Source organism: Pantoea sp. M_9, from assembly GCF_008631385.1.
Classification (GTDB): Bacteria; Pseudomonadota; Gammaproteobacteria; order Enterobacterales; family Enterobacteriaceae; genus Pantoea; species Pantoea eucrina.
Map to the genome: position 1 here is coordinate 57,672 of NZ_VWUF01000005.1, position 57,671 is coordinate 115,342.

At 57.1% G+C, this 57,671-nt stretch carries 53 protein-coding genes and 1 tRNA gene (2 of these 54 cut by a window edge); 32 read left to right on the top strand and 22 right to left on the bottom strand.

The genetic code is table 11. From position 1 onward, the window contains the following. From F3I15_RS10115 to F3I15_RS10135, 5 genes are all read left to right on the top strand, one after another. Positions 1-493, top strand: partial view of a 2-dehydro-3-deoxygalactonokinase gene (locus F3I15_RS10115; RefSeq protein WP_150017810.1) — the 3' portion only. Its footprint begins 386 nt before the window's first position; the window shows 493 of its 879 coding nt (coding positions 387-879); its start codon lies beyond the left edge, outside the window; the stop codon is at positions 491-493. After that, the gene (locus F3I15_RS10120) at positions 477-1,094 is read left to right on the top strand and encodes a 2-dehydro-3-deoxy-6-phosphogalactonate aldolase (RefSeq protein WP_150017812.1); all 618 of its coding nucleotides are present in this window, start codon (positions 477-479) and stop codon (positions 1,092-1,094) included. The genes F3I15_RS10115 and F3I15_RS10120 overlap by 17 nt, the downstream gene beginning before the upstream one ends. Then, complete coding sequence (gene dgoD / locus F3I15_RS10125) at positions 1,091-2,239, top strand: galactonate dehydratase (RefSeq protein ID WP_150017813.1); 1,149 nt, start codon at positions 1,091-1,093, stop codon at positions 2,237-2,239. The genes F3I15_RS10120 and dgoD overlap by 4 nt, the downstream gene beginning before the upstream one ends. Positions 2,240-2,497: 258 nt before the next feature. Next, entirely contained in the window at positions 2,498-3,790 is a 1,293-nt protein-coding gene (locus tag F3I15_RS10130; protein ID WP_150017814.1) for an MFS transporter, read from the top strand. A gap of 101 nt (positions 3,791-3,891) precedes the next feature. Then, positions 3,892-5,163 (top strand): DUF3748 domain-containing protein, encoded by a 1,272-nt coding sequence (locus tag F3I15_RS10135; protein WP_150017815.1) that lies wholly within the window; start codon positions 3,892-3,894, stop codon positions 5,161-5,163. Here F3I15_RS10135 and F3I15_RS10140 read toward each other — a convergent pair. Then, positions 5,132-5,488, bottom strand: a complete 357-nt coding sequence (locus F3I15_RS10140; protein WP_223811800.1) for a YceK/YidQ family lipoprotein — start codon at positions 5,486-5,488, stop codon at positions 5,132-5,134. The genes F3I15_RS10135 and F3I15_RS10140 overlap by 32 nt on opposite strands. A 287-nt stretch (positions 5,489-5,775) precedes the next feature. Between F3I15_RS10140 and ibpA the strand changes: the two genes are divergently transcribed. Next, entirely contained in the window at positions 5,776-6,192 is a 417-nt protein-coding gene (gene ibpA / locus F3I15_RS10145) for a small heat shock chaperone IbpA (RefSeq protein ID WP_039381531.1), read from the top strand. A gap of 55 nt (positions 6,193-6,247) precedes the next feature. Here the strand turns inward: ibpA and F3I15_RS10150 are convergent, their stop codons facing one another. From F3I15_RS10150 to F3I15_RS10195, 10 genes are all read right to left on the bottom strand, one after another. After that, positions 6,248-7,153: an EamA family transporter gene (locus F3I15_RS10150; RefSeq protein WP_150017816.1), complete on the bottom strand. Its 906-nt coding sequence runs from the start codon at positions 7,151-7,153 to the stop codon at positions 6,248-6,250. A 40-nt stretch (positions 7,154-7,193) separates the two neighbouring features. Then, on the bottom strand, positions 7,194-8,480 hold the full coding sequence (locus F3I15_RS10155; protein ID WP_150017817.1) for a valine--pyruvate transaminase: 1,287 nt from the start codon (positions 8,478-8,480) through the stop codon (positions 7,194-7,196). Positions 8,481-8,564: 84 nt separating this feature from the next. Next, a complete protein-coding gene (gene ghrB, locus F3I15_RS10160; RefSeq protein WP_150017818.1) occupies positions 8,565-9,539 on the bottom strand; it encodes a glyoxylate/hydroxypyruvate reductase GhrB in 975 nt (324 codons plus the stop codon). Between the two features lie 67 nt (positions 9,540-9,606). Further along, on the bottom strand, positions 9,607-10,887 hold the full coding sequence (locus F3I15_RS10165; protein ID WP_150017819.1) for an MFS transporter: 1,281 nt from the start codon (positions 10,885-10,887) through the stop codon (positions 9,607-9,609). A gap of 93 nt (positions 10,888-10,980) precedes the next feature. Continuing rightward, entirely contained in the window at positions 10,981-11,928 is a 948-nt protein-coding gene (locus tag F3I15_RS10170) for a sugar kinase (RefSeq protein ID WP_150017820.1), read from the bottom strand. A gap of 10 nt (positions 11,929-11,938) precedes the next feature. Further along, positions 11,939-12,685: a sugar phosphate isomerase/epimerase gene (locus F3I15_RS10175; protein ID WP_150017821.1), complete on the bottom strand. Its 747-nt coding sequence runs from the start codon at positions 12,683-12,685 to the stop codon at positions 11,939-11,941. A 127-nt stretch (positions 12,686-12,812) separates the two neighbouring features. After that, the gene (locus F3I15_RS10180) at positions 12,813-13,838 is read right to left on the bottom strand and encodes a LacI family DNA-binding transcriptional regulator (RefSeq protein ID WP_150017822.1); all 1,026 of its coding nucleotides are present in this window, start codon (positions 13,836-13,838) and stop codon (positions 12,813-12,815) included. Between the two features lie 61 nt (positions 13,839-13,899). After that, a complete protein-coding gene (locus F3I15_RS10185) occupies positions 13,900-14,895 on the bottom strand; it encodes a LacI family DNA-binding transcriptional regulator (RefSeq protein WP_150017823.1) in 996 nt (331 codons plus the stop codon). Between the two features lie 154 nt (positions 14,896-15,049). After that, positions 15,050-15,712 (bottom strand): OmpA family lipoprotein, encoded by a 663-nt coding sequence (locus tag F3I15_RS10190; RefSeq protein ID WP_150017900.1) that lies wholly within the window; start codon positions 15,710-15,712, stop codon positions 15,050-15,052. Between the two features lie 108 nt (positions 15,713-15,820). Beyond that, positions 15,821-16,381: a DNA-3-methyladenine glycosylase I gene (locus F3I15_RS10195; protein ID WP_150017824.1), complete on the bottom strand. Its 561-nt coding sequence runs from the start codon at positions 16,379-16,381 to the stop codon at positions 15,821-15,823. A gap of 128 nt (positions 16,382-16,509) precedes the next feature. Here F3I15_RS10195 and F3I15_RS10200 point away from each other — a divergent pair, with 128 nt between their 5' ends. The 4 genes from F3I15_RS10200 (at position 16,510) to F3I15_RS10215 (ending at position 19,767) form a co-directional block, all read left to right on the top strand. Further along, complete coding sequence (locus F3I15_RS10200) at positions 16,510-17,163, top strand: hypothetical protein (protein ID WP_150017825.1); 654 nt, start codon at positions 16,510-16,512, stop codon at positions 17,161-17,163. A 100-nt stretch (positions 17,164-17,263) separates the two neighbouring features. Continuing rightward, positions 17,264-17,800, top strand: coding sequence for a primosomal protein DnaT (gene dnaT, locus F3I15_RS10205; RefSeq protein ID WP_150017826.1), 537 nt, complete (start codon positions 17,264-17,266; stop codon positions 17,798-17,800). After that, on the top strand, positions 17,800-18,540 hold the full coding sequence (gene dnaC / locus F3I15_RS10210) for a DNA replication protein DnaC (protein ID WP_150017827.1): 741 nt from the start codon (positions 17,800-17,802) through the stop codon (positions 18,538-18,540). The genes dnaT and dnaC overlap by 1 nt, the downstream gene beginning before the upstream one ends. Before the next feature lie 93 nt (positions 18,541-18,633). Then, the gene (locus tag F3I15_RS10215) at positions 18,634-19,767 is read left to right on the top strand and encodes an ROK family protein (RefSeq protein ID WP_150017828.1); all 1,134 of its coding nucleotides are present in this window, start codon (positions 18,634-18,636) and stop codon (positions 19,765-19,767) included. A 65-nt stretch (positions 19,768-19,832) separates the two neighbouring features. On the opposite strand, the gene F3I15_RS10220 is transcribed toward F3I15_RS10215, so the two are convergent. Next, the gene (locus F3I15_RS10220) at positions 19,833-20,870 is read right to left on the bottom strand and encodes an acyltransferase (RefSeq protein WP_039381595.1); all 1,038 of its coding nucleotides are present in this window, start codon (positions 20,868-20,870) and stop codon (positions 19,833-19,835) included. A gap of 242 nt (positions 20,871-21,112) precedes the next feature. Next, on the bottom strand, positions 21,113-22,189 hold the full coding sequence (locus F3I15_RS10225) for an EpsG family protein (RefSeq protein WP_223810705.1): 1,077 nt from the start codon (positions 22,187-22,189) through the stop codon (positions 21,113-21,115). Between the two features lie 490 nt (positions 22,190-22,679). On the opposite strand from F3I15_RS10225, the gene F3I15_RS10230 reads away from it, so the two are divergent. Continuing rightward, positions 22,680-23,423 (top strand): alpha/beta hydrolase, encoded by a 744-nt coding sequence (locus F3I15_RS10230; RefSeq protein ID WP_370513342.1) that lies wholly within the window; start codon positions 22,680-22,682, stop codon positions 23,421-23,423. A gap of 43 nt (positions 23,424-23,466) precedes the next feature. Here the strand turns inward: F3I15_RS10230 and F3I15_RS10235 are convergent, their stop codons facing one another. Then, complete coding sequence (locus F3I15_RS10235) at positions 23,467-24,462, bottom strand: acyltransferase (protein WP_150017831.1); 996 nt, start codon at positions 24,460-24,462, stop codon at positions 23,467-23,469. Between the two features lie 203 nt (positions 24,463-24,665). Here F3I15_RS10235 and glyQ point away from each other — a divergent pair, with 203 nt between their 5' ends. Next, positions 24,666-25,577, top strand: a complete 912-nt coding sequence (gene glyQ, locus F3I15_RS10240) for a glycine--tRNA ligase subunit alpha (protein ID WP_150017832.1) — start codon at positions 24,666-24,668, stop codon at positions 25,575-25,577. A 9-nt stretch (positions 25,578-25,586) separates the two neighbouring features. After that, positions 25,587-27,656 carry a glycine--tRNA ligase subunit beta gene (gene glyS, locus F3I15_RS10245; protein WP_150017833.1) on the top strand — a complete coding sequence of 690 codons (2,070 nt, stop codon included), beginning with the start codon at positions 25,587-25,589 and terminating at the stop codon, positions 27,654-27,656. Positions 27,657-27,713: 57 nt separating this feature from the next. Here the strand turns inward: glyS and F3I15_RS10250 are convergent, their stop codons facing one another. Next, the gene (locus F3I15_RS10250; protein ID WP_150017834.1) at positions 27,714-28,325 is read right to left on the bottom strand and encodes a glutathione S-transferase; all 612 of its coding nucleotides are present in this window, start codon (positions 28,323-28,325) and stop codon (positions 27,714-27,716) included. A gap of 48 nt (positions 28,326-28,373) precedes the next feature. Next, a complete protein-coding gene (gene fdhE / locus F3I15_RS10255; RefSeq protein WP_150017835.1) occupies positions 28,374-29,300 on the bottom strand; it encodes a formate dehydrogenase accessory protein FdhE in 927 nt (308 codons plus the stop codon). 297 nt (positions 29,301-29,597) lie between these two features. Between fdhE and fdhD the strand changes: the two genes are divergently transcribed. The 3 genes from fdhD (at position 29,598) to F3I15_RS10270 (ending at position 32,336) form a co-directional block, all read left to right on the top strand. Beyond that, entirely contained in the window at positions 29,598-30,422 is an 825-nt protein-coding gene (gene fdhD / locus F3I15_RS10260; RefSeq protein ID WP_150017836.1) for a formate dehydrogenase accessory sulfurtransferase FdhD, read from the top strand. A gap of 149 nt (positions 30,423-30,571) precedes the next feature. Beyond that, entirely contained in the window at positions 30,572-31,189 is a 618-nt protein-coding gene (gene sodA, locus F3I15_RS10265; protein ID WP_039381619.1) for a superoxide dismutase [Mn], read from the top strand. Positions 31,190-31,373: 184 nt separating this feature from the next. Next, positions 31,374-32,336, top strand: coding sequence for a VirK/YbjX family protein (locus tag F3I15_RS10270; protein ID WP_150017837.1), 963 nt, complete (start codon positions 31,374-31,376; stop codon positions 32,334-32,336). Positions 32,337-32,342: 6 nt separating this feature from the next. On the opposite strand, the gene F3I15_RS10275 is transcribed toward F3I15_RS10270, so the two are convergent. From F3I15_RS10275 to F3I15_RS10295, 5 genes are all read right to left on the bottom strand, one after another. Then, the gene (locus F3I15_RS10275; RefSeq protein ID WP_065647847.1) at positions 32,343-32,705 is read right to left on the bottom strand and encodes a YibL family ribosome-associated protein; all 363 of its coding nucleotides are present in this window, start codon (positions 32,703-32,705) and stop codon (positions 32,343-32,345) included. A gap of 89 nt (positions 32,706-32,794) precedes the next feature. Further along, a complete protein-coding gene (mtlR, locus tag F3I15_RS10280; RefSeq protein ID WP_175540444.1) occupies positions 32,795-33,340 on the bottom strand; it encodes a mannitol operon repressor MtlR in 546 nt (181 codons plus the stop codon). A 63-nt stretch (positions 33,341-33,403) separates the two neighbouring features. Next, complete coding sequence (gene mtlD, locus F3I15_RS10285) at positions 33,404-34,552, bottom strand: mannitol-1-phosphate 5-dehydrogenase (RefSeq protein WP_150017838.1); 1,149 nt, start codon at positions 34,550-34,552, stop codon at positions 33,404-33,406. 93 nt (positions 34,553-34,645) lie between these two features. Continuing rightward, the gene (locus F3I15_RS10290; protein ID WP_150017839.1) at positions 34,646-36,580 is read right to left on the bottom strand and encodes a PTS mannitol transporter subunit IICBA; all 1,935 of its coding nucleotides are present in this window, start codon (positions 36,578-36,580) and stop codon (positions 34,646-34,648) included. Positions 36,581-37,006: 426 nt separating this feature from the next. Beyond that, a complete protein-coding gene (locus F3I15_RS10295; RefSeq protein ID WP_108570086.1) occupies positions 37,007-37,723 on the bottom strand; it encodes a DUF3053 domain-containing protein in 717 nt (238 codons plus the stop codon). A gap of 342 nt (positions 37,724-38,065) precedes the next feature. Between F3I15_RS10295 and F3I15_RS18220 the strand changes: the two genes are divergently transcribed. Continuing rightward, positions 38,066-38,224 (top strand): hypothetical protein, encoded by a 159-nt coding sequence (locus tag F3I15_RS18220; protein ID WP_190314991.1) that lies wholly within the window; start codon positions 38,066-38,068, stop codon positions 38,222-38,224. Positions 38,225-38,422: 198 nt separating this feature from the next. Further along, entirely contained in the window at positions 38,423-38,719 is a 297-nt protein-coding gene (locus F3I15_RS10300) for an HTH-type transcriptional regulator (RefSeq protein WP_039381633.1), read from the top strand. A gap of 41 nt (positions 38,720-38,760) precedes the next feature. Here the strand turns inward: F3I15_RS10300 and F3I15_RS10305 are convergent, their stop codons facing one another. Beyond that, entirely contained in the window at positions 38,761-39,354 is a 594-nt protein-coding gene (locus tag F3I15_RS10305) for an HD domain-containing protein (RefSeq protein WP_150017840.1), read from the bottom strand. A 60-nt stretch (positions 39,355-39,414) separates the two neighbouring features. Here F3I15_RS10305 and F3I15_RS10310 point away from each other — a divergent pair, with 60 nt between their 5' ends. The 14 genes from F3I15_RS10310 to F3I15_RS10375 form a co-directional block, all read left to right on the top strand. Continuing rightward, entirely contained in the window at positions 39,415-39,879 is a 465-nt protein-coding gene (locus F3I15_RS10310; protein ID WP_150017841.1) for a MarR family winged helix-turn-helix transcriptional regulator, read from the top strand. A 73-nt stretch (positions 39,880-39,952) separates the two neighbouring features. Further along, positions 39,953-40,381, top strand: a complete 429-nt coding sequence (locus F3I15_RS10315) for an organic hydroperoxide resistance protein (protein ID WP_108570089.1) — start codon at positions 39,953-39,955, stop codon at positions 40,379-40,381. 260 nt (positions 40,382-40,641) lie between these two features. Next, a complete protein-coding gene (gene eptB, locus F3I15_RS10320) occupies positions 40,642-42,333 on the top strand; it encodes a kdo(2)-lipid A phosphoethanolamine 7''-transferase (protein WP_150017842.1) in 1,692 nt (563 codons plus the stop codon). A gap of 122 nt (positions 42,334-42,455) precedes the next feature. Continuing rightward, positions 42,456-42,532 (top strand) — tRNA-Pro (locus F3I15_RS10325). An 843-nt stretch (positions 42,533-43,375) separates the two neighbouring features. Next, complete coding sequence (gene dppA, locus F3I15_RS10330) at positions 43,376-44,986, top strand: dipeptide ABC transporter periplasmic-binding protein DppA (RefSeq protein WP_150017843.1); 1,611 nt, start codon at positions 43,376-43,378, stop codon at positions 44,984-44,986. Between the two features lie 200 nt (positions 44,987-45,186). Beyond that, complete coding sequence (gene dppB, locus F3I15_RS10335; RefSeq protein WP_150017844.1) at positions 45,187-46,206, top strand: dipeptide ABC transporter permease DppB; 1,020 nt, start codon at positions 45,187-45,189, stop codon at positions 46,204-46,206. A gap of 9 nt (positions 46,207-46,215) precedes the next feature. Further along, on the top strand, positions 46,216-47,118 hold the full coding sequence (dppC, locus tag F3I15_RS10340) for a dipeptide ABC transporter permease DppC (protein WP_150017845.1): 903 nt from the start codon (positions 46,216-46,218) through the stop codon (positions 47,116-47,118). A gap of 12 nt (positions 47,119-47,130) precedes the next feature. After that, positions 47,131-48,117: a dipeptide ABC transporter ATP-binding protein gene (gene dppD, locus F3I15_RS10345; RefSeq protein ID WP_150017846.1), complete on the top strand. Its 987-nt coding sequence runs from the start codon at positions 47,131-47,133 to the stop codon at positions 48,115-48,117. Further along, entirely contained in the window at positions 48,107-49,117 is a 1,011-nt protein-coding gene (gene dppF / locus F3I15_RS10350; protein ID WP_150017847.1) for a dipeptide ABC transporter ATP-binding subunit DppF, read from the top strand. The genes dppD and dppF overlap by 11 nt, the downstream gene beginning before the upstream one ends. A 474-nt stretch (positions 49,118-49,591) precedes the next feature. Further along, entirely contained in the window at positions 49,592-50,218 is a 627-nt protein-coding gene (gene bcsO, locus F3I15_RS10355) for a cellulose biosynthesis protein BcsO (protein ID WP_190314993.1), read from the top strand. Beyond that, complete coding sequence (bcsQ, locus tag F3I15_RS10360; RefSeq protein ID WP_150017848.1) at positions 50,209-51,009, top strand: cellulose biosynthesis protein BcsQ; 801 nt, start codon at positions 50,209-50,211, stop codon at positions 51,007-51,009. The genes bcsO and bcsQ overlap by 10 nt, the downstream gene beginning before the upstream one ends. A 54-nt stretch (positions 51,010-51,063) precedes the next feature. After that, a complete protein-coding gene (gene bcsA / locus F3I15_RS10365; RefSeq protein WP_150017849.1) occupies positions 51,064-53,169 on the top strand; it encodes a UDP-forming cellulose synthase catalytic subunit in 2,106 nt (701 codons plus the stop codon). After that, entirely contained in the window at positions 53,166-55,601 is a 2,436-nt protein-coding gene (bcsB, locus tag F3I15_RS10370) for a cellulose biosynthesis cyclic di-GMP-binding regulatory protein BcsB (RefSeq protein WP_150017850.1), read from the top strand. Before bcsA ends, bcsB begins: the two co-directional genes overlap by 4 nt. 11 nt (positions 55,602-55,612) lie before the next feature. Next, a protein-coding gene (locus F3I15_RS10375; RefSeq protein ID WP_150017851.1) for a cellulose biosynthesis protein BcsC crosses the window boundary here: on the top strand, positions 55,613-57,671 show its 5' portion. The gene runs 1,742 nt beyond the window's last position; 2,059 of the gene's 3,801 nt are visible here — the first part of the coding sequence; the start codon lies at positions 55,613-55,615; its stop codon lies beyond the right edge, outside the window.

Here is a 57,671-nt window from a genome sequence, read left to right on the forward strand (position 1 = left end):
GTCGGTAGCGCTGTGTGTGATGCCCGGCACGCATGCCAAATGGGTTCAGCTGGAACAGGATCGGGTGCTGGACTTCCGTACGGTTATGACCGGTGAGCTGCATCATTTATTGCTGCAGCAGTCGCTGATTGGTGCCGGTCTGCCCGAACAGGAAACCTCTCAGGCGGCATTTATGCAGGGGGTGGAAAGAGGGTGTCAGGATGCGTCTGTTATTGCCCGCCTGTTTGAAGTGCGCGCGGCGCATGTGCTGGGTGCCCGCGATCGCCGTCATGTCAGTGAGTTTCTTTCCGGTCTGTTAATTGGTCATGAAGTGGCGCTGATGACGCAGCGCATGGCTGCGGCACCACAGCCGATCGCCATTATTGGCGGCCACACGCTGGCGCAGCGTTATCAGCAGGCGCTGTCTTTTATTAACCGGGATTCAGTTACGCTGGAAGGCGATGTTGCATTCCAGCATGGAATGAGGAGTATTGCGAATGTCCTGGCCCACTAAACTGCCGCTGATTGCTATTCTGCGCGGCATTACACCGGATGAAGCTGAAGCGCACATCGGTGCGCTCATTGAGGCTGGCTTTGATGCCATCGAAATTCCGCTGAACTCGCCTGACTGGGCGCAAAGCATCGGTGCGATGGTGACAACGTTTGGCGATAGCGCGCTGATTGGCGCAGGAACGGTGCTGGAAACGGCACAGGTCGACAGGCTGGCCACGCTGAACAGTCGGCTGGTGGTTACGCCCAATACGGATGCGGACGTGATTCGCCAGGCGGTCGCGCAGGGCATGATTGTGGCAGCCGGCTGTGTTACCGCTTCAGAAGCCTTTACCGCGTTAAAGGCGGGGGCACAGGCGCTGAAAATTTTCCCCTCTTCAGCCTTTGGCCCCGGCTATATCAAAGCGCTGAAAGCGGTCCTGCCGCCGGAAGTACCGGTGTTTGCCGTTGGCGGCGTTACACCCGAAAATCTGCATGAGTTTATGGCTGCAGGCTGCATCGGCGCCGGTCTGGGCAGCGATCTCTATCGCGCCGGCCAGCCGCTGTCACGCACGGCAGAGAAGGCCCGCGCATTTATTGCTGCTTACAAGGACGCTGTACAATGAAAATTATTCGACTCACGACCTATCGCCTGCCGCCGCGCTGGATGTTCCTGAAAATCGAAACCGATGAGGGCATCACCGGCTGGGGTGAACCGGTGATTGAAGGACGTGCCCGCAGCGTCGAAGCAGCGGTGCATGAGCTGTCAGACTATCTGGTCGGGCAGGATCCGGCGCGCATCAACGACTTATGGCAGGTGATGTACCGCGGCGGCTTTTACCGCGGTGGTCCGATTCTGATGAGCGCCATTGCCGGCATCGATCAGGCGCTGTGGGATATCAAAGGCAAAGCGCTTGGCGTACCGGTATATCAGCTGCTGGGCGGTCTGGTACGCGACAGTATCAAAGCGTATAGCTGGGTAGGCGGCGACCGTCCGGCGGAGGTCATCGACGGCATTCAGAAACTGCGCGCCATCGGGTTTGATACCTTCAAGCTCAACGGCTGCGAAGAGATGGGCATTATCGATAACTCGCGCAAAGTCGACGCGGCGGTCAATACCGTGGCGCAAATCCGCGAAGCATTCGGCAGCGAGATTGAGTTTGGCCTCGATTTCCACGGCCGCGTCAGCGCGCCGATGGCAAAAGTGCTGATCAAAGAGCTGGAGCCCTATCGTCCGCTGTTCATTGAAGAGCCGGTGCTGGCCGAGCAGGCGGAATATTATCCGCGCCTGGCTGCGCAGACTCACCTGCCGATCGCTGCCGGTGAGCGGATGTTCTCGCGGTTTGAGTTCAAACGCGTGCTGGAAGCGGGCGGGCTGGCCATTCTGCAGCCCGATCTGTCGCACGCTGGCGGCATCACCGAATGCTACAAAATTGCCGCCATGGCCGAGTCGTATGATGTTGCGCTGGCGCCGCACTGTCCGCTGGGCCCGATTGCGCTCGCGGCCTGTCTGCATGTCGACTTCGTATCGCGTAATGCGGTATTCCAGGAGCAGAGCATGGGTATTCACTACAATCAGGGCGCCGAACTGCTCGATTACGTTATTAATAAAGACGATTTTAAAATGGATGATGGCCACTTTTATCCGTCGAATAAACCAGGTCTTGGCGTGGAAATTAATGAAGAGCTGGTGATTGAGCGCAGTAAAAATGCGCCGGACTGGCGTAATCCGCTATGGCGCCTCCCGGACGGTTCTGTGGCTGAATGGTAATCGCTGCTCTGCTGCGCGCCTTTGCGCGGGTGACTGATTAAAATAATCACCCTGCGTCAGGCCAGATTTTTCAGGCTGTTAAAAATTTATAAATATTTTAAAAAAGTGCCAGTCAAATAAGGCTCAGGCTACCCCTCAGCCTTACTGACGGCACGGCATATTTACCGCTACGGCGGATTACATCTGACTATCTTACCCTGCATTGTTTGCGGTGCGCCTTGCTGCGCCCTGCGAACAACATCATGACGGAGAAACACCATGGATCTCTCTGCTGTTCAGGCCAGACCAACGCGGCGGCGTTATATTACGCTGTTAATGATCTTTATTACCGTGGTTATTTGTTATGTGGACCGCGCTAATTTAGCGGTAGCCTCAGCCCATATTCAGGAGGAGTTTGGTATTACCAAAGCGGAAATGGGCTATGTTTTTTCCGCCTTTGCCTGGCTATATACGCTCTGCCAGATTCCTGGAGGCTGGTTTCTCGATCGCGTGGGTTCGCGGCTGACCTATTTTATTGCCATCCTCGGCTGGTCGGTGGCGACATTATTTCAGGGATTTGCCACGGGCTTATTATCGCTGATTAGCTTACGTGCGATTACCGGTGTATTTGAAGCGCCGGCATTCCCGACAAATAATCGCCTGGTAACCAGCTGGTTTCCGGAGCAGGAGCGTGCGTCTGCCGTTGGCTTCTACACCTCCGGACAGTTTGTCGGACTGGCATTCCTGACGCCGCTGCTGATCTGGATCCAGGAGCTGCTCAGCTGGCACTGGGTGTTTATCATTACCGGCGGAATCGGCATCGTCTGGTCGCTGGTGTGGATCAAAGTGTACCGGGCACCCAGACACAGCAAAGGGATCAATCAGGCCGAGCTGGACTATATTCGCGAAGGTGGCGCAATGGTTGACGGTGATGCGCCGTCAGAGAAAAAAGCGCGCCCCCGGCTTACTGCCGCCGACTGGAAACTGGTGTTTCACCGTAAACTGTGCGGCGTGTACCTCGGTCAGTTTGCGGTGACCTCAACGCTGTGGTTCTTCCTGACGTGGTTCCCTAACTACCTGACCCAGGAGAAGCATATTGCCGCATTAACCGCCGGTTTCATGACAACCGTACCGTTTCTGGCCGCCTTTTTCGGCGTGATCCTGTCTGGTATCGTGGCTGACAGGCTGGTGCGCAGCGGACGCTCAATCGGCTTCGCACGCAAAATGCCAATCATCTGCGGCCTGCTGATCTCAACCTGCATCATGGGTGCTAACTACACCAATGACCCCGTGTGGATTATGGTGCTGATGGCGCTGGCGTTCTTCGGCAACGGTTTCGCCTCAATCACCTGGTCACTGGTATCTTCGCTGGCACCGGTTCGCCTGATTGGTCTGACCGGCGGCATGTTCAACTTTATCGGCGGACTTGGCGGTATCACAGTTCCGCTGGTGGTCGGTTATCTGGCGCAGGATTATGGCTTTGCCCCGGCTCTGGTGTATATCTCCGCCGTGGCGCTGGTGGGCGCACTCTCCTATATTCTGCTGGTCGGCGACGTGAAACGCGTTGGCTGATCCGGCGAGGCGCGCATGGAAGCGCGCATCCCCGCAAAACTGCTGCGCCCCGGCAGGGAATCGCGTACCGTATCAGCATCGGTTATCTGTAAGAGCATCCCATGTCAGAAAAACAGCTTACCTTCGCGCAGCGTCATCACCAGCTGACCAATATCAACGTCTGGACCGCCGACAGCCAGTGGCTGGCGTTTGATGTGCGCCCCTCCGGCGCCTCTTTTACCGGCCTGACCATTGAGCGGGTTAACGTCTTTACGGGCGCCGTTGAGCTTCTTTATCAGGCGCGCGACGGGGCTCACGTTGGGGTGGTGACCGTAAGCCCCGATCTGCCGCCGCGCTACGTCTTTATTCATGGCCCGGAACATCCCGATGCGCACTGGCATTACGATTTTCACCATCGCCGTGGCGTGATCGTGCAGGATGGCCATGCGGAGACGCTGGACGCCTGCGATATCACCGCGCCCTATACGCCGGGCGCGCTGCGCGGCGGATCGCATGTGCATGTCTTTAGCCCGGACGGCACCCGCCTCAGCTTTACTTACAACGATCATGTGATGCATGAGCGCGACAGCCGCGAGGATCTGCGCAACGTCGGCGTGGCCGTGCCGCTGCATCCGGTCTGCCCGGCTGAAAAACATCCGCGTGAGTATGATGGCAGCCACTACTGCGTGCTGATCAGCCAGACGCAGCGCGACCCGCAGCCCGGCAGCAATGCGATCGATCGCGCTTATGAAGAGTGCTGGATAGGCGATCGCGGCTATCAGAAAGCTGACGGCAGCTGGCAACGCTGGGCTATCGCCTTTATCGGCGACACGCGCAGCGCCAGCGGGCAGAAGGTGCCGGAGGTGTTTATCGTGGATTTACCGGACGCGCTGGCTGATTACGCCCGTCCCGGCAGTTCGCCGCTGGAGGGCAGCGATACCCGGCTGCCGGCACCGCCGGCAGGGGTGCAGCAGCGGCGGCTGACGCATACCCGGGGTCTGGCGCTGCAGCCGCGTCACTGGCTGCGCGCGGCGCCAGACGGCAGCGCGATTGCCTTTCTGCTGGCCGATGAGCAGGACATTATTCAGCTCTGGAGCGTGTCGCCCAACGGCGGTGAGCCGCGGCAGATCACCCGGCTCAGCAGCAGTATCCAGTCTGCGTTCAGCTGGCATCCGCAGGGTGATGCCGTCGCCTTTATCTGTGCCGGCCGCGTAATGCGCTGTGAAATGGCAGACGGTCACTGTACGCCACTGACGCCGGTCACTGCCGCTGCGCTGAGCGGCGACGCGGTGGTCTGGTCGCCGGATGGCAAACAGATCGCCTATATGCGTGAAGTGGAAGGCTGGCGCCAGCTGTTCTGCGTCAGTGCGATGCCGGCATCGCAGCAGCCGTAGCGAGGCTCGCCTGGGTATTGGCCTCTCTTTCACTTTGCAGCACGCGTTCGCGCGGTGAGGAGCTGCGTTTGTCCTCACCGGCGTGGAAGTAGTCCCACGGCAGCAAGAGCGTATCCAGTACGGCAGAGAAGGGCAGATCGATCAGCGCCAGCGGCTTCAGCACCCAGCCCGTGTCGTCATCAGTCAGCATTTTGGCACTGGCGCGCGTGCCAGGATAGTAACCCTGACTACCGCCGGAGTGCGACATCATGCTGGAGCAGCCGGAGGTGGTTATCACACAGCACACCAGCAGTCCGGTCAGCGGAAAACGTTTTATCATCTTCATTGTCATCATCCCTTCAGTCATGGCTGCATCCCTGGCAGCAATATGTCACCTGTCGTTATCAGCGCTCTCTGGCCCTGTTTTCAGTGCAGGTGCAGGGTTTCCTGAGTGTATGTCATCTCACCGGTTTTGCTGCAAAAAAATCACGCCGGTGGCCCTTGAAAAGATCGCTACCATACCCATTTTCACATTACGGCCGTATGACTGTTGCCGCATGGGACATTGCCAGGCCGGACAACCTGTCCATAGTGGAAGGTTGCCAAAACTTGCTGATTATCAGGAGTCTTATTATGCGTAACTTTGATCTCTCTCCACTTTATCGTTCTTCCATTGGTTTCGATCGTCTGTTTAATCTGCTGGAAACCAACCAGAACCAGGCGAACGGAGGCTACCCTCCTTACAATGTCGAACTGGTGGATGAAAACCACTATCGCATTACGATTGCGGTAGCAGGCTTTGCCCAAAATGAGCTGGATATCACCGCCCACGACAATATGCTGGTGGTACGCGGCGCGCACCCTGAAGAGCAGCCGGAGCGCAAATATCTTTATCAGGGCATCGCCGAGCGCAATTTTGAGCGTAAATTCCAGTTGGCCGATCACATTGTGGTGCGCGATGCGCGTCTCGAACTCGGTCTGCTGAGCATCGATCTGGAGCGCATCGTTCCTGAAGAGGCGAAACCGCGCCGGATTGAAATTCTGAAATAAGGCCAGCACAAAAGCCTTAAGCGCCGCAGCAATGCGGCGTTTTTTTTGGTCAGAGTCAGGCGCGGGAGAGCAGTCGCTGGCTCAGCAGGCCGCCAAAGACATTGATCAGCAGACCGGCAACGATTACCGCTGCGCCCAGCAGCTCCTGCGCGGTCAGCGCCTCATCCAGCACAACGGCCGCGCTGATAATACCCACCACCGGCACCAGCAGCGTCAGCGGCGCGACGCGCCAGGTTTCATAGCGGCTCAGTAGCCGGCCCCAGATGCCATAACCGATGATAGTGGCGATGAAAGCCAGATAGATTAGCGCCAGGATAGTCTGCAGTGAGATCCCCTGCAGGCTGTGCACGATGAGCGCGCTGCCTTCAAACCACCAGGAGCAGACGAAAAAGGGAATAACCGGCACCAGCGCGCTCCACACCACCAGCGACATCACCGGCACGCGGTGATTGCGCAGAATGATTTTATTGGTGATATTGCCCAGCCCCCAGGAGGCCGCCGCCGCCAGCGTCAGCAGCATGGTTGTCAGGGTAATGCCACCTGCCGTCTGGCCCGCCATACCGGCGCTGGCGAGCAGATACATCCCCAGGGTCGCAATCACGATGCCGGTAATATGATTCCAGCGCAGCTTCTCAGCCAGCAGCAGCGCGCCGAGCAGCAGTGTGAAGAACGCCTGCGCCTGCAACACCAGGGAGGCTACTCCGGCAGGCATGCCAAGCTTGATGGCTAAAAACAGGAAAGCAAACTGCCCGAAGCTGATCGTCATGCCATAGATCACCAGCCAGCGCAGCGGAATAGCCGGACGCTTTACAAACAGCAGGGCCGGAAACGCCACCAGGGCAAAGCGCAGTCCCGCCAGCAGAAAAGGCGGCATGCCCTGCAGCCCGAGTTTGATCACCACAAAATTGACGCCCCACGCCACAACGACGCACAGCGCTAACAGCATATCTTTCACGGACATAAGGGCTTCCTGTTCTCAGGCTGTAGCCGGTTTCGGGCGGTTAAATCTGGTTTCCGTCTGCGGGGCAGGTGACGCTTTCGGCCTCGCGGACCGCGCGCTCCAGCTCCTCCGCCAGGATCCGGACTGCTTGCTCAATTTTCGCTGCTTCCGGTACATAGTTCATGCGCATGCACTGATGCGTATGCGGCCACGCCTGCTCCAGCCCCGGGAAGAAGAAGTGGCCCGGCACCATCAGCACACCGCGCGCCTTGAGACGCTGATAGAGCACTTCGGTGGTGATGGGCAGATCGCGAAACCAGAGCCAGAGGAAAATCGCCCCCTCCGGTTTATGAATCAGACAGCGATCTTCCGGCAGGTAGCGACGCAGGATCGCCAGCGTCTCTGCCACCTTAGCCTGATAAAACGGCCGGATAACCTCATCAGAGAGGCGCAGCAGATCGCCGCGTACAATCATTTCATTTGCCAGCGCCGGACCAATGCTGCCGGGCGCCAGGCTGATAATACCGTTCATATTGCCCAGTGCGCCGATGGTGCTCTCATCGGCAATAATGATGCCGCAGCGTGCGCCAGGCAGGCCGAGCTTGGAGAGGCTCATGCAGAGAATGGTGTTGGGATTCCACAGCGGGCGCGCTTCGCTGAAAATAATACCGGGGAAGGGTACGCCGTAGGCGTTATCGATCAACAACGGCACGCCGTGCTGCTGTGCCAGCGCATCCAGCTGCAATAGCTCATCGTCAGTAACCACATTGCCGGTCGGATTGGTCGGGCGCGAAACGCAGATCAGCCCGATATCCTCATGCAGCGGCAGATGGTCGAAATCGACATGATATTTAAACTGCCCCTCTGGCAGCAGCTCGATGGTGGGCTTCGCTGAAACAAACAGCCCCTCTTCGAGGCCGGCGTCAGCGTAACCGAGATATTCCGGCGCCAGCGGAAACAGCACGCGCTTTTTACTGCCGTCGGCGCGGTGTCCGGCAAACAGATTAAACAGGTAGAAAAACGCGCTCTGGCTGCCGTTGGTCAGCGCAATATTTTGCGCCGTAACAGGCCAGCCAAACTGCTCGCGCAGCAGGGTGGCAAGCGATGCCAGCAGCTGCGCTTTGCCGCGCGGCCCGTCATAGTTGCACAGCGCCTCACTCAGCGTGCCATCTTTATGCATCTGCAGCAGCAGCTGGTCAAAATAGTCGTTCATTGCCGGGATCTGTGCCGGGTTACCGCCGCCCAGCATGATGGTGCCGGGTGTGCGCAGTCCCTCTCCCATATCTTCCATCAGACGGGAGATACCGGTGGGTTGCGTAAATTTGTCGCCGAACTGAGAAAAGGACATAGGAAGTAAAAATTTTGTGAAAGCGAATGGAGAAAACCACCATAACGCCCGCCGCTGGCGGGCGCAATGGCTAAAGCGGTCGCATCAGCGCAGAACCTGCGGGTTAACGCAGTTTTTATCCGGTGTACCGATCAGCGCAGCAATCAGGTTTTCAACCGCATCACGCGCCATGCCGTAGCGCGTCTCATGCGTGGCTGAACCAATATGCGGCAGCGTTACCACGTTTGGCAGGGTAAGGATCTCTGCCTCAGCGGGAACGGGTTCCACCTCAAAAACGTCCAGTCCGGCCGCCAGCAGGGTACCCGCTTTCAGCGCTGCCGTCAGCGCCTGCTCATCCACGACCGGGCCGCGACCCGCATTGATCAGAATTGCGCCGGGCTTCATCAGCTGCAGCTGCGCGGCACCAATCATATGGTGCGTCTGTTCGGTGAGCGGCAGACTGATGCAGACAAAATCACTCTCTTTCAGCAGCGTCTCCAGATCGCAGGCGCGGGCCTGAAAGCGGCTCTCCGCTTCTTCATGCTGACGACGGGCGTTATAGAGAATATTCATACCAAAACCGAAGTGGGCGCGCTGCGCCAGCGCCAGGCCAATACGGCCCATGCCTAAAATCCCCATGGTTTTGTGGTGAACGTCGGTGCCAAACAGATCCGGACCGATGCTCTTTTTCCAGTTGCCTTCTTTAACCCATTTATCCAGCTCGGCCACACGGCGTGCGGTGCTCAGTACCAGCGCCATCATGGTATCCGCGACGGTCTCGGTCAGGACCGTCGGGGTGTGCATCAGCAGCACCTTGCGCTGATTCAGCGCGTCAACGTTAAAGTTGTCATAGCCGACGGAGACGGTGGAGCAGGCGCGCAGCGCCGGCATCTGCGACAGCAGTGCGTCATCGACTTTGCCGCCGGAACCGATGATACCTTCTGCCTGCGCAAACGCGTCCGCATGCTGGTGTACCGTTTCCGGTGAAACATCTTTAACTTCGGTAACGCGAAAATGCGTATCGAGCTGGCGGCGCAGATCGTCAGGCAGGCTTTTGTAGAGGATCACAGCAGGTTTCATGAATCGCTTCCTGTAGAAATAGGTGACGGGCGACAGGGGCCGCCCGGAGAAGTCATCTCTTACGCTTTCAGGCGTGCTTCGCCCCATGAATCGGCGGCGTTTTGTTTGCGGCGGGCTTGACGATCAGCGTCAGCCAGACCGAAACCAGCAGGGCTGAACCCATGAAGATATAAGATGCGGCCGGGCTGCCGGTTGCTCCATTAAGATAGCCGACAATCCATGAACCGATAAAGGAACCCAGCGCCCCCATGCTGTTAATCAGCGCCATGGCACCCCCCGAAACGTTGCGCGGCAGCATTTCCGGAATGATGGCAAAGAACGGACCGTAAGGGGCATACATCGCTCCGCCGGCAATCACCAGCAGCGCATAGGAGAGCCAGAAATTGCCCGGACCTACCAGATAAGAGCCAAGGAACGCCAGTGCGCCAATCAGCAGCAGCGGCCAGACAAACAGTTTACGGTTTTGCGTTTTATCGGATGCCCACGACACCACCACCATGGCGATAGTGGCGACCAGGTAAGGCACCGCTGAGAGCCAGCCCGCTTCCACCATACCCATCTGCGTGCCGTTACGCAGAATGGAAGGCAGCCACAGCACAAAGCCGTATACGCCAATACTCCAGGCAAAATACTGCATGCAAAGGATGATAACGTTGCGATTGCGAAACGCTTCGCTGTAGTTCCGCACCGCTTTGATATTTTCCTGCTCTTTCTGCAGCTGCGCCTGCAGCGCGGCTTTTTCCTCATCGCTCATCCATTTGGCCTGCGCTGGTTTATCCTGTACCAGGAACCACCAGGCGATAGCCCAGATCACCGCCGGAAAACCTTCGATGATGAACATTTCACGCCAGCCAAAAGCGTTGATCAGATAGCCGGATACCACCGACATCCACAGCACGGTAACCGGGTTGCCGAGGATCAGAAAGGTATTGGCACGCGAGCGCTCCGATTTGGTAAACCAGTTACTGATGTAGATCAGCATTGCGGGCATCACGGCCGCTTCCACCACGCCGAGGATAAAGCGGATCGCTGCCAGCATCGGAATATTGCTGACGACCCCGGTCAGCGAAGCGCAGCCGCCCCACAGGATCAGGCACCAGAAAATCAGTTTTTTTACGCTGCGGCGCTCGGCATAGATAGCACCGGGGATTTGAAAGAAGAAGTAGCCGAGAAAAAACAGCGCGCCCAGCAGCGATGACATGCCTTTGGTAATGCCGAGGTCGTCATTAATGCCTGCGGCAGAGGCGAAGCTGAAGTTCGCCCGGTCCAGATACGCCAGACTGTAGGTGATAAACACGATGGGCATGATATACCACCAGCGTTTTGGCGCGATTGTCTGCGATTTCATGCGTGACTCCTCTGGTTGAGGCGGGCACATTCCGTGGATGCGCCTCAGAATAATAGTGTTGTAAGGTAAGTAGTATCGTGCCGGCGCAGTAACTCAGTAATCACCCAGCGCCGCGCGGGTGGGTAAACCTTCGCTGTCTCCCGCTACCTGAATAGCGAGCGATCCGATCTTATTGCCGCGCAGAATCGCCTGCGGCAGCGTTTTACCTTCCAGCAGGGCGCTAATCAGGCCTACGGCAAAGCCATCGCCTGCGCCTACGGTATCCACCACGTTGTCGACCAGCACCGGGGCGACAACGCCTTTTTCGCCCTGTGCCGTTTTATACCAGGCGCCGTCGCAGCCGGTTTTAATCACCACCGCTTTTACGCCCTTATCGAGGTAGAAATCAGCAATCGCTTCCGGCTGGCGATAGCCGGTCAGGATATAGCCCTCTTTTTCACCCGGCAGCACCCAGTCGGCATACTCTGCCAGCGCATTAAGCTGCTGGCGCATCTCTGTTTCGCTGCGCCACAGCACCGGACGCAGATTGGGATCGAAAGAGATCGTTTTGCCCTGTGCCCGCATTGTCTGCGCTGCATACTGCAGCAGCGCCAGCGATGAATCAGAGAGCGCAGCGGCCACGCCGCTCAGATGAAGATGGCGCGCGCTGCCAAAATAGTCCGGATTAAAATCGTCCGGCGAGAGGTGGCTTGCCGCCGATCCTTTGCGGAAATATTCCACTTCCGGATCGGAGCCGTCGTCGACGCGCGCTTTCAACTGAAAACCGGTACGGTAGCGGGCATCCGTGGTCACACAGCGGTGATCAACGTTCTCTTTTGCCAGCTGCTGCAGCGTGAAACGTCCGAAGCTGTCATCTCCCACGCGGCTGACCCAGCCAACCTGCAGGCCAAGACGCGCCAGACCGATGGCAACGTTCAGTTCGGCGCCGGCAATACGCTTGATAAAGCGCTCTGCCGCCGCGAGATCGCCGGTTTGCTGCGCGATAAACATCGCCATCGCTTCGCCAATGGTGACGACATCAAGTTGAGAAGGTTGTGTCATGGCAGGCTCCTTACGCGGCACGCAGCAGGTCAACATAGTGGCGGGTTACCGCCAGCAGATCGCCGCCTTCCAGCGGAAACTCAATACCGCGCGGTGCGTCTGCGGGCAGGGCGTGCAGCAGCGTGCGCCAGCTCTCATCCGCATCATCAAGGGCAATCGCCCGGAATGTGTCGCGATGCGCAATGGCCGCTTTAACGTGCACATAGCTGACGTAGCGGCTGAGCTGATGAGCAGCCTGCAGCGCATCCTCGCCGGTCCAGAGCCAGTTCCCCATGTCAAACGTCATATCCAGCGGCAGGGCGGCGTCGCAGGCGTGGTGAAAAAAGCGCAGCATGGGCGCCAGCGTACTGTCAGCGGTCTGATCGTTCTCAATCACCAGCGTCACGGACGTTGACGCCAGAATTTCTACCAGCTGGCGGTCAGCCAGCTGAACGAAGTGGCCAATAGCGAGTTTCAGTCGCTGCGCGCCGAGCTGCTCCGCTTCGTGGAAAAACTGTGCCAGTCGTGGGTTGAGTGCGCCATCTGCCAGCCACAGCGATTCCGGGACGGAGTAGCTGACCCGCAGCGACTGTTCACGCGCCGTCTGGCCCAGCTCCGGCAGCTGCTGCAGCTCAGTGTCGCTGAACAGCTCGCGTCGAATCTCAACGCCATCAGCGCCGGCCGCTTTGATCAGCGGCAGCAGGCGGCTCTGCCCGCCAAGCTCGGCAATTTTATGCGCGCCGTAGGCGGCGGTCACTACAATAATTTCTGGTCTCATCACGTCTCTCCGGGCACCAAACTGCCTCCCAATCGTTGAGAAAACGTTAGATGGAACCGGTTCCAAAGGAAAGACGCAGACTGCGGATTTATGATCCTGCTCACGAAGTCAGCATTCGCTTCTGCGATCAGCGTAGCGGCTGGCTCGATCCGCGCACGATCAGCTCGCCGGAAAAAACCTGATCCCGTATCGGTGCATCGCTGCCGTCAATGCGGGTGATCACCTGCTCCAGCGCCGCATAGCCAATCTGCCAGGTGGGCTGACGCAGCGTGGTAATGCCAACGCCGGCCAGCGCCGCCCACTCCAGTTCATCAAACCCCAGCAGGCCGATATCTTTACCCCAGACCAGCTCCAGGCGCTGGAGCGCCCGGGCTACCTGCAGCGTCAGGGCACCGTTGGCGGCTACCACGGCGACGCGTCTGCCGGCATGCCGCTGGTAAAAGTCCAGCAGCGCCCGATCCAGAGGTTCTGGCTGGTGCAGCGGCACTTCCGCATTCTCCGCGATGGCGTCCGGCGCGGCGCCTGCGGTGGCAAAAAAGGCGCGCAGGCGTTCGCGGCGGGTATTGACGCTGCCCAGCGGCTCGCTGAGAAACAGCAGGGCGTTATAGCCGTTATCCAGCAGATGACGCGTGGCGTTGCAGGCTGCCTCCTGGTTATTCAGCCCGACAACATCGCAGGCGAAATCAGGAATTTTGCGGTCGATCAGCACCATTGGCAGCATCGACTGCTGCAGCCGGTTGAGCACCACTTCATGCATGCCGACCGCATTAACCACAATGCCCTCAACCTGATAGCTGCTCAGCAGCTGCAGATAGTGCTGCTCCAGATCGACCTCATTATTGGTGTTGCACATCAGCAGCGTAAACCCGCGGGCGCGGCAGGCCGCTTCAATGCCGCTCAGCACATCCACGGAATAGGGATTAGTGATATCTGCAATGATCAGGCCAATTAATCGCGTACGGCCGCGCTTCAGGCCGCGCGCCATCTGGCTGGGACGATAATTCAGCGCGTCAATCGCCTGCTCAATACGGGTTTTCAGATCGGGCGAAAGGAGATGTTCTTCCCCGTTCAGATAGCGGGAAACACTGGTTTTACCGGTATTTGCCGTGCGGGCAACATCGCTGATTGTGGCGCGTGGTGGCCTGGTTTTCATTACATATTCCTGAAAAGTTAAATCAGGCGAAGACTATCACAGCACGCGCGGCGCGCCATCATCAGGCGTCAGCAGCCAGGCGCAAAACCGGCTGCCAGAGTCTCTGCAGTTCGGTGACCGGCCTGTCTGCCAGCAGCTGCAGCACCATCTCCGCCACACATTCGCCGATGCGCTGCTGAGAGATCTGCAGGATCACATTAACCGGATGGTCGATAATCGAGTCATGAGGCAGACCGTCATAGACGTAGAGTGCGATCGCATGCGCACCGGAGAGCCGCTGCTGCTGCTGAAGCGCAATGGCTGCACCCTCGCCGAGCGTGCTGCAGTCGGTGATAATGGCCTGCGGAGGTGCAGGGTGACGCAGCCAGGCGAGCGTCTGCTGCAGGCCGGCACGGCGGGTGGGCGGCAGTGCCGCAACAAATTCTGCAGGCTGTGCGGCATCCCGCAGCGTATCGAGAAAGCCGCGGCGGCGATCGAAGATATAGGTGCCCGGCTCATCGGTACCGAGCCAGGCAAGACGCGTCAGCCCCTGCTGCAGAGCATGCCGCGCCGCCAGCTGCGCCCCCGCGTAGTTATCGTAGTCAAACCAGGCGTAGGGCTGCGGCAGCTCGCTGCGGCCGAGGGTAAGGAAGCGAAACCCTTTCTGCTGCAGGCGTTGCAGGCGAGCGTCGTGCGGGGTGGTATGGGTAACGATCAGCGCATCGAGTGCGCCGCTGCGCAGCATGCGCAGTAAATTGCGCTGCTGATCGCGCGGTTTATCCGGCAGCAGCAGCAGGTCGATATCCTGACGCGCCAGGCACCGATCCAGCGTCAGCAGCATTTCACTGTAGTAGCTGTCGTTAAGCGAGGCGGTACTGACGGGTAATACCAGCCCGACGGCGTTTGCCCGACCGGTTTTCAGGCGGCGTGCCGCAATGTTTGGACGATAACCGCGACGGCGTGCTTCATCCTGAATGCGTTGCCGGGTTGCTTCCGCCACGTCGTCGTAGCCGTTCAGCGCGCGACTGACGGTGGTAACAGAGAGGCCAAGGGCGGCAGCGATCGCTTTGAGTGACATGGGCGTATCCGACCGGTTGAGTTTTTGTCACGCTGGTATAAGCCAGTGTAGTCTTCAGAAAGCGGAGGCAGTATATACTGTTTTCTGGAAGGGTTTCCAGTTATTTCCGGAAGGGGTCAGAAAAGCGGCCTGCGGGTGCAGGCCGGCAGGCTGTTTAGTTCAGCGGACTGAGGGTGATCTCAACGCGACGGTTCTGCGCTTTACCCTCTTCAGTATTGTTGCTGGCAACCGGGTTATCCGGTCCCATGCCCTGCGTGCGCAGGCGATTCTGCGCGACGCCCTGCAGCACCAGTGCGCTGGCCACACTTTCGGCACGCTGCTGCGACAGACGCATATTCAGCGCGCGTGAACCGGTGCTGTCGGTATAGCCGACAACGTTAACGGCGGTTTTCGGATACTCTTTCAGCACCATCGCCACGCCGCTCAGGGTGTTGGCACCGGCCGTTTTCAGCGTTGCGCTGCTGGAGTCAAAGGTGACATTGTTTGGCATATTCAGAACAATATTGTCGCCCTGACGGGTTACGCTAACGCCCGTACCGCGCATTTTGTCGCGCAGTTTCGCTTCCTGAACATCCATGTAATACCCCACGCCGCCGCCCAGCGCCGCACCGGATGCCGCGCCAATCAGCGCGCCCTTTTTACGATCTTTTTTCGAGGAGGAGAGCACGCCTACTCCCGCACCGACTACGGCACCCAGACCCGCACCAATTCCGGACTTACCCGCCTGCGATTCGCCGGTATAAGGATTGGTAGTACAACCCGACAGCGCAAGGCTGCCGCTTACAAATAAGGCCAGCGTCAGAGCACGCTTTTTCATCATCAGTCCCTCAATATACTTATGGGTAACAGTCCCGGAAAGCCACTATTATGCCGTTCAAAGATGGGGAAATTCGTGAGGCCGAATCTGAAAATGTAAGTTTTTGCGTTAAAGATTATCGGGATGGCGAAAACAGGTAGTTTGATGATCGTTAATCAGCCCGCAGGCCTGCATAAATGCGTGGCATATTGTCGGGCCGATAAATTTGAAGCCGCGCTGCTTCAGGGCCTTAGAGAGTGCCAGAGCGGGTTCGGAAGTGACCGGTGCCTGCCGGTAATCGGCATAATGGTGCAAAATGGGGCGATCGTTCACGAATGACCAGATAAAGCGGGAAAAATCTTCGCCTGCTGCTTCCAGCGCCAGCAGGGCGCGTGCGTTCTGCACAATCGCTTCCAGCTTGCCGCGATGGCGGATCACTCCGCTCTCCTGCATCAGACGGTCTATATCCGCTTCGTCCATTCGCGCGACGGTGGCCGGATCGAAATCATGAAACGCCCGGCGGTAATTTTCGCGCTTTTTCAGCACGGTGATCCAGGAGAGACCCGCCTGCTGCCCTTCAAGGCAGAGCATCTCAAACAGGGCGCGCCTCTCTCGCTGCGCAACCCCCCATTCACGGTCGTGATAACTCACGTAAAGCGGATCTGCGGTTACCCAGCCACATCGCTGCATGCTCTGCTCCCTGTTTCTGCTACGAACGTTCAGCGGCAAGGCTGAAAACCGGCACCAAATGAGAAGCGCGATCAGTCGGGTGAAATATACTAAGCACGCTAATTATTTTATCATTTGGTTACATTATAATGCGTGAACATATTACTCTTATTAGCCGCGAGATGGCGGCCTTTCTCATCAGTGGATCGCTTCTGGTTTTCTGTATGGCGATGGTATATATCGACGTCGCCTGGATGCACAACGCATTACACGAAACGTCGTTTACTGAAATCACGCAGGCCGTGATGCTGACTCTGCTGGCTGCGCTGTTCTTCCGCGCCGCGTCGCAGCGACCGGAGCAGCGCAGCGCGCTGATTCTGGTGGGTGGATTCTACAGTTGCATGCTGATACGCGAACTCGATTATCTGTTTGATCTTATCCGGCACGGTGCCTGGCTCTGGTTTGCGCTGGCGACCACCGCCGCGTCACTGGCGCTGGCGCTGCGTACCCCGGCGCAGATCCTGCCTGGCCTCGCTGCGCTGCTGCAGCACCGCAGCTGGCAGATGATGGCCGCAGGCTTACTGGCCATACTGGTCTTTTCCCGGCTGTTCGGTATGCATCAGCTCTGGCAGCAGCTGATGCTGGAGGGGTATAACCGGGTCGTAAAAAATATGGCCGAAGAGGGCTGCGAACTTTTTGGTTACTCTCTCTGCCTTATCGCATCGCTGCGCTATCTGTGGCAGCCGCAGGCGTCTCTGTCCCGCGATGGCGTCTCGCCTGTGCTAAGTCGCGCTGCACGCTAATTCCTGCCTTTTATGACGATCCCCGGTGCTAAAACAGGTACACTGTCTCTCTGGCGCCGGGTTATCTGGCGCCCCGAAATGCTCAACGTCAGGTCTCTTCATGTCCGTAAAAATCTTATCTTCAACGCTGGCCGGGCTGGACAGCTTCTGCCGCGATCCGCTTGCCGCTCTGCATCAGGCCGATAACGGTACGCTGGCCGTGCTGCAGGATAACGCACCCGCTTTTTATGCGCTGACGCCGCAGCGGCTGGCAGCGCTGCTGGCGCTGGAAGCGGCAGCCCGGCAGCCCAGCGATGTCGCGCTGGATGACACTCTGTTTCAGCCGGATAGCGCCGCGCTGGCTATCCCGGCGGGTAAGTTTGCCATGTATCAGGGCTGGCAGCCCGACAGCGACTTTCAGCGTCAGGCCGCCATATGGGGCGTGGCGCTCAGCGAGCCGGTGACGCCCGCCGAGCTGGCCACCTTTGTGGCTTACTGGCAGGCAGAAGGGCGGCCGTTTCATCATGTGCAGTGGCAGCAGAAGCTGGCGCGCAGCGTGCAGATGCATCGTGCCGGCAATGGGGGCCAGCCAAAGCGCGATATTACGCGTATCGACAATACTGATTACGATATTCCCGATGGTTTCCGAGGTGAGTAATGAAAACGCCGACCGATCTTTTCAATCGCCTGAAAAAAATCATGCCGAAAGAGGTGCAGCCGAAATTCAAAAATGGCGCTGAGCTGCTGGCGTGGAATCAGGAGCAGGGCCGTCTGCGCTCAGAAGCGATAGTGCGTGAGAACCGCGCCATGAAGATGCAGCGCATCATGGGCCGCTCCGGTATTCGCGAACTGCATATGAACTGTTCTTTTGACAACTATCGCGTAGAGAATGACGGGCAGCGCAAAGCGCTGACGCTGGCGCGCGAGTACGCGGCCGGATTTGAAAACAGTATTGCCAGCTTTGTGTTTACCGGCCGGCCCGGCACCGGAAAGAACCATCTGGCGGCGGCGATCGGAAATGATCTGATCATTCGCGGCAGGAGCGTCCTGATTGTGACAGTGGCCGATTTAATGTCCAGCATGAAGGGTACATTCAGCGGCGGCAGCGATATCACGGAGGAGCGGCTGCTGCAGGATCTTACTCAGGTTGATCTGCTGGTGATCGATGAAATCGGCATGCAGAGCGAATCGCGCTATGAAAAAGTGATTATTAATCAGATTGTTGATCGGCGCTCCTCTTCAAAGCGCCCTACCGGCATGCTCTCTAACCTTGACCCGGCGGGAATGAACAGCCTGCTGGGCGAGCGCGTAATGGACCGGATGCGGCTGGGAAACAGCCTGTGGGTCCGCTTCGACTGGGAGAGCTACCGCAGCCGCGTGCGCGGTGATGAATATTGATAGCTGAAACGGGTAAACTGCGTGGCGGCCTGTGCGCTCGGGCGATGCCGGGCTGCTAAACTGAACCGTATTTCATCCTCAGGTGAAGACGCCATGAAAGCAGCCGGTAAAGGACCAGCGGTACTTCGACTGAATAATCTGAAGCGGGTCATGACGCAGCTGCGCTCCACCCGCATCACCTCCCGTCAGGACATCGCCCGGGCGCTGGATCTGAGCAAAAATACGGTTTCACTGATCATTGACGACCTGCTGGCGCAGGGGCTGGTGCGCGAGCTGGGCCCGGTCAGCGTGGCGGCCGCAGGACGCCCCAAAATTGAGATCGCCCTGCGGCCGGAAAAACTGAAAAGCGCTGGCATCATGGTCGCGCGACAGACGATCCACTGGCAGGTACGCGACTACTTCTCACAGGTTATTGCGGAACAGACGTGGCGCACCGAAACGGCCGCACCGGAGCGGCTGCTGCAGGAACTGGCTGAAGTGTGTCAGACATTATGCGCCGCGCATCCTGAGCTGACAGGGATTGCAATTGGTCTGCCGGGCATTATCGATTCACAGCGCGGCTTTGTGCACTTCTCTGCACCGCTTGGCTGGGAGAACGTGGCGGTGCTGGCACCGCTGCAACGCTGCGTCAGCCTGCCGCTGCTGGTGCTCAATAACGTCAAGGCCGCCGCGCTGCTCTCTGTACAGCAGCTGCAGCTCAGTAAGGCGCAGAGCCATTTTTATCTGCGTATTGCGGAGGGCGTGGGCGGCGCGCTGATCGATCGCGGCGCGCTGTTTACCGGCAGCAGCTGGACCGCCGGTGAAATCGGTCATCTGCGGATGCAGCGCGAAGGTCCGCTCTGCAGCTGTGGCCACCGGGGATGCCTTGAGACGCTGATCGGTCAGCCCGCCATTCAGCAGCAGCTGAGTAAACGCAAGCCGGGCCTGCGCTGGCAGCAGGGTGAGAGTGAACCTTCACTGTTTAATCCGCTGATGAACGAAGCGGGCGAGCATCTTGGTTTTGCGCTGAGTCAGGTCATACAGCTGGTTAACCCGGCCTGTATCATTATTGACGCGCCGTGGAACAGCTCAGCTGTTTTCAGGGAGGCCGTAAAGCAGACGATGCAGGCCGGTACGCTGGCGTTCACCCATGCGCATACGACGCTCCATTTTCTGACGCAGCGCCTTGAGCCGGCCCAGGGGCTGGCACTGGCGGTTATTACGCAGTATGAGCAGGCAGATTATTAACGCCGTGCACCATTCTCTTTACCCCACCGCAGGTCAGGCCACCCGAAGGTGGCCTGCTGGCTGATTCAGTCGCGGGCAGCAGCCGGCGGTACGATAGAAGGCGGTGTGTGATGCGCCCGCTTCAGGAAACGGCTCTCCAGCAGGGTCCATGAGGTCCATGCCAGCGCCAGAGTGATGACGATGGTCAGCAGCAGGCCAGCAAAGGCGTTAGCGCTGAATACACCGAAGTGCTGCAGTACCTGAATAATCGGCCAGTGATAAAGGTACATGCCATAAGAGAGATCGCCAAACTGGCTGATTTTTATCTCACGACACAGACTGGTACAGCAAAAAATCACCACTGAAGAGAACGCGACCGGCTCAATAAGAAATGCATACTCGCTGCGTTTGCACAGCAGCCATGCCGCCATCGATACCAGCGTAATCAGCTTCAGCCGATCAAAAGCGGGCTTGTGTATCGCCAGCAGGCTGCCAAAGAAAAAGTACGAGGAGAGGGCGACAAACTGCTTCGCCAGCGTATCTGCTTTGGGGCCGCTATAGACAGAGGTGAAATAGAAGAACCAGGCGCAGGAGATGATGAAAATGGCGCCCCAGACTTTCAGCGGATTACGCTTCATCAGCGGAACGATAAACGGTAACAGCACATAGAGCGTCAGTTCTGCTTTGATTGTCCAGAGTGAGCCATCCATCGGCTGGTTTGGATTATCGGTAAACACACCCGGCAGCGAAGCCTGAATAAAATTCAAAAAGGTAAAGTTTGCCACCAGGTACTTAATAGTTTCACGATGTTTCAGAAAATCCATTAGCGGCAACGTTGTCAGACACAGGCCAATGGTAAAACACATCAGGATAACAAATATATAAGCGGGCAGGATGCGCTGGGCGCGCTTAATAAAATAAGAATTCAGTGAGCGGCTTCTTAAGTAACTTTTTGCAATAAGAAATCCGCTTATTGCAAAAAATCCTTTCACAGCAAAATCGCTATTCAGATAATGTGCAAGGAAACGAATATCGGCATTTCTGGTGACTTCAGCTGAGTGTACCAGCAAAACGATAAAGGCGAGCGAAAGCCTGACAATATCAAAATTATTTTTTTCGTTCATATCAGCATTCTTTTTAATGGGATAACTACGCGCTGTAATACTAATTAAAGCGCCTGTGCCGGATGGTGTTCTGATTAAAAGCGTTAAGCTCTGCCGCGGCAGATGTAAACTATTAGAGTTTTAAACGATAGAAAAATCAAGCGATGTATAAGCGCGGCAAGATATTCAGAATTTCCCTGGCATAGTGGAAAACAGCGGTTATAAATAAAAAACGCTAACCAGTTGGTTAGCGTTTTTAACAATTAACGGAACAGCTGGAAGCTGCGCGAAACCTCGTAGCCGACGATCGATTGCTTACTGGCCATGGTGTTGTAGTAGAGATAGTAGAGCACCATCAGCACGGTTATCGCTACGGCGATGACCTTTCTCAGCTTTTTGGTTTCCCAGATACAGAGTGAAATCAGCACCGGTTCAACCTGCAGCAGGTAGTTTGCCAGGCGGCCACCAGAGGCGTAGTCCTGCAGCGCCATACGCAGGCCACTGCCGATGGCAAACGTAATTGCCAGAATATAGTAAGTGTTAAATTTTGCCGGGTCGGCGTTTCTGATTTTATCGCTCAGCAGCATGTAGCTGAAGATAAAGACAAAGCCAATGTTCTTCAGGTTCGAGAGCGTGAGAATACCCTGCTCCTGACGCGACTCTGCATCGGCATAGCCCATGGCCCTGTCGCCCAGAGAACCCAGATGGCTGGAGAGCGCGGAGATCAGTGCTGAGCTGCCCATAAAGGCCAGCGGCAGGCTGATAACGACGATCGCAATCGGCACATATTTGTTTTTGCGGATAATCATCGCTATCGGAATAAGCAGCGCGACAATGGCCGTGGCGTGGCAGAAAAACGACAGCAGAAACGTGGTCACCATACCCGATTTACTGCGACGCGACATATGCCAGACAAAGCCGAGCAGAAACGCGGAGCAGAGACCAAAGCGGATCTGGTTCATATCTTTGTTGATAAACAGGTGCGCCGAGTAGACGGCCAGTGCGACCAGCGGCAGCGGCGTCAGCTTGCGGAAGTAGTGCGCGTTAACGCATACCGCAATGAAGGCGATAACAAAGATAAAGATGTCAGCATTGGCCGTAAATATGCGCGTTGCACCGGCAATCGCATAAATAGCAGGCTCATAGCGAAACTCGACCACAGCGCGCCAGAAGCCTTCGATAACAATTTTATCGAGAAACTGTGCATAGAAGTCGCGATACTGGAAGTCATCAAGGCCGGTTCCCAGGCCACGGATGCCGCCAAAAGTAAAAAGTACTACAACAGCAATAAAATAAAGCCACGTCCTGATATGTGCTGTGTTTTCATTTTTACTTAACATGATTTCGACAATTGCGACGAAAGTCAGGCTAAGACTTATGATCCAGTAAATTCCCATGGTCACAGATTCTTATAGTTTAAAATGCACTTATAACATAGGGCTATGTTTTGGTAAACATGAGAAAAGTCTAATTTTTCCTGGCCCGGTATTTTATCAGATTACTGCCGGGATTATTATTCATCCGCTTTCTGCTATTTTCAAATTCTGCTGCTGATATTTTTCCTTTTCAGAGAGTTGCCGATCCGCAGTGGGAAAGAAAAGGCCGAGGCTAAAGTGCGTTTGTAACTGTTTTTATTAATAATATGGAGCCAGAAGAATGATCCTTTTTCGCCTGATAAGCGCGTTTTTACTGCTTTATCTTCCGCTGGCCTTTGCCTCTAAGGAAATTCCTATCTGGCCGGGCGAAAACATAACACAGAATAAATTTATTAATTTCAGTAAAAACCCGGCTGATAATAATCGTGCCGTTACGCAGGTTAATTCGCCAGAAATGATTTATGTAGCGCCAGCGGGGAAAAATAATCACACAGCCGTGCTTATCATTCCCGGTGGGGGATTTTCTTATATTATGAAAGATCTTGAGGGGCTTAATATCGCCACGCTATTAAGTCGTCAGGGTTATACGTCCTTCGTTCTTCTTTACCGTATGCCGCACGACGGCACCGCACAGAATCGCCTGGCGGCCTTTGCGGATGCGCAGCGGGCACTGCGACTTATCCGGGCTAACGCCCCGCAATATCATATTGCTGCCGATCGTATTGGCGTGATGGGTTTTTCTGCGGGGGCTTATCTGGCCGCGAATCTCAGTAACGATCCGCAGGCTGATAACTATCCGGTACAGGATGCGCAGGACAGCGTCTCAGCCCGTCCCGACTTCACTGCCCTTATCTATCCGGTACTGTCGCTTAAGGATGGCGTAACGCATCCGGGCACGCGCGCCGCCATGTACGGCAAAAACATCAGCCCGCAGACCCTTCTGCAGCAGTCGCAGGAAGCGCGCGTCAGCGATCGTACGCCGCCGACGTTTCTCGTTCACGCGCTGAATGACGGCACGGCTTCAGCGCAGAATACGCTGCTGATGTTTGCCGCGCTGCGCGAGCATAAAGTGAAAACAGAAATGCACCTGTTCCAGCAGGGCGGGCACGGTTTCGGTACCGGACAAAAACTGAAGCTGCCGGTAAGAAACTGGCTGACGCTGTTTCATGACTGGCAGAACACGCTGACTGACCGGTAACAGCCAGCGTGCGCGATGAGCTCTGACGAGCCGGACAGCGCTTTCAGCTGACCAGTTGTCGCGTATCGATGCGCTTCAGCACCATCGCCAGCAGCAGGCTGCCCAGTAGCGTGACGCCAAACACCCACGGCAAATCGAGCCAGGGGCGTGACATATCGTCGTAATGGTGAGTACGCAGATAGTGAATAAACAGCGCGTGAAAACCATATACCGGCAGCGAATAGCGAGAAATGGTCGCCAGCAGCGGCAGCGGCCGCTGGTTCAGGCTGTTTTTAAACAGAACCAGCAGGCTGATGGCCGCGATAAAGACCAGCGGCCCGCAGTAGAGATACCAGGTGTCGTTAAAGGCGCCGTTGATTTTCAGCAGCTGCTTTGTACCGAGTGCAATACCCAGCACGCAGGCGATAAAAACGCCCCCCGCCAGCCAGCCGATCCGGCGGCCGCCCGTCTCCATACAGCCGATAGCGCGTCCGAGCAGGGCGTATAACAGGTAATAGATGCTGTCGCCACTGACATAGAGATTGACCGGCAGCCAGCGAAAAGAGCCCACTGACTGGCTGACCGTATTCGGGTTTGCCACCACCGCCAGCACGACCACCAGCAGCGCCACATAGCGTTTTTGCACCGTTTTGACCTGGATCAGCGGCGAAAGCAGGTAGATACCGATAATCGCAAAGAAGAACCACAGGTGATAAAACACCGGCTTCTGCAGCAGCTTCATGATGGATCGGCCTTCACTGATCGGCGTCAGCCAGGTGATATACGCCAGCGCGACCGCGCTGTAGAACAGCAGACAAAGCACAATGCGTATCAAATGCCGCGCCTGTGCGCTGCGCTCGCCAAAAAACAGGTAGCCTGAAATCATAAAGAACAGCGGCACGCAGACGCGCGAGGCGGCGTTCATCAGGTTAGCCACATCCCAGGTTATGCCGGTGACCGCCATCGGTCCGGTGATATACCAGGTCGTGGTATGGATCACGATCACCATCAGGCAGGCGACCGCACGTAAGTTGTCGATCCAGCTAATTTTTTGCGGCATGGGATCCTCGCGTACAGATGGTGCGAGGAAGGGTAGCCGCTGTGCCGCCACTCAACAACATCTGCCGCCGTAATTCAGAGCCCTCTGTACGGCAAAAGCGCGCGCGGCCCGCACAGCCTCAGGATTTCCGGCTGCACATTGCCCGGTCAAAGGGTATACTGTCGAACTCTTTTTAATTCACCCGTATCCCGTGCGAATTCAACATGCAAAAGTTTGATACCAAGACCTTTCAGGGCCTGATCCTGACCTTGCAGGATTACTGGGCGCGCCAGGGCTGCACCATTGTCCAGCCGCTGGACATGGAAGTGGGCGCCGGCACCTCACACCCGATGACCTGCCTGCGCGCTATCGGCCCGGAGCCGATGGCCAGCGCCTACGTGCAGCCTTCACGTCGTCCGACCGACGGACGCTATGGTGAAAACCCCAATCGTCTGCAGCACTACTATCAGTTCCAGGTGGTGATCAAGCCTAACCCGGACAATCTTCAGGAGCTCTACCTCGGCTCGCTGAAAGCGCTGGGTATCGATCCCACTATCCACGATATTCGTTTCGTAGAAGATAACTGGGAAAACCCGACGCTGGGCGCCTGGGGCCTCGGCTGGGAAGTGTGGCTCAACGGTATGGAAGTGACGCAGTTCACCTACTTCCAGCAGGTTGGCGGCCTTGAGTGCAAGCCGGTCACGGGTGAGATCACCTATGGCCTGGAGCGTCTGGCGATGTATATCCAGGGCGTGGACAGCGTCTACGATCTGACCTGGAGCGACGGTGCATTTGGCAAAACCACCTACGGCGATGTGTTTCATCAGAACGAAGTAGAGCAGTCGACCTATAACTTCGAATATGCCGACGTCGGTTTCCTGTTCAGCTGCTTTGAGCAGTATGAGAAAGAGGCGCAGCAGCTGCTGGCGCTGGAGAAGCCGCTGCCGCTGCCAGCCTATGAACGCATTCTGAAAGCGGCCCACAGCTTTAACCTGCTCGACGCGCGCAAGGCGATCTCCGTTACCGAACGCCAGCGCTATATTCTGCGTATTCGCACCCTGACGAAAGCCGTGGCGGAAGCCTACTATGCGTCACGCGAGGCGCTGGGTTTCCCGATGTGCAACCGTAATAAGTAAGAGGCAGCCATGACCGATAAAACTTTCCTGGTGGAAATTGGCACCGAAGAGTTGCCTCCGAAAGCCCTGCGCAGCCTGGCGGAAGCTTTTGCTGCACACTTTACTGCCGAGCTGGACAGCGCGGGCCTGACGCACGGCGAAGTCAGCTGGTTTGCTGCTCCGCGCCGTCTGGCGCTGAAAGTCGCAGCGCTGGCGGCGGCGCAGCCCGATCGCGAGATTGAGAAGCGCGGCCCCGCCGTCGCGGCTGCGTTTGACGCAGCGGGTAACCCGACCAAAGCAGCAGAAGGCTGGGCGCGCGGCAACGGTATCACGGTCGATCAGGCTGAGCGCCTGAGCACCGATAAAGGCGAATGGCTGGTGCATCGCGCCGCGGTGAAGGGTGAGCAGGCCAGCGCGCTGCTGCCGGCAATGGTCACTACCGCACTGAGCAAGCTGCCGATTCCAAAACTGATGCGCTGGGGCGCCAGCGATGTCCAGTTCGTGCGCCCGGTGCATACCGTGACGCTGCTGCTGGGAGACGAGCTGATCCCGGCCACTATCCTGGGCGTGCAGTCAGCGCGCACCATTCGCGGCCATCGCTTTATGGGCGAGCCGGAGTTTACGCTGGAGCACGCCGATCACTATCCGCAGCAGCTGCTGGCGCGCGGCAAAGTAATGGCTGATTACGCTGAGCGTAAAGCAAAAATCAAGGCGGATGCGGAAGCGGCTGCACAGCAGCTGGGCGGCGTCGCCGATCTCAGCGACAGCCTGCTGGAAGAGGTTGCATCGCTGGTAGAGTGGCCGGTGGTGCTGACCGCAACGTTTGAAGAGAAGTTCCTGGCGGTGCCGGCGGAAGCGCTGGTTTATACCATGAAAGGCGATCAGAAATATTTCCCGGTCTACAGCCCGGAAGGAAAACTGCTGCCGAACTTCATCTTCGTTACCAACATTGAGTCAGGCGATCCGCAGCAGATCGTGGCCGGTAATGAAAAAGTTGTGCGTCCCCGTCTGGCGGATGCGGAGTTCTTCTTCAACAGCGATCGCAAAAAGCGTCTGGAAGATAATCTGCCGCGTCTGGAGACGGTGCTATTCCAGAAAGAGCTGGGCACGCTGCGTGACAAGACCGACCGCATTCAGGCGCTGGCAGGCTGGATCGCCGCGCAGACTGGTGCAGATGTCAATCACGCGACCCGCGCCGGCCTGCTCTCCAAGTGCGACCTGATGACCAACATGGTGTTTGAATTTACCGACACCCAGGGCGTCATGGGTATGCACTACGCCCGTCATGACGGGGAAGCGGAAGATGTGGCGGTAGCGCTCAATGAGCAGTATCAGCCGCGCTTTGCCGGCGACGCGCTGCCTTCTAACCCGGTGGCCTGTGCCGTCGCGATTGCAGACAAAATGGATACGCTGGCGGGCATTTTTGGTATCGGCCAGCATCCGAAAGGCGACAAAGATCCCTTTGCGCTGCGCCGTGCCGCGCTGGGCGTGCTGCGTATTATCGTCGAGAAGAATCTGCCGCTCGATCTGCAGAGTCTGACCGAAGAGGCCGTGCGCCTCTACGGCAGCAAGCTGAGCAACGCGAAAGTGGTTGATGAAGTGATCGACTTCATGCTGGGTCGCTTCCGTACCTGGTATCAGGAAGAGGGCCACAGCGTTGATACCATTCAGGCGGTACTGGCGCGTCGTCCTACCCGTCCGGCAGATTTCGATGCGCGCATGAAAGCGGTATCGCATTTCCGCACGCTGGAGGCAGCCTCAGCGCTGGCGGCGGCTAACAAGCGCGTGTCGAACATTCTGGCGAAAGCCAGCGATCCGCTGAACGACAGCGTGCAGGCATCGCTGCTGAAAGAGAACGCGGAGATCCAGCTGGCGACCTTCGTCACTGCGCTGAGCGATAAGCTGCAGCCCTGGTTTGCTGAAGGCCGCTATCAGGATGCGCTGGTGGAGCTGGCACAGCTGCGTGAAGCGGTGGATAACTTCTTCGACAACGTTATGGTTAACGCAGAAGATGATGCCGTGCGCGTGAATCGTCTGACGCTGCTGGCACAGCTGCGTCAGCTGTTCCTGCAGGTGGCAGATATTTCCCTGCTGCAGTAAGCGGTAGCAGGCTGCGGTAACGAAAGGGACGAGCAATCGTCCCTTTTTTATTGCCGTTTAACCTGCCGGCGGCACGGTACGCGCGAAGCTCTCGCGCTGAAACAGGGTTTCCGCCAGCCTGACCAGCGCCGGGCGGTTTACACACCAGTTCGGCAGCACGCGGCGAAAATTCAGATAGCCAATCATACAGCCGGTCGCGATATCCGCCAGATTCAGGGTGCCGGTGTTGATCAACTCCGCTTGCGCCGCAGCCGCCTCCAGCGCATCCAGACCGCGCTGGATTTTTTCGCGGTTGCGCAGCAGCACCTCTTCAGACTGCTGCGCGCCGGGCCGCATCTGTTCCCGCACAATGGTCACCGCCGCGTCATTAATACCATCAGCCAGCTTTGCCAGCTGGCGTACCTGCAGCGCGCGCAGCGCATCATCAGGCAGCAGGGCGGGCGCTTCATCACGCAGTTCAATAACCTGAGCAATGACAGAAGAGTCGTACCAGGTTAATCCGCGCTCGTCGATCAGAGCCGGTACTTTTCCCAGCGGATTATAGTGGGGCACCTGGCTATCTTCGGCCCAGGGCGTATGGTTGATAAACTCAAATACGATGCCCTTTTCCAGCAGGATAACTGAAATTTTGCGCACGAACGGGCTGGTATAACTGCCTATCAGTTTCATCAAAGCCTCCGTATAAAACGCGGTACGTAGTAGTAACGCCCGGGCCAGCTATTCGCCGGGAAACATAAATGGATTCAGGCTACTGCGGGCAAACCCTTCCTGCTCCATGCGCGCATCCAGCACCAGCGACGCCAGGTCGTCGGCAACAGGCTCTACCGCCGGATCCCGCTCCTGGCAGAGCAGTTTCATATAGGTGCCGCAGTCGCCGCAGCTCTCTGCATGAACGGCAGCCTGGTGATTATCGAGCGACCAGACGTGCAGATCGCGCGTCTGCTCGCAGTTGCAGCATCTGTCACTGGCGACGTGCCACTCACTTTCGCACAGGTTGCAGTGCAGGTAGCGCAACCCTTCCTGCGCCACATCCATATGCACCAGACCGGTAACCGGAACGCTGCCGCAGACCGGGCAGAACTGCCGGTGATCGCCCTGTTCCGTCCGCACCTTGCCGGGTATCATGGCGGCCATCTGCGCCCAGTACAGCGACAGTGCTGCCCAGATAAAAGGCGATTTGTCGCTGCTGACCCGACTAAATTCCCCGGCCAGCAACGCGCCGGCAAGCGTTTCCAGCTCGCTGGCGGACGATTTTTCCAGGTTCTCCAGCACCGCCAGCGCCTGGCCGCTCATCTCCGGCTTGAGTTCTGCAATCAGTGAATGCAGCAGCTGCTGCCAGTGACGATCGCGCGGATAGTGGCGAATATCAAGCGGCGGCTCATTCCGCTGCGCGCTTTCTTCAAGACGCGGACGCAGATCGAGCCGCAGCGGATGGTCATACAGCACAATCTCCTGCGCCTGAGCGATCACCGCAGCAAAGCGCAGATAGTCGCCCAGCGGATTTTTTGCCGCCAGATGGCGCAGGCGGGCAGCGCGACGGCTATAGAGATTTTTCAGCCGGGGAAACAGCAGCGGCGGGATCTGTTCCGCGGTCTGCGGTTCGCGTGTTTCCGGCTGATTCTGCGGAATAATGCGAATACTCATCAGGGAACACCTCTATTTTCTGGCGATAACGCTGCCAACAATGAAAGCAGCACGACTACGCTGATGATAGCAGCCTGACGCTCAGGCGGCTGGCTGACGGACGATTAACTGCCGGTGACGGCAGCCGGAGGGAGAGGCGATTCTGTGACCGCTGCGGGCCGCAGCCAGAGGGCCAGCACATAAGTTGAAGAAAAATTTTTGGCCGACGTTCATGCTCAGCCTCTGAACCGGCAGCCGGTATAGCGTCCAGGCCGTGAGGCCCGCCGCTTTCGATGAGTGCAATAAGAGACAGATAACGTGACAGCAAAACAGCAGGCAGGTGAGCAACCTGTGAAAACGATCGCTGGCGTAAGCCAGGCTGAAGTGTGGCAGCGCCGGACGCCGGAAACGGCCGAAACTGACTGGCTGGCACAGGAGGTGCCGGTAGCGCTGGTCTACAACGGCATCTCACATGTGGTCATGATGGCAACGCCTGACAACCTTGAGGCATTTGCGCTGGGTTTCTCGCTTTCAGAGGGGATTATTGAACAACCGGCTGAGATCTATGGCATCGATGTGGTGCCGGGCTGCAACGGCATTGAAGTACAGATTGAACTCGCCAGCCGCCGGTTTATGGCGTTAAAAGCGCAGCGCCGGGCGATGGCGGGGCGAACCGGCTGCGGCGTCTGCGGCGTTGAGCAGCTGGATCAGATTGGTAAGCCGCTGCAGCCACTGCCTTTTACCCAGACGTTTGACCTGGCTCAGCTGGATAGCGGGCTGGCGCGGCTGCGCGACTATCAGCCGGTGGGCAATCTTACCGGCTGTACGCACGCGGCTGCCTGGCTCTCACCAGAGGGATTGCTGCCGGGCGGCTGTGAAGATGTCGGGCGGCACGTTGCGCTGGATAAGCTGCTGGGGCTGCGCAGTCAGCAGGGATGGCAGCAGGGCGCAGTACTGGTTTCCAGCCGCGCCAGCTATGAGATGGTGCAGAAGTCCGCCATGTGCGGCGTGGAGATCCTGTTTGCGGTCTCGGCCGCCACCCAGCTGGCGGTAGAGGTAGCGCAGCGCAGCAATCTGACGCTGGTAGGCTTCAGTAAGCCAGGACGGGCAACGATCTATACCCACCCGCAGCGGCTGCGCTAGCCGGTTGAGGCCGCTGAACCGCAAATCCTTATGATTTCTACGGCATTGATAACCCTTTTATGGATCATGATTTTAACTATAATGATCCCACTGCTTACGCGGCACACTGGTAAGGTGATGCTGCAAAACATTAAATGGAGAGGAAGAACATGAGTTATTCACTGCCATCCCTGCCGTACGCCTACGACGCACTGGAACCGCACTTCGACAAGCAGACGATGGAAATCCATCACACCAAACACCACCAGACCTACGTAAACAACGCTAACGCAGCGCTGGAAGGTACCGAATTCGCCGATCTGCCGGTTGATGAGCTGATTACCAAACTGGATCAGCTGCCAGCAGACAAAAAAGGCCCACTGCGCAATAACGCTGGCGGCCACGCTAACCACAGCCTGTTCTGGAAAGGTCTGAAAACCGGCACCACGCTGCAGGGCGATCTGAAAGCGGCGATCGAAAAAGATTTCGGTAGCGTTGAGAAATTCCAGGAAGAGTTTGAAAAAGCAGCGGCTACCCGTTTCGGCTCTGGCTGGGCGTGGCTGGTGAAAAAAGGCGACAAACTGGCTGTGGTTTCCACCGCTAACCAGGATAACCCGCTGATGGGCGACGCGATCGCCGGTGCGTCTGGCTTCCCAATCATTGGTCTGGATGTGTGGGAGCACGCTTACTATCTGAAGTATCAGAACAAGCGCCCTGACTACATCAAAGCGTTCTGGAACGTAGTGAACTGGGACGAAGCAGCAGCGCGTTTTGCTTCAGCAAAATAATCAGCGCGGATTTCTGCGTAAAAAACCGGTGCGATGTCGCCGGTTTTTTTTATCTGCGTCACGGCAACCTAAACCCCGGCTAAACAGCAAACCGTTTAGTGCCGGCGGGGCGGGGTCATTAACGAATCGTTGAAGCGGCTGTGCTTAACATTGCAGCAGGTTTTTTCGAGACGTTAAGCTCCTTATGACAACAATTACCCACACTGAATCGGGCAATCTCTCTTCTTCAGCGCTGTTTTTTCCGCTGATCAGCGGCAAACTTCGCCCTGATAATCTCTGGCACAGCGGCCGCTTTCGTACCAAATTTGCGTTGCGATCGGCGCTCTATCCGTTTACCACGCTGACCTACTTGCAGCAGCTGGCACAGCTGCCCTTTTTGCCGCAGCTGATGGCCAGCCAGGGCCTGCTGCCCGCTAAACCGCATCGTCCCTATCTCTGTTCGCGGTTTAACGTGGCGCAGCGCGCACGCGCTATCGTGCAGCACTACCAGCATGTTGCACAGCTGGATAATCCCGCTCTGCGTCAGCTGATGCTGAATCCGGCCGGGACGCCTGTTGCACAGCTCAGCGGTAAAAATGAAGAGCAGTTTACGATTGCCTGTAGCTCCGGCTATTACGATCGCGAAGGTGAGCTGACGCTGACGCTGCACTATCAGAATATGCTGCTGGCCTCCCTCTCATTCTCGCTGATTGGCGAGCCGCAGCGGTGTACGCTGTTTATTGGCGGACTGCAGGGGCCGCGCAAGCATATTCCGTCGGAGGCGATCCGCGAAGCGACCAAAGCGGCGCACGGTCTGTTTCCCAAGCGCGTGCTGATGGAAGCGCTGTTTCTGCTGGCAGAAGCGTGTGGAGCAGAAGCGATAGCCGCCGTTGGCGACACCACGCATGTGTTTCGCAGCCTGCGCTATCGACACAGTAAAGGGGATAAGTTTTTTGCCAGCTACAGTGAGTTCTGGCTGTCGCTGGGTGGCGAGGAGCGGGCCGACGGCTGCTTTACGCTGCCGCTGCAGATGGAGCGCAAAGCGCTGGAGGAGATAGCCAGTAAAAAGCGCGCCGAATATCGCCGGCGCTACACGCTGCTCGACAGCCTGAAAGAGCAGGTTCAGCAGGCCGCCGGCTGCGCTCAGTGCGCAGACCGTGCAGCCTGAACAGCCTCAGAACGGCTGTTTTGCGTAGCCGGTCATGACTTTCAGACCCATTTCACGTCCCAGCGCGGTCATCGGATGCACCACAACCAGGCCGCGCACGCTTTTCTTCAGCGCACCCATGTTGGCCTGCTCTTTTTTCGTGATTTCACGGCTGAACGGCAGCTGCTGCAGCTGCTGCGCCTCTTTGCTCAGCTTTTCATCACGTACGCCGCGCAGACGTTCAATCTCCTGCACCAGCGTCTCTTTCTCTTTCAGCAGCGCACCCAGCTTTTCAGCGTCACCCGCTTCCAGCAGCTGGGGTTCTTTGCGGTTCAGTGCGTCCAGCTGATCGCTGAGGCGTTTGATCTCGGCTTTGACTTGTTCTTTCATTGGAAAAACTCATTAAGGAAAACAGGGAAAGGATACATTAATTTAGGCCGGGCGGGCAGTACGACTGTTCGATGTACCGCTGCCTGAGGTCAGACAGCGGGCTTTTTGAATGCCTGCTTGTGCGAAATACGGGAAATAAGTTCGGTCAAAGAGAGCACCATGGTGGATCGCACCATCTGCAGATAACGCTGCTGCTGCATAATGCGCAGCGCCTCATCATCGCGGGTAAAGTCGGGCTGTGGCGGCCAGGCGACCACGCAGTGCAGTTCACTGAACGGACCCAGCACCTCGTCATCGGTAAAGCGATAGTCGCTGGCGTCGTGGTTCAGCTCTTCGCGCAGCGTCAGCAGCAGTTCGCAATCTTCATACTCCTGCCGCGTAATCACGCCCAGTCCGTAAACAAGCTTAAGACGTACCGACAGCTCGCCCAGCGGCCCGTCTCCCAGCAGCAGCGGTTCGACGGCGTACCTTACCGCATAATCATCTTTGCGAAAAACCTGCAGCACCAGCAGATTAACCGCTTCTGCCAGCAGTTCAACCGCAGCAATCAGAAAGCTTCTCACCGAACGACCGGCGTTCAGGCGCTCAAGCACCTGGTTTTCAAAAGCCTGCTTCTCTTCCATCATTGCCTGCATCGTTCAGCTACCGTCTGCGGGCGCAACCCTGTTGCGCCCGGTTTGCTCACCCGGGGGCGCGCATTATGCCATAGCGCTGTAAGCGCTCACCACAGCCTCTACTGCCTGACTCTCCGGCTCCAGTCCGGAAATTTTTACCAGCGTCTCTGCAACGCCCTGTTCCGCGATCAGCGTGGCCAGCTCCTGCGCCTGCGGATCGGCATCGCTGCGGTAGTGCATCGCGGCTGCGATCCCCTGCACCAGATTATCGTGCGGCAGCTGGTACTCCAGCGTGCCGAGCAGCGGTTTGATCAGGCGGTCGCCTGCGCTCAGCTTGCGCAGCGGCTGGCGGCCTACGCGCTCGACGTCATCTTTCAGGTAAGGGTTCTCAAAGCGGGTAAGGATTTTGCTGATGTAAGCCGCATGTTTTTCTGCGTCAAAACCGTAGCGCCTGATCAGAACCGCACCGCTCTCCTGCATGGCTCCTTCGACCACGGCGCGAATGCGGCTATCCAGGATCGCATCGCGAATGGTTACATGGCCCGCCAGTTTGCCCAGATAAGCGGTAATAGCGTGCCCGGTGTTAAGGGTAAAGAGCTTGCGTTCAACAAATGCCATCAGATTGTCGGTCAGCTCCATGCCAGGGATCGCCGGCAGCGCCCCTTTAAACTGTGTTTTATCAACAATCCATTCGCTGAAGGTCTCCACCGTCACTTCCAGCGGATCGCTGCTGCCCGCTTCAGAAGGCGGGACAATACGATCCACGGCGGAATCGACAAAGCCAATGTGCGCTTCTGCCCAGGCGTGATGCTGCGCCGGCAGCGCTTTCAGCACATGCTGCTTCAGCTGACTGGTGCCGCGCACCATATTTTCGCAGGCGATGATGTTAAGCGGTGCGGTATTACCCCGATCGTGACGGGCGATCAGACCCTGCGCCACGCTGCCGGCAATACGTTCCAGGATCTGCGGTCCGACGGCAGTCGTGACCAGATCGACTTCAGCGATCAGCGCAATGATGTCATCGCTGGTGCTGTTAACGGCGCTGACGCCGGTGACCGTCTCCGTTTTCGCCTGTTCGCCAACAACATGAACCGGATAGGTGTGACGGGCGTTAAGGGCATCCAGCACAACCTGATTGACGTCAGCAAAGACCAGCTCGATGCCGGCATCGGCCAGCAGTTTGCCGATAAATCCGCGACCAATATTGCCTGCTCCAAAATGTAACGCTTTCATAAAATTGACCCATCTCAAATAGCGAAAGGGCGGGCATTTCCGCCCCGGACACAGGGCGGGCCTGCCCGCCCCGGGGAAAAAACTGCTGACTGATTACGCTTTGACGCTGCTGCCTGAGAGCAGATCCAGCACTTCCTGCACGCTGCGGGTCTGCGCCAGTCGTTCAATCACGCTCTCATCATCCAGCGCGTTGGTCAGGCTGGTGATCACCTGAATGTGCTCATTGTTGCGGGCCGCAATCCCGATTACCAGGCGCGCTACCTCATCCGGCTCATCGCCAAACTGTACGCCTGCCGGATACTGACAGAACACCACGCCTGTCTTCAGCACGCGATCTTTCGCTTCTACCGTTCCGTGCGGAACCGCAATCGACTCACCCAGATAGGTCGGCGTCAGCTTTTCACGGGCCAGCATCGCCTCAACGTACTCTGGCTGGACATAGCCACCTTTTACCAGCTGCTCACCGGCAAAGCGGATCGCCTGCTCTTTGTTGCTGGCGCTCAGATCGAGGAAGACGTTATCCGCCCCGAGCTTAAACAGGTGCGTATTCTCGTTATCAAAGCTGTCTGCCAGCGTTGACTGCACCGTTTCGCGATGCGCCACGCTGCGGTTTACCGTAACCAGTCGCTCGGTCAGGTTGGTGTAGAGCGCGCTATCAAGGAAATTATTCAGCGAGATATGCTGCGCCTGCGGTGCCTGACGCATCGCCCGTTCCGTAAGATCGCGGTGTGTGATCACCAGGTCAACGTCACCCGGCAGCGCGTTAATAGCGCTGTTCGTCACCGAGACATTGGTGAGGCCTGCATCCTGAACTTTTTTGCGCAGCACGCCGGCACCCATGGCGCTGGAACCCATACCGGCGTCACAGGCAACGATGATTTTACGCACGTGGCTCACGTCTACGCTGTTAGCGTCAGCTACCACCGGCGCGCCTGCAGCCGGCTGACCTTTAGACTGCGCTTTCATGTCACGCATACGCTGGGTCGCCGCTTCAATATCTTCGTCTTCTTTCACTTTGCTGGTTTTCAGCAGGATAGAAGAGACAACAAAAGAGACGGCAAAAGCGGCCACGATAGCGGCAACGTTAGCAAAATAGGCGCCTTTTGGCGTCATCGCCAGCACCGCCAGGATAGAACCCGGTGACGCCGGAGAGACCAGGCCGCCATTCAGCAGCGTCAGGGTAAATACGCCGGTCATACCGCCCAGGATCACCGCCAGCAGCAGGCGCGGTGCCATCAGCACATACGGGAAGTAAATCTCATGGATGCCGCCGAGGAAGTGGATAATAGCGGCACCGCCCGCTGACTGTTTGGCACTGCCGCGACCAAAGATCATATAAGCGACCAGCACGCCCATGCCCGGGCCCGGGTTAGCTTCGATCAGGAAGAAGATCGATTTACCCGCTTCGCTCGCCTGCTGAATACCCAGCGGCGAGAAAATGCCGTGGTTGATGGCATTGTTAAGGAACAGGATTTTCGCCGGCTCAACAAAAATAGAGGTCAGCGGCAGCAGGTTGTTCTGCACCATCAGGTTAACCCCGGCGGCGAGAATGTGCGACAGCCCCTGCACCAGCGGACCAATAGCCAGGAACGCCAGCAGCGCCAGCAGCATACCGATGATGCCGGCGGAGAAGTTATTCACCAGCATCTCGAAACCGCTTTTGATCTTGCCGTCAACGGCACGGTCAAACGCGCGGATTGCCCAGCCGCCCAGCGGTCCGGCAAGCATCGCGCCGAGGAACATCGGCATATCGGCACCGACAATGACGCCCATTGTCGTAATGGCACCGACCACGCCACCGCGATCGCCGCCGACCAGACGGCCGCCGGTGAAGCCGATCAGCAGCGGCAGCAGATAAGTGATCATCGGACCGACGAGTTTCGCCAGCGTTTCGTTCGGGATCCATCCGGTTGGAATAAACAGCGCGGTGATGATACCCCATGCGATAAACGCACCGATGTTAGGCATCACCATATTACTCAGAAAGCGACCAAAGCTCTGCACTCTGACCTTGACTGATGAGGACATAAACCCACCCCTTATTGAGACGCGCTGCAATAAGAGCGCGCATTTGTTTTTGTTGAGACGTTACGGCGGGGGCCGTGGCATTACTGTATGCAGGCGGACTCTAGCACTTGTTCAGGGGCGTGCGTAGCGTTCGGAATTAGTGTGATCCATATCACGCAAAAGCGGGGTGAACAGGGGGGTGTAATGTGACTCTGGTCACACAAAGCCGGAATAAAAAAGCAGCGGCGCCGAAAAANAAAAAAACGGGTTTTATGTGATAAACCTCACTCTTTGGTAGTGCGGGTTTATTGCGGAAGTGTGATTCAGTTCACAAAGAATTTCTGGTCATAATTGCGCCAGATCACAGGCGGGCAGATAAAGCGCCAGGCTGCTATAACGTCAAGCGCAGCGAGAACCGGGCAGTAGTAATACTGCCCGTAACCGGCATTACTGCCAGGAGCCCTGTACGGCGTTTTGTGCCTGCGTCAGCGCCTGCGCGTTTGCAGAGAGCTCGCTCATCAGCGCATTGTACCGGGTCGCCTGATCCTGCGTCGGGAACTGTACGCCGCCATCATTAAACGTGACGCGCGTTCCCTGCGATTGCAGATAGTCACCGGTCTGCACAGCGCTCTGGCTCAGCGCCTGCAGCTTGGGCAGCAGCGGGATCAGCGTGCCTGCCGGCTGTGTAACCACTTTTGCATAGGCTGCGTCATACGACTTTTTCAGGTCGTCGGGCTGTTTAAGTGTCGCCTTGCTGCTGTCAGCCTGCATTTTCGCGCTCTGGATCTGCTGCGTCAGAACGCTGAGATTGCCGCTCACCTGGCGCAGGGTATCGCGGCGGGTCAGATAATCCTGCGGAACGCGAATTGCAGCCAGCTCATCCACGACCGGACGCATACCCTGTTCCGTGGCCTGACTCACCTGCTGAGAAAAGCCATACAGAATGGCATAGTCACTGGCGTAGTTACCGAAGGTCTGCTTCTGGTTTTCACTCAGTGCCGGCAGATGTTCACCGCTGCGCATCACGGTATTTTGCAGAAAATCGTTAAACGCCTTACGCTGATCGCCCTCTTTGTCACCGCAGGCGGTGAGTTGCAATACGATCAGCGCGCTGGCGAACAGCATGCCGGTGCGCATCCAGATGCGGGAAGTTCCTGACGCCATGTTTCAACTCCTGTCGTGACAAAATGGCAATGTGTGAATCGCTGAGAATGGTCCTAAAGAATAGTGCAATGGCCTGGCCTGCACAATGACCGAAGGCGTGCAGTGTGATGCTCTCTGGTCAGCGCGCCCGCACGGCACAGCAATCGTCAGCTGTGTGGCAGACCGCTGCCACATTTCAGTTCCTGACCAGCGTGCAATGTGAAGGAGTGCACGCAGTAAGGCTGGCATGATTCATCATCTTTCCTTAGATATGCACCAGACGGGTGCGTTCCTGCTCTATTATTGAACATTTTGCAGACAAAAATGCGGCAGCGGCGGTGCGAAACGCCTGCAGGGAGCGAAATGCAAATCTGGCGCTATTTTTGCTTTATTCAGGCCAGGGATCAGAGTGTGACAGACAGCAACTTTTTACCTGACAGGCACTTAAGAGTTACTGCAGGTTTTAGCCATAAGCAAGATGAAAAAATAATCAAAAAACAGACGGCAATTCCTGAATTCTGACCCATACTAAGAAACCCGGCAATTGTTGCATTGCGCTGACACATTCGCAGTGTCCAGCAGGCTGTGTCCCGTAACGGTTTTATAACTCTAACGTCCAAACCGCTGCGGGATGCAGCCTGATAAAGCCTGGTTTCAGCATCATTTGATGCTTACCTCTCTACTTTCACGTGCTTCATAGTGAGTTTTAAGGAGTTCTCTATGGAATTAAAAGATCCAATGGTTGAATTACTCAGCAGTCTTGAGCAAATTGTTTTGACACGTGATGCTAAGCCTTCCGTATCAGATATTGCACTCAACACGGTGTCAGTTCCCGAGCCACAGCGTTTACGTGAGATGACCGGCATGCAGGTGGATGAGTTCGCCCGCGTGATGGGGGTGAGCGTCTCATCAGTAAAAAGCTGGGAAGCGCAGCGCACGCGCCCCTCCGCTACGGCACGCAAATTGATGAAGCTGCTGCAGGCGAATCCCTATCTGGGACGGCAGCTGCTTGAGTAATACAATTATCGGTTCTCTGACCCGCCTGCACGGCGGGTTTTTTATTCCAGCGTTTCAAATTTAGCCGCCTGACGGGCAAACCAGCTTTCCGGAACGTTATAGGGAGGCTGCGACAGCTGCTGTAATCCCTGTTTAATATTCTGATGCGCCTGCTGCCAGAGCTGTTTATCGCCCTGCAACAGCAGCTGAATCTGCACCTGCTTCTCGATCAGATAAACGCGCGCAAAATCCGGGTCAAACTGCACTATCGCGCGGGTATTATCGATAATATCTGCCAGTTTAATTGTCTGCGCTTCGGGCGAGGCGTCCGCCGTATGCCGGAAATGAGCCAGCTTGCGCGCCGCACGGTTTCTGGCCTGCGGCTGGGCGCTGTCGGTCAGCATCGCAACCAGCCCGGCCACGCGCTGGCCAAACTGCTGTTCAATATCCTGTAGCGTGCTGGATGTGTCTTCTACCGTATCGTGCAGCCAGGCAGCTGCCAGCATCTCTTCATCATCGGTGACGCTGCGAACCAGTTCAGCCACTGCCTGTGGATGAACGATATAGGGCTCATCGGTGTATTTACGCCGCTGGCCTGCAGCCGCATGAAGCTCAGTAGCAAAGCGACGCGCCTGCTCTTCCAGTGAATCCTGCATCTTCACTCTCCCGTGAAAAGTAGCTTGCAATTATATAGCGCGCTATCTATATTGATCTGCATGAACAGTAATCAAGATGGCAAAAAAGTGAAGCGGCCGCCACTCCAGGTTGATCAGCATCTCTGTTTCGCACTCTACTCGGCGAATCTGGCCATGCATAAGGTCTATCGTCAGCAGCTGACGGCACTCAATATTACCTATCCGCAATACCTGGTGATGCTGGTGCTCTGGGCGCAGGATGGAGTCACGGTATCAGAAATTGGCGAACAGCTGTTTCTTGATTCCGCGACGCTGACGCCGCTGCTTAAGCGGCTGGAAACAGCCGGGCTGGTACGCCGGCAGCGTTCACGCCAGGATGAACGGCAGGTCGTGGTGACGCTGACCGATGAGGGGCGCGAGCTACAGGCGCGCGCCGCTGCGATTCCGGAAGCGGTGCAGTGTGCGACGGCCTGTGACACCGGGACGATGACAGCGCTGAAAGAGCAGCTTGATATGCTGCGAACCAATCTGAACCGCGCAGGCTGACTGCGCGGATAGAAAAGCATTTACATGAGCGCGGATAAGTAGCGCGCTATTATATAGCGAACGGAGATAAAGTATGTCTTTAGAGAAAGTGGTTTATACAGCTAAAGCAAAAGCAACCGGTGGCCGTGACGGACGTGCAACCTCTTCTGACAACGTACTGGACGTTAAGCTGGGCGTGCCGAAAGAGATGGGCGGAGCCGGTGGCGAGGCAACTAACCCTGAACAGCTGTTTGCGGCGGGCTATTCAGCCTGTTTCCTCGGCGCCATGAAATTTGTTGCCGGTCGCGATAAAATCGCGATGCCAAAAGAGGCGTGGATTGAAGGTGAAGTTGGCATCGGCCCGATTCCGACCGGGTTTGGTATTGAAGCGACGCTGAATATCCACCTGCCGGAGATGGATGCTGCAGAAGCCCAAAAGCTGGTCGATGCTGCACACATTGTGTGCCCTTACTCTAATGCCACCCGCGGCAATATCGACGTGACGCTGAACATCATTAATTAAGCACGCACGCGGTTAACCGGGCTCCTGCGGGAGCCTTTTTTATTCGCCCGCTTTTAGCCCGCACAAAAAAATCTGGTCTTACCATTGGTTAAATGTTCTACTGCTGCGCTTAACACGGCATCGCAGTTATTTTCGGTTCAGATTCGTCCCGATCCTGCTCGATACGTCACGCTTTTCCATTCTCAAAGCGAACCTTGCTGTCTGAACAGAGTCACAGGAACGGTGATAAATCGACACCGGGTCGGGAACAGAAAATTTAAATGAATTATATCAAAAGCTTAACTCAGCAGAAGCTCTCTCTGCTGCTCGCACTTTATCTTGGCATCCTGCTAAACCTGCCAATTTTTTACCGCCGCTTTGACGGCTTCTTAACCAGATCAACCCCGTCCGACTGGCTTTCTGCTGTTGCTGAAGTCACGGCCGCTGTTTTGCTTACCTTTTTCCTGATGCGCCTGCTCTCGCTGGGTGGAAAATGGGCTTACCGCGTGCTGGCCAGTCTGCTGGTGGTGATTTCCGTAGCCGCGGCATATTACATGACCTTTTTTAATGTCGTGATTGGCTACGGCATCGTGGCTTCGGTTATGACAACCGACATCGATCTCTCTAAAGAAGTGATCGGTCTGCACTTTGTTGTCTGGATGGTGCTGGTCAGCGCGCTGCCGCTGCTGCTGATCTGGCGCAACCGGCTGCGTATGACGCTGATTGAGCAGCTGAAAACGCCGGGACAGCGCCTGAAACCGGTAGCCATTATGCTGCTGAGCGTGGCGCTGGTATGGCTGCCGATCCGCTACTTTGACAAACTGCAGAAAACGCAGGAAGAGATCACGAATATCGATCTGCCCAGCTATGGCGGGGTAGTGGCACACTCTTATCTGCCTTCTAACTGGATTGCCGCTCTGGGGCTGTTTACCTGGACTAAAGTGGATGAAAAGCTGGACAGCGAAGCGCTGTTCGATCCGGCGAAAAACTTTACCTATGTGGCACCGGCAGGCATTGATGACACTTACGTCGTGTTTGTGATCGGTGAAACCACGCGCTGGGATCATATGGGGATGCTGGGCTACGATCGCGATACCACGCCAAAGCTCTCCAAAGAGAAAAACCTGGTGGCGTTTCGCGGTGAGTCCTGCGACACCGCAACCAAGCTCTCGCTGCGCTGCATGTTTGTTCGCGAAGGCGGCACGATGGATAACCCGGGTCGCACCCTGAAAGAGCAGAACGTATTTGCCGTCATGAAAGAGCTGGGTTTCACCTCTGAGCTGTTCGCCATGCAGAGCGAGGTCTGGTTTTATGATAATGCCGATGTGAATAATTTCTCTTTCCGCGAACAGATCGGCTCTGAAAAGCGTAATCAGGGTAAAGCGGTAGACGACATGCTGCTGGTGCCGGAACTGCAGGCTTCCCTGCAGCGTTTCCCGAAAGGCAAACATCTGGTGGTGCTGCATACCAAAGGCTCACACTATCTTTACTCGCAGCGCTATCCCCGCAGCTTCGCGCGTTATCAGCCTGAGTGCATGGGCGTGGATGACACCTGCAGCAAAGCGCAGTTGATCAACGCTTATGACAACTCCATTTTGTATGTGGACTCGATGCTCGACAGCGTGCTGGATCAGCTGCGTGATAAAAAAGCGCTGGTGTTCTATGCGGCGGATCACGGCGAGTCGATCAGTGAAAATATGCACCTGCACGGGACCCCACGTGAGATGGCGCCGCCGGAGCAGTTCCGCGTGCCGATGATGGTCTGGGCGTCCGATAAATATCTGGACGATCCGGTTAACCGCAGCAACTTTGAGCGGCTGCAGGCGCAGCAGCGTGTCGGTAAAACGCATCGTCACGTTGAGCTGTTTGATACCATACTGGGCTGTCTGGGCTACACCTCACCCAATGGCGGTATCAATCCGGCAAACAACTGGTGTCAGGCTCCCGCCGCTAAAGCACAGAGCAATCTCTGACCGGTATGCCCGCGCTGGGATCGCTTTCCCGGCGCGGGTTGCCTGCTTTTCAGGCAATCAGGCAGCTTTAAAGGGAAAAGGGATTGACGCTGTAAAGGCGCAGCAGTAATATTCGCCCCCATCGGCGAGTAGCGCAGCTTGGTAGCGCAACTGGTTTGGGACCAGTGGGTCGGAGGTTCGAATCCTCTCTCGCCGACCATCATTTAAGAAACCTGCTTTGCGAAAAGCAGGTTTTTTTTCGTCTGTCGTATTTGCACTCTCAGGGGGAAATACGCGACCGCTCCGTAAAGACGCTGTCCCGTCTCTGATTGTCCGGCACACGCCATCCGTGGCGTGTGACGCTTTACTCCACGACCCCGCATTTCACCCTTTATCCGGCTTCGGCGATGACTGAAGATTTACTGACCTTTTCTGAACCAGACTCACATTCCGGCAGCGATCAGGCAAAGTCATCAATTTACGCATTCCATTAATCATTACCGGGATAAACCTTATTATCCCTCAACACCGCTCTTCATCCCTTGCTGCATCAAAGCACCTCTCTTAATTCGCGACACATTCTGCTTATGACCAGCTTTTGCTTTTTGCTGATTTCTTATGCCATTACGCCAGCATATTTCGCTGCCTGAACGTCATAACGCACGGGGAATCGTTCATATATTCAACATTTACCGACAACTTTAAGATGTTTTTTAACGGTGATAATCACTGTTATCTGACGCAAGCGCCAGATAATCCAGCGGTATCGAACGCTTTTTCACCGCTTTATATATCGGTTTCTCTCTCTAATTCTCTTTTTTATCGTTGCTTGCACTTACTCACACTCTGTGTAAATAACCCCACATTGTATTGACGTTCGTTGCAACTGTTGACAAATTGATGCCTCAGTAAGATGTAGAGACGGACGCATCTGGCTGGTTTACCCCGCCAGGGCAATAACAATAACCGCTCACATTCTGGTCGCTGTCAGACCTGCCCGTACCGCATAAAAAAATCAGAGGACGGGCGATGCACACAACATCACATCACAATGGAGCAAAACATGATGAACTCCCGGGCTAAATCCAGGATGCTGAAGGCCGGTCTCAGCCTGATTGCGATGACCGTCGCTGCCGGTGTTCAGGCGAAGACCCTTGTCTACTGTTCAGAAGGCTCGCCGGAAGGTTTCAACCCGCAGCTCTTTACCTCTGGCACCACCTATGATGCCAGCTCGGTCCCGATTTATAACCGTCTGGTTGAGTTTAAAACCGGCACCACTGAACTGCAGCCAGGCCTGGCTGAAAAGTGGGATGTCAGCGAAGATGGCAAAACCTACACTTTCCACCTGCGCCAGGGTGTGAAGTGGCAGAGCACGAAAGATTTCAAACCGACGCGCGAGTTTAACGCCGATGACGTGGTGTTTTCATTTGAGCGCCAGCTCGATAAAAACAACAAATTCCACGGCGTCTCTGGCGGCAGCTATGAATATTTCGAAGGCATGGATATGCCGAAGCTGATCGGCAAAATTGAAAAAGTTGACGATCACACCGTGCGTTTCACCCTGACCCGTCCTGAAGCGCCTTTCCTCGCTGACCTCGGTATGGACTTCGCTTCTATTCTTTCCAAAGAGTATGCGGACAACATGCTGAAAGCAGGCACGCCGGAAAAAATCGACCTCAATCCGGTCGGCACCGGTCCGTTTGTACTGCAGCAGTATCAGAAAGATTCGCGCATTCTCTACAAAGCGAACCCGGACTTCTGGGGGACTAAACCAAAAATCGACCGTCTGGTCTTCTCTATTACACCAGATGCGTCAGTGCGCTACGCCAAGCTGCAGAAAGGCGAGTGTCAGGTGATGCCTTATCCGAATCCGGCGGACATCGCCAGCATGAAGAAAGATGGCAAAATCAATCTGATGGAGCAGCCTGGCCTGAACGTGGGTTATCTCTCATTTAACACAGAGAAAAAGCCGCTGGATAACGCCAAAGTGCGTCAGGCGCTGACCATGGCGGTGAACAAGCAGGCGATCATTGATGCGGTCTATCAGGGAGCAGGGCAGGCAGCGAAAAACCTGATCCCGCCAACCATGTGGGGCTATAACGACGAGATCAAAGATTACGCCTACGATCCGGAAAAAGCCAAAGCGCTGCTGAAAGAAGCAGGCATGGCGGATGGCTTCTCTATCGATCTCTGGGCAATGCCGGTGCAGCGTCCATACAACCCGAACGCGCGCCGCATGGCGGAGATGGTTCAGGCGGACTGGGCGAAAATTGGCGTAAAAGCCAAAATTGTTACCTATGAGTGGGGCGAATATCTCAAGCGCGCCAAAGCAGGCGAACACCAGACGGTCATGATGGGCTGGACCGGCGATAATGGCGACCCGGATAACTTCTTTGCCACGCTGTTCAGCTGTGCAGCGGCCAAAGATGGCTCCAACTACTCCCGCTGGTGCTACAAGCCGTTTGAAGATCTGATTCAGCCGGCGCGTGCAGAAGCCGATCACAACAAACGTATTGCGCTCTACAAGCAGGCGCAGGTCGTTATGCACGATCAGGCCCCGGCGCTGATCATTGCACACTCGACCGTCTATGAGCCTGTCAGCAAGAAAGTGAGCGGTTATGTGGTTGATCCGTTAGGTAAGCATCACTTCGAAAACGTCGATATTCAGGAATAACCCTTTCGGATTATCACGGTGAGGGCCAGCCTGCTGGCCCTCGGATACGCTCTTTGCCATCCGCGTCCCGTACTTTTTTCCGGCAAATACTTTTACTGAAGCGCTGCCTGCATCGCGTCCGGCTTTGCCGACCGCGCGTTATGAGCAATGTAGTCCCGCGACGACTTTCCGCTGCGGGAGAATGACTGAGAATCCGGCTTATGCTGCAATTCATACTCCGACGTCTGGGCCTTGTCATCCCGACGTTTATCGGTATTACTCTACTGACCTTTGCGTTTGTTCATCTGATCCCCGGCGACCCGGTGCTGATCATGGCGGGCGAACGCGGTATCTCTCCGGAGCGTCACGCACAGCTGATGGCGCAGTTTGGCCTCGACCAGCCGATGTGGAAGCAGTACATCAGCTATATCAATGGGGTGCTGCACGGCGATCTCGGTATCTCCCTGAAGAGCCGCATTCCGGTGTGGGAGGAGTTTGTCCCGCGCTTTCAGGCGACGCTGGAGCTGGGCATCTGCGCCATGCTGTTTGCTATCGCCGTGGGTATTCCGGTGGGCGTACTGGCCGCCGTAAAGCGTGGCTCAATTTTCGATCATACCGCCGTGGGGATCTCCCTGACCGGCTACTCCATGCCGATCTTCTGGTGGGGCATCATGCTGATTATGCTGGTATCGGTGCAGCTTAACCTGACGCCGGTCTCTGGCCGGGTCAGCGATACCATCTTCCTTGACGACAGCCATCCTCTGACCGGTTTTATGCTGATCGATACGCTCTTGTGGGGAGAAGAGGGCGACTTCAAAGATGCGGTCATGCATATGATCCTGCCGGCGATTGTGCTGGGCACCATTCCGCTGGCGGTGATTGTGCGTATGACGCGCTCCTCCATGCTGGAGGTGCTGGGCGAGGATTATATCCGCACCGCCCGCGCCAAAGGGCTGACGCGTATGCGGGTGATTGTTGTGCATGCGCTGCGTAATGCGATGCTGCCGGTGGTCACCGTTATCGGTCTGCAGGTCGGTACCCTGCTGGCCGGTGCGATTCTGACCGAGACGATCTTCTCATGGCCGGGTCTGGGCCGCTGGCTGATTGAAGCGCTGCAGCGCCGCGACTATCCGGTAGTGCAGGGCGGCGTGCTGCTGGTTGCCATCCTGATCATTCTGGTCAACCTGCTGGTTGATCTGCTGTATGGCGTGGTTAACCCGCGCATCCGACATAAGAAATAAGGGGGAGCTATGTCTGCTGTTGAACCCGCGCGCGTAACTGCCGCACCAAAGCCGATGACCCCGTTTCAGGAATTCTGGCACTACTTTAAACGTAATAAGGGCGCGGTCATCGGCCTGGTTTACATCACGCTGATGCTGCTGATTGCGATTTTTGCCGATTTCCTGGCACCGCACGGTCCGGCAGAGCAGTTCCGCGATGCGCTGCTGCATCCGCCGGTATGGCAGGAGGGCGGCAGCTGGAGTTATATCCTCGGCACCGATGATGTGGGCCGCGATATTTTGTCACGCCTGATGTTCGGGGCGCGCCTGTCGCTGCTGGTAGGCTGCCTGGTTGTGGTGCTGTCACTGATTTTCGGCGTGATCTTTGGCCTGATGGCGGGCTATCTCGGTGGTGTAGTGGATGCCACCATTATGCGCCTGGTCGATATCATGCTGGCGCTGCCCAGCCTGCTGCTGGCGCTGGTGCTGGTAGCCATCTTTGGCCCCTCCATCGTCAACGCTTCGCTGGCGCTGACGTTTGTGGCGCTGCCGCACTATATCCGCCTGACGCGCGCGGCGGTGCTGGTGGAGGTTAACCGCGATTATGTTACCGCTTCCGGCGTGGCAGGCGCGGGAACGCTGCGTCAGATGTTCGTCAATATTCTGCCAAACTGCCTGGCTCCACTGATTGTGCAGGCATCGCTCGGTTTCTCCAACGCCATTCTCGACATGGCGGCGCTGGGCTTTCTCGGAATGGGGGCGCAGCCGCCAACGCCGGAGTGGGGCACCATGCTCTCCGACGTTCTGCAGTATGCGCAAAGTGCCTGGTGGGTAGTGACCTTCCCCGGAGTGGTCATCCTGCTGACGGTTCTGGCATTCAACCTCATGGGCGATGGTTTGCGTGATGCACTCGACCCGAAACTCAAGCAGTAAAGAGGCACCGAGATGGCGTTATTAAATGTAGAGAAGTTATCGGTGCATTTCGGCGACGAAAAAACACCGTTCCGTGCGGTTGACCGCATCAGTTATCAGATAGAGCAGGGCCAGGTCGTCGGGATTGTCGGTGAGTCGGGCTCCGGTAAATCAGTCAGTTCGCTGGCGATTATGGGTCTGATCGATTTTCCTGGCCGCGTCATGGCTGAGAAGCTGGAGTTTAACCAGCGCGATTTGCAGAAGATCTCTGAAAAAGAGCGCCGGCAGCTGGTTGGCGCAGAAGTTGCGATGATTTTTCAGGATCCGATGACCAGCCTTAATCCCTGCTATACCGTGGGTTTCCAGATTATGGAAGCGCTCAAGGTGCATCAGGGCGGCAGTAAACGCACCCGCCGCCAGCGCGCTATCGATCTGCTGGAGCAGGTCGGTATTCCCGATCCGGCTTCGCGGCTGGATGTCTATCCGCACCAGCTGTCGGGCGGCATGAGCCAGCGCGTGATGATCGCCATGGCGATTGCCTGCAAGCCTAAACTGCTGATTGCCGATGAGCCAACCACGGCGCTGGATGTCACCATTCAGGCGCAGATCATCGAACTGCTGCTGGCGCTGCAGAAGCAGGAGAACATGGCGCTGATCCTCATTACCCACGATCTGGCGCTGGTTGCCGAAGCGGCGCAGCACATTATCGTGATGTATGCCGGTCAGGTGGTGGAGAGTGGCAAAGCTGTGGATATCTTCAAAGCGCCGCGTCATCCCTATACGCAGGCGCTGCTGCGCGCGCTGCCGGAGTTTGCGGCAGACAAAGCGCGGCTGGCATCGCTGCCAGGCGTGGTGCCGGGCAAATATGACCGCCCCTCTGGCTGTCTGCTGAATCCGCGCTGCCCCTATGTGACCGATCGCTGCCGTACCGAAGAACCTGCGCTGCGCGATATTCCGGGCCGCCAGTCTAAATGCCACTTCCCACTGGATGATGCCGGGAGACCGACCTATGAGTCCTGATAACATGAAGCAGGATTATCTGCTGCAGGCGATTGACCTGAAAAAACACTACCCGGTGAAGAAAGGCCTGTTTGGTCAGGAGCGCCTGGTGAAGGCGCTTGATGGCGTCTCCTTCAACCTTGAACGGGGTAAAACGCTGGCGGTAGTTGGCGAGTCGGGCTGCGGAAAATCCACGCTTGGCCGTCTGCTGACCATGATCGAAACCCCGACCGAAGGCGAGCTTTACTGGCACGGACAGGATTTGCTGAAGCACGATCCACAGGCGCAAAAACTACGCCGGCAGAAAATTCAGATCATCTTTCAGAACCCCTACGGCTCACTCAACCCGCGTAAAAAAATCAGCCAGATCCTCGAAGAGCCGCTGATTATTAACACCGCGCTGAGCAAAGCAGAGCGGCGTGAAAAAATGCTGGAGATGATGGCGAAAGTGGGTCTCAAGACCGAACATTACGATCGCTATCCGCACATGTTCTCCGGCGGTCAGCGTCAGCGTATTGCCATTGCGCGCGGGCTGATGCTGGATCCGGATGTCCTGATCGCGGATGAGCCGGTTTCGGCGCTCGATGTTTCAGTGCGCGCGCAGGTGCTGAACCTGATGATGGATCTGCAGCAGGACCTCGGCCTCTCCTACGTCTTTATTTCGCACGACCTCTCAGTGGTAGAGCACATCGCCGATGAAGTCATGGTGATGTACCTGGGACGCTGCGTGGAGAAAGGCAGTAAAGAAGCGATCTTCAGCAATCCGCGTCATCCTTATACGCAGGCGCTGCTTTCCGCCACGCCACGTCTTAATCCGGATGAGCGGCGCGAGCGTATTAAACTGACCGGTGAGCTGCCCAGCCCGCTCAATCCGCCGCCAGGCTGCGCGTTCAACGCGCGCTGCCGTCGCCGTTTTGGCACCTGCGTGCAGCTGCAGCCAAAACTCAAACGCTATGGCGATCAGCAGGTTGCCTGCTTTGCGGTCGATCAGGATGAAAACCAGCCGCTGGAAACACCCTGATTAACGCCACTGATAAAAAAGGCTCCCGCGGGAGCCTTTCTTTTTTTCAGCGAAAACAGTTCAGCAATGCTAACCTTTATCAGGTTAACCGGGCATAAGACCGGAAATCTATCACATTACGTTATCTGACTGTCAGCGCCAGGGCTCCCCGCGCAGCGTGCTAAGACAAATTCTTAAATCACCGCGCAGGCGTTACCGGCTTACCCGCTGGGGTTATGCAACGCTGAATTCATAAATATCCTTTTTTTACATAGAGTTATTTGCATTGCAGCGGGTTTTTCGTTTTGGTTAATGGCAATGTATTAGTCTCTTCTCGCCGCGTATCTCCCGCCGGCAAAGCGTCCGGTTTTTTATAAACACAGATAAAGCAGCTTTATCAAATATGCGGTTTTAATAATCAGAATTTTCTCACCGTCTTTTAATGTGTGTGCTATATTCGCCAAAAAATTCCCTCTGCTTTCACAGGCACTGATCATGAAGAATTATGACGATCTGCAGCGTTTCAAAGAAAAAACGCAGACGCTTGATATCGATTTCAAAGATATGTCGGGTCAGGCGCAGAGCGCCGATCATCATCAGTGGGCCATTCTGCGCCAGCTGAGTACAGATGACGCACCGGAGCTGGGCCAGGGGCAGCGTATCGATCTGCCTCAGCCACAGCCTGTCGGGCCTGAGGCATTTGCCGCGCCAGCCATACCTGCCGCTCCGCGTGCTCCGGCTGAGAACGGCGCCGCGCTGCTCACCAGCCTGGCGGCCACCGCGCCGGTTCGCGAGGCCGCGCCGGGCAGCAGTGCGCTGTTTCCGCCGCCGCCGCCGAAGCGCGCGCCGGCAGCGATGCCAGCGGCGGCGCTTGTGGAGCGGCAGCGCGCCGGCTCGCTGTTTCCGCCTCCGCTTTCTGAGCCGGTTATGGCCCGCTCCGCTGCCCCGCAGCCGCCTGCCAGCGCGGTGCCGGTCGCAGCAGCGCCAGCGGCAGCGCCTGTCGCTCCGCCCGCCTCTGCCCGCTTCAGCACGCTGTTTCGCTCGCGTCCGGCTGAACCCGCTGTATTGTCCAAAGAAACACTCCTCAAACCGCTACTGGAGAAGATTGCGTTATGCCGTTAGTTTGTGTGTGCTCGCCAAAAGGGGGAGTAGGGAAGACCACCATGGCGGCCAACCTTGCATGGAGTCTGGCGCGCGCCGGCAGCAAGGTGCTGGCAATCGATTTTGATGTGCAGAATGCGCTGCGTCTGCATTTTGGCGTCCCGCTGCAGGATGGCCGCGGCTTTGTTGCGCGCTCTGAAGAGCAGGCTGACTGGAGCCAGTCGATTCTGACCACCGGCGGAAATATTTTTGTGCTGCCCTACGGCGACGTTACAGAGGAGCAGCGTGAACGCTTTGAGCACAAGCTTGCCAGCGACACGCATTTTCTGCGGCGCGGTCTCGACACCGTGCTGAATTATCCCGGTCTGGTGATTGTGGCCGATTTTCCTCCCGGTCCGGGACCGGCGCTTAAAGCGATGCAGCAACTTGCCGATATGCATTTAGTGGTAATGCTTGCGGATACGGCATCCGTCTCTCTGCTGCCGCAAATTGAAAATAACCGCATGATTGGTCAGCCGCTGAATAATAAACATGGCCACTATTTTGTGCTGAACCAAAGCGACAATCGCCGCAATATCAGCCGGGAAGTCACGTCATTTATGCAGCAGCGCCTGGGCGATAACCTGCTTGGCGTTGTCCACCGCGATGAAAGCGTGGCGGAAGCGAATGCATCACAGCAGTCAGTTTACGATTTCAGTCCCGCTTCCGCGGCCGCATTTGATATTGAACTGGTGGCAAAGCGCATTGCTAATTTGCTTAGTATTCAGGTCGGTAACGGTGAAGTTCAGGCACCGATCCGCAGCCAGTATTAATAGCCGGGTTCAGGCCTGGCTCAGATAATTTATAACGCTTTTTCAGGGTGACTCATGAGTAAACTCGGGTTTTACCTGCTGCTGCTGGTGCTCGCGCCGGTGGCGGCGGTAATCATCATCACGCCTATGGACAGCCAGAAACAATATATTTTTGGCTTAATCAGCATCGGGATGATGTTTTTACTGGGCTTCAGCAAAAGCCGTAAAATAACCGTGGTAATGGTTATTCTTTCCGCGCTGATGTCGACCCGATATATCTGGTGGCGCACAACCGAAACGCTGGAATTTAATTCCGAGATCGAAGCTATTCTCGGCATTGGTTTATATCTGGCTGAACTTTACGTCTGGCTGATCTTAATTCTCGGCTTCCTGCAGACCACCTGGCCATTAAAGCGTACGATCGAACCGCTGCCGGATGAAACCCGCCTGTGGCCCACAGTGGATGTATACGTACCGACCTATAACGAAAGTCTGGATGTGGTGCGCGATACCGTGCTGGCGGCGCAGTGTATCGATTACCCGCGCGATAAAATCAAAGTCTATCTGCTGGATGACGGCAAGCGCAGCGAGTTTGCGGTATTCGCCGCCGACGTGGGCGTGGGCTATATCACGCGTGATGACAACCGGCACGCCAAAGCGGGCAATCTTAATCACGCGATGACCATTACCAAAGGCGAGCTGATCTGCGTGTTCGACTGCGATCACGTCGCCACGCGCGCGTTCCTGCAGGCAACGGTCGGCCCCTTCCTGAAAGATCCGAAGCTGGCCCTGCTGCAGACGCCGCACTATTTCTACTCTCCCGATCCGTTCGAGCGCAACCTGCGCGCCGCCCGCTCTATTCCTAATGAGGGATCGCTGTTTTATGGTCCGGTACAGCAGGGCAATGACAACTGGAACGCGACCTTTTTCTGCGGCTCCTGTGCCGTTATCCGGCGCAGCGCGCTGGAAGAGATTGGCGGCTTTGCCGTTGAGACCGTGACGGAAGATGCGCACACCGCGCTGAAAATGCAGCGTCGCGGCTGGGGCTCAGCGTTTCTGGCGATCCCGCTGGCGGCCGGTCTGGCAACGGAACGCCTCGGCCTGCACGTTATTCAGCGTACCCGCTGGGCGCGCGGCATGACGCAGATTTTCCGCGTAGATAATCCGCTGTTTGGTCGCGGCCTGAAGTGGCAGCAGCGCCTCTGCTATCTCAACGCCATGCTGCACTTTCAGTTTGGTCTGCCGCGCGTGGCGTTTCTTACCGCGCCGCTGGCTTATCTGCTGTTTAACCTGAATATCATCCACTCTTCGGCGTCGCTGATCTTCGCCTATGTGCTGCCGCATCTGGTGATGTCGCTCTACGTTAACTCCCGCATGAATGGCCGCTTCCGCTATACCTTCTGGGGAGAGATTTATGAAACGGTGATGTGCTTCCACCTGGTGATCCCGACCCTGCTGACGCTGCTGTCGCCGAAGCATGGCAAGTTCAACGTAACGGACAAAGGCGGGCTGCTCGATCAGGGCTTCTTTGATTTTCATATCGTACGCCCACACGTCATTGTCGCGACGCTGCTCTCCATCGGCATTGTGGCCGGCGTAGTCCGCGCGACGGCGCATGACTATTTCGGGGTCGATCCCTGGGTTATCGCGCTCAACGTTGGCTGGGCGATTTTCAGTCTGATTATTCTGATGGCGGCCATCGCCGTGGCGCGCGAAACCAAGCAGGTGCGTAAAACCATTCGTATTGAGGTGCAGATCCCGGCTGTGATCCACTACGCCAGCGGGATTTCGTCGCGCACCCGCACCAGCGATCTCTCGATGGGCGGTGCGCAGCTGGATGCGCCTGATAACCGGCATGAACAGGATGAGATTGAAGAGATCGATCTGCTGCTGAAGTCCGGCACCATCACCATTCCGGTCAGTAAAATTTCCGGCGATGCAGAGACGATTCGCCTGCGCTTTGGCGCGATGCCGCTGGCGCGTCGCCGCGAGCTGGTTCGCGTGGTGCTGGCGCGAGCGGATGCGTGGATCCAGCCGGAGTACAAGCAGGACAATCCGCTGGTGTCGATCGGCACTATTATTCGTACCGTTTTTGAGCTGTTCTGGCTGACCTGGAAAGATCGCCGCGAGAAGCACAAGCGTGATAACCAGCCTGCGGCCAAAGAGGACAGCGCAGCATGAAAAGATTAACGCAAACGCTGCTCGCCAGTTCGCTGGCGACGGCACTGCTGCTTACCCCGGTTCAGGCTGAGGAGCCTGCGGTCACACAGGATAGCAATGCGCTGTCAGCCGTGCCGCCGCCGGAAGGGCTCACGGCCGATCAGCAGCTGCAGCAGGCCGCCGGGGCTGCCCCTTATGCGCCGGAAAACAGTGCCGGCGCGCCAGCTGAGACTGAGGCGCCGGCAATTCAGTTGCCTGCACCTGCGGCTGATACCGGAAGCGCCGTCCTCAACCAGCCGGTAAGCAGTACGATTTCCGTGGCGCAGATGGGCCAGAAACAGGGCATCACCCTTACCGGAGGACAGCTGCAGTCGGGCATTACCTTTACCCTGCCCGGTGATGAGGTGGTTACCAACGCGCGTCTCAACCTGTCGCTGCGCGTCTCATCAGCGCTGGCAGCGCGCAACACCTCGCTGCAGCTGATGCTGAACGGACAGCCGCTCGGCACACTGCCGCTCGGCTCCAGCGACAGCGATGTCAGCGACTATCAGCTGGATATCCCGGCTGCCATGGTGGTGTCAGATAACAATCTCAGCTTTAAAATTAACGATGCGGATAAGCTGCTGTGCGAGAAAGAGAGCGCGCAGCAGTATCAGGTAACAATTCTGCCGCAAACCACGCTGAGCCTGGAGGGCCAGCAGCTGAACATCGGTACCAGCCTGCGCAACTTCCCGCGTCCGTTTATCGATGCGCAGCGTATGACTCCCGCCAGCGTGACCTTTGGTTTTGCCAGCAGCGTGACGCCGGATGCGGTGAGCGCTGCCGCGCTGGTGGCGTCGTGGATGGGCATTCAGTCTGACTACCGCGGCATTCGCTTTCCGGTGAGCCGCGGCGCACTGCCAGAGCGCAACGGTATTCTGGTCGGGCATCCGGGCGATAAAATCGGCATAGTGACGCTGCCAGCCAGCAACGGTCCGCTGCTGCAGGTGATCGATAATCCTGATAATCCGGTCTATAAACTGCTGCTGATTGTGGGCAGTGATGACGCACAGCTGCGTCAGGCGGCGAATCGTCTGACAACCAAACCGCTGACCACGGATGCCAGCCAGCTTGCTGTGCAGCCGCAGCCGCTGGCCCAGCGTAAACCTTACGATGCCCCGCGCTGGATCAACACCTCACGCCCGGTACGCCTGAGTGAACTGCTGCGGAAAGATCAGAGCCTGACCACGACCGGTATCTGGCATGACGCGCTGCGCGTTAACTTCCGCGCGGCGCCCGATCTGTTTTTATGGGATGGCGATACGATCCCTGTCAACCTGAACTACCGTTTTCCCACTGAAAGCTGGATCGACGAAAACAATTCGTTCCTGAATGTCGCTCTCAACGGAACTTTCCTGCGTAATCTGACGGTTAACAAAGTCGGCCTGCTGGAGAGCGCCTGGCACCGCCTGGGCGGCGATGCGCGTCAGGAGCACTATACCCTGAAGCTGGAGCCGTATCTGATTTACGGCGATAACCAGCTGGCGCTCTACTTTAATATCAAGCCAAAAGCGGATGCGCCGTGCGGCGTACTGCTTAACAACAACATCAAAAGCCGCATTGAAGAGGATTCGTGGATCGATCTGAGCCACACCCGTCACTTTACCATGCTGCCAAATCTCTCTTACTTTGTCGGGGCCGCGTTCCCGTTCACACGCCTGGCAGATTTCTCGCAGACCACGCTGCTGCTGCCGGAGAAACCGGGCGATGCGGAGATCGCCACGCTGCTCGATATGGCGGCGCGCGCGGGTAATGCAACCGGCGTTGCGCTGGTACAGAACCAGGTGCTGTTTGGCCTGCCTGAAGGCGGCACCAACCTGAGCCGGCTGCAGCAGAATGATGTACTGGCGGTCAGCACCATGCAGCACAGTGCCTTTACGCAGCAGATGCTGCACGGCACGCCGTGGCAGACCAGTGGCAATACGCTGAGCGTTAACGAGCCTGGCCTGATGGAGAAGCTGCGCGGCTGGCTGACCGGCGACTGGTATCGTCAGCAGCTGGACGCCGATCGCTACTTCTCCTCTAATGAGGCGTGGCGCGGTTTTGTCAGCTATCGCTCGCCGTGGAGTGCCGACCGGCTGGTGGTAATGACGGTGGCAACCAGCGATCAGCAGCTGCTGCGCCTTCATGACGATCTTAACTCAGCGCGCATCAACGCCGGTATTCGCGGCGATACCGCCATCATTACCGATGAGAACGGGATCCGCAGCTTCCGCGTTGGCCCGCAGTTTCCGAGCGGTGAGATGCCGTGGTACATGATGGTGGTGTGGTACGCCAACCAGCACTCGGTGCTGATGGCGCTGGCCGCGCTGCTGGTTGCCGTGCTGATCGGCAGCAGCGCCTGGCTCATGCTGAAGCGTCACGCATGGCAGCGTCTTAATCCCAAAGCAGACAGTCAGTCCGGCAGGAAGTAAGGATAAAAAGAATGCATAAAAATATACTGAGTGCCGGCATCCGCCACGCCCTGCTGCTGGGTGGGGCGCTGACGCTCTCTCAGCCGCTGCTGGCGGCAGAGAGCAACAATCCTGCGCTGCAGGCGCTGTTTGACCAGGCTGCCTACTGGCATCAGAAAGCGCATGACGATCTGGCAAAGGCGTCGCTGCAGAAAATCCTGCAGGCGGAGCCAAATAATACCCAGGCGCTCTATCTGCTGGCGCTCTACTCCCAGCAGACCGGAAGTACCGCCGAGGCAGCGCAGTGGCGTGCGCGGCTGAGTGCCGTTTCGCCCAACGATGCGCATCTGGCTGAGCTGGATAACGCCCGTCAGCTGCAGAGTATTCCGCAGGCGCAGCTGTCGCTGGCGCGTCAGCAGGCGCGCAGCGGCAACATCGCCGCAGCGCTGCAGACGTGGCGCAATACCTTCAGCGGCAACGAGCCACCGCCGAGCGTCGCCGCTGAATATTATCTGACCATGGCTGGCGATCGCACGCTGCTGCCGCAGGCGGTTGAGGCGCTGCGGCAGTTTGCCGCCGATCATCCGCAGGATACCGGTGCGCAGCTGGCGCTGGGCAAGGCGATGACCTATCAGGAGTCGACCCGTCGCCAGGGGATTGAGCTGCTGGCCGGTATGGCTGACGGCAACAAAGAGGCTGACCGCTCGCTGCGTCAGGCGCTGCTCTGGCTGGCACCGCAGGCTCAGGACGCTGCGCTCTATCAGACCTGGCAGCAGCGTCATCCTCAGGATAACGCGGTACTGGATTACTACCGTAAAAACGTGGGCGGCGCGGAAAAGGGTGCCGGCTTTACGGCTCTGAACAGCGGCGATGTCAGCGGTGCGCAGTCCAGCTTTGAAAAAGTGCTGCAGGCGAACCCGCAGGATGCGGATGCGCTGGCGGGCATGGGCTATGTTGCGCAGCGCGCCGGGCGCTACGCTGAAGCCGCAGACTACCTGAACCGGGCGGCACAGCTGGGTGGCGATCAGAGCGATGCGCGGCAGAAACAGGCGGCGGATGCCCGTTTTTACGCGCAGCTTGCCGCCGCTCAGCAGGCGCTGAAAAGCGGCGACAGTGCGCAGGCGCTGGCGCTGAGCGAGCCGCTGACCCAGGCCGAAGGCGAAAAAGGCGTGGCGGCAAAACTGTTCCGTGCCGATGTGCAGCGCCGCACCAATCAGCCGCAGCAGGCGGAGCAGACCTACCGTGCGATCCTGCAAAGTGATGCGGATAATCGCAGTGCCAAAGAGGGGCTGTTCTATGTGCTGCGTCAGCAGAATCGCAGCGCTGAAGCCAACAGCCTGCTCGCCTCACTGCCTGACAGCGTACGGCAGAGCGTGGCACCACGCGGTAACAACAGCGATCCCATCCGGGCGCAGGCGAAACGTGAGCAGGCCGCAGGCAATAGCGCTGCCGCGATTGCCACGCTGACCAGCGGCGTACAGCGCTATCCCACCGATGGCTGGCTGCGTCTGGATCTGGCACGGCTCTATCGCGCGCAGGGCAATACGCTGATGGCGGCCAATGTCATGCAGCCGGTGATGCGCAACGGTGCGACCAGCAGCGAACTCTATGCCGGTGCGCTCAACGCCAGCGAAAGCGGCGCGTGGCAGCAGGCCAGCCAGCTGCTGGCGCGTATTCCCGATCGCAGTAAAACCGGCGCAATGCGCGAACTGGCGCAGCGCGTTAACTTTAATCTGCAAATGGCCACGGCTGACCAGTATCTGGCGCAGGGCTCGGATGCGGCGGCGGCAAACACGCTGCGCGCGCTGGCTGCGACCCCGCCGGCTAATCCGGTTGACGCCGGCAATCTGGCGGAGAAACTGGCGAAAGCGGGCGATCTCACCAGCGCCGTGGCGGTGGTACGCAGCAACATGCAGCGCGGCGTGCAGGGCAACGCCGGGGATTATGCTACACAGGTCACGGTGCTCAACCAGGCGGGCTTAAGCGGTGAGGCGCAGCGTTTTCTCAGCTCGCCTGAACTGCAGGCGCGCAGTACGCCCGCGCAGCTGGCTGATGTGCGTAACGGCTATCTGATCAACGAAGTGGATCGCC

Bases quoted from the DNA above. Each gene is read 5' to 3' on its own strand.
- dppB (WP_150017844.1), top strand. From the start codon at position 45,187: ATGCTGCAATTCATACTCCGACGTCTGGGCCTTGTCATCCCGACGTTT.
- eptB (WP_150017842.1), top strand. From the start codon at position 40,642: ATGAATTATATCAAAAGCTTAACTCAGCAGAAGCTCTCTCTGCTGCTC.
- F3I15_RS10305 (WP_150017840.1), bottom strand. From the start codon at position 39,354: ATGCAGGATTCACTGGAAGAGCAGGCGCGTCGCTTTGCTACTGAGCTT.
- F3I15_RS10135 (WP_150017815.1), top strand. From the start codon at position 3,892: ATGTCAGAAAAACAGCTTACCTTCGCGCAGCGTCATCACCAGCTGACC.
- fdhE (WP_150017835.1), bottom strand. From the start codon at position 29,300: ATGAGTATTCGCATTATTCCGCAGAATCAGCCGGAAACACGCGAACCG.
- glyS (WP_150017833.1), top strand. From the start codon at position 25,587: ATGACCGATAAAACTTTCCTGGTGGAAATTGGCACCGAAGAGTTGCCT.
- F3I15_RS10150 (WP_150017816.1), bottom strand. From the start codon at position 7,153: ATGTCCGTGAAAGATATGCTGTTAGCGCTGTGCGTCGTTGTGGCGTGG.
- F3I15_RS10275 (WP_065647847.1), bottom strand. From the start codon at position 32,705: ATGAAAGAACAAGTCAAAGCCGAGATCAAACGCCTCAGCGATCAGCTG.
- F3I15_RS10175 (WP_150017821.1), bottom strand. From the start codon at position 12,685: ATGAGACCAGAAATTATTGTAGTGACCGCCGCCTACGGCGCGCATAAA.
- ibpA (WP_039381531.1), top strand. From the start codon at position 5,776: ATGCGTAACTTTGATCTCTCTCCACTTTATCGTTCTTCCATTGGTTTC.
- F3I15_RS10270 (WP_150017837.1), top strand. From the start codon at position 31,374: ATGACAACAATTACCCACACTGAATCGGGCAATCTCTCTTCTTCAGCG.
- F3I15_RS10300 (WP_039381633.1), top strand. From the start codon at position 38,423: ATGGAATTAAAAGATCCAATGGTTGAATTACTCAGCAGTCTTGAGCAA.
- F3I15_RS10180 (WP_150017822.1), bottom strand. From the start codon at position 13,838: ATGAAAACCAGGCCACCACGCGCCACAATCAGCGATGTTGCCCGCACG.
- F3I15_RS10190 (WP_150017900.1), bottom strand. From the start codon at position 15,712: ATGAAAAAGCGTGCTCTGACGCTGGCCTTATTTGTAAGCGGCAGCCTT.
- F3I15_RS10250 (WP_150017834.1), bottom strand. From the start codon at position 28,325: ATGAAACTGATAGGCAGTTATACCAGCCCGTTCGTGCGCAAAATTTCA.
- bcsA (WP_150017849.1), top strand. From the start codon at position 51,064: ATGAGTAAACTCGGGTTTTACCTGCTGCTGCTGGTGCTCGCGCCGGTG.
- F3I15_RS10155 (WP_150017817.1), bottom strand. From the start codon at position 8,480: ATGTCCTTTTCTCAGTTCGGCGACAAATTTACGCAACCCACCGGTATC.
- F3I15_RS18220 (WP_190314991.1), top strand. From the start codon at position 38,066: ATGCAAATCTGGCGCTATTTTTGCTTTATTCAGGCCAGGGATCAGAGT.
- F3I15_RS10220 (WP_039381595.1), bottom strand. From the start codon at position 20,870: ATGAACGAAAAAAATAATTTTGATATTGTCAGGCTTTCGCTCGCCTTT.
- bcsO (WP_190314993.1), top strand. From the start codon at position 49,592: ATGAAGAATTATGACGATCTGCAGCGTTTCAAAGAAAAAACGCAGACG.
- F3I15_RS10140 (WP_223811800.1), bottom strand. From the start codon at position 5,488: ATGAAGATGATAAAACGTTTTCCGCTGACCGGACTGCTGGTGTGCTGT.
- F3I15_RS10165 (WP_150017819.1), bottom strand. From the start codon at position 10,887: ATGAAATCGCAGACAATCGCGCCAAAACGCTGGTGGTATATCATGCCC.
- F3I15_RS10215 (WP_150017828.1), top strand. From the start codon at position 18,634: ATGAAAGCAGCCGGTAAAGGACCAGCGGTACTTCGACTGAATAATCTG.
- mtlD (WP_150017838.1), bottom strand. From the start codon at position 34,552: ATGAAAGCGTTACATTTTGGAGCAGGCAATATTGGTCGCGGATTTATC.
- F3I15_RS10315 (WP_108570089.1), top strand. From the start codon at position 39,953: ATGTCTTTAGAGAAAGTGGTTTATACAGCTAAAGCAAAAGCAACCGGT.
- F3I15_RS10235 (WP_150017831.1), bottom strand. From the start codon at position 24,462: ATGCCGCAAAAAATTAGCTGGATCGACAACTTACGTGCGGTCGCCTGC.
- glyQ (WP_150017832.1), top strand. From the start codon at position 24,666: ATGCAAAAGTTTGATACCAAGACCTTTCAGGGCCTGATCCTGACCTTG.
- mtlR (WP_175540444.1), bottom strand. From the start codon at position 33,340: ATGCAGGCAATGATGGAAGAGAAGCAGGCTTTTGAAAACCAGGTGCTT.
- F3I15_RS10170 (WP_150017820.1), bottom strand. From the start codon at position 11,928: ATGACACAACCTTCTCAACTTGATGTCGTCACCATTGGCGAAGCGATG.
- F3I15_RS10310 (WP_150017841.1), top strand. From the start codon at position 39,415: ATGAACAGTAATCAAGATGGCAAAAAAGTGAAGCGGCCGCCACTCCAG.
- F3I15_RS10200 (WP_150017825.1), top strand. From the start codon at position 16,510: ATGCGTGAACATATTACTCTTATTAGCCGCGAGATGGCGGCCTTTCTC.
- F3I15_RS10225 (WP_223810705.1), bottom strand. From the start codon at position 22,189: ATGTTAAGTAAAAATGAAAACACAGCACATATCAGGACGTGGCTTTAT.
- dnaC (WP_150017827.1), top strand. From the start codon at position 17,800: ATGAAAACGCCGACCGATCTTTTCAATCGCCTGAAAAAAATCATGCCG.
- ghrB (WP_150017818.1), bottom strand. From the start codon at position 9,539: ATGAAACCTGCTGTGATCCTCTACAAAAGCCTGCCTGACGATCTGCGC.
- F3I15_RS10195 (WP_150017824.1), bottom strand. From the start codon at position 16,381: ATGCAGCGATGTGGCTGGGTAACCGCAGATCCGCTTTACGTGAGTTAT.
- bcsQ (WP_150017848.1), top strand. From the start codon at position 50,209: ATGCCGTTAGTTTGTGTGTGCTCGCCAAAAGGGGGAGTAGGGAAGACC.
- F3I15_RS10185 (WP_150017823.1), bottom strand. From the start codon at position 14,895: ATGTCACTCAAAGCGATCGCTGCCGCCCTTGGCCTCTCTGTTACCACC.
- dppC (WP_150017845.1), top strand. From the start codon at position 46,216: ATGTCTGCTGTTGAACCCGCGCGCGTAACTGCCGCACCAAAGCCGATG.
- F3I15_RS10295 (WP_108570086.1), bottom strand. From the start codon at position 37,723: ATGGCGTCAGGAACTTCCCGCATCTGGATGCGCACCGGCATGCTGTTC.
- dppD (WP_150017846.1), top strand. From the start codon at position 47,131: ATGGCGTTATTAAATGTAGAGAAGTTATCGGTGCATTTCGGCGACGAA.
- dppF (WP_150017847.1), top strand. From the start codon at position 48,107: ATGAGTCCTGATAACATGAAGCAGGATTATCTGCTGCAGGCGATTGAC.
- F3I15_RS10230 (WP_370513342.1), top strand. From the start codon at position 22,680: ATGATTTATGTAGCGCCAGCGGGGAAAAATAATCACACAGCCGTGCTT.
- F3I15_RS10290 (WP_150017839.1), bottom strand. From the start codon at position 36,580: ATGTCCTCATCAGTCAAGGTCAGAGTGCAGAGCTTTGGTCGCTTTCTG.
- bcsB (WP_150017850.1), top strand. From the start codon at position 53,166: ATGAAAAGATTAACGCAAACGCTGCTCGCCAGTTCGCTGGCGACGGCA.
- F3I15_RS10120 (WP_150017812.1), top strand. From the start codon at position 477: ATGTCCTGGCCCACTAAACTGCCGCTGATTGCTATTCTGCGCGGCATT.
- dgoD (WP_150017813.1), top strand. From the start codon at position 1,091: ATGAAAATTATTCGACTCACGACCTATCGCCTGCCGCCGCGCTGGATG.
- sodA (WP_039381619.1), top strand. From the start codon at position 30,572: ATGAGTTATTCACTGCCATCCCTGCCGTACGCCTACGACGCACTGGAA.
- dnaT (WP_150017826.1), top strand. From the start codon at position 17,264: ATGTCCGTAAAAATCTTATCTTCAACGCTGGCCGGGCTGGACAGCTTC.
- dppA (WP_150017843.1), top strand. From the start codon at position 43,376: ATGATGAACTCCCGGGCTAAATCCAGGATGCTGAAGGCCGGTCTCAGC.
- F3I15_RS10130 (WP_150017814.1), top strand. From the start codon at position 2,498: ATGGATCTCTCTGCTGTTCAGGCCAGACCAACGCGGCGGCGTTATATT.